This is a genomic window from Cyclobacterium xiamenense (assembly GCF_009467825.1).
Classification (GTDB): Bacteria; Bacteroidota; Bacteroidia; order Cytophagales; family Cyclobacteriaceae; genus Cyclobacterium; species Cyclobacterium xiamenense.
In genome coordinates this window covers 1-57671 of record NZ_WIOK01000030.1, presented here as the reverse complement: position 1 = coordinate 57671, position 57671 = coordinate 1, and the positions used below count along the sequence as shown (strand labels likewise).

At 50.0% G+C, this 57671-nt stretch carries 49 protein-coding genes and 1 tRNA gene (1 of these 50 running past the window's edge); 24 read left to right on the top strand and 26 right to left on the bottom strand.

The features are described from left to right. The 4 genes in view from GCU44_RS18770 to GCU44_RS18755 are tightly spaced (at most 32 nt apart) and all read right to left on the bottom strand, a layout consistent with a single transcriptional unit that may run on beyond the window. Positions 1 to 2182 carry the 5' portion of a glycosyl hydrolase gene (locus tag GCU44_RS18770; protein ID WP_161993976.1) on the bottom strand. The gene continues 785 nt to the left of window position 1, outside the view, so 2182 of the gene's 2967 nt are visible here — the first part of the coding sequence; its start codon is at positions 2180 to 2182; its stop codon lies off the left edge, out of view. A 32-nt stretch (positions 2183 to 2214) separates the two neighbouring features. Further along, positions 2215 to 3744 carry a sulfatase family protein gene (locus GCU44_RS18765; protein ID WP_154858575.1) on the bottom strand — a complete coding sequence of 510 codons (1530 nt, stop codon included), beginning with the start codon at positions 3742 to 3744 and terminating at the stop codon, positions 2215 to 2217. 28 nt (positions 3745 to 3772) lie between these two features. Continuing rightward, positions 3773 to 5266, bottom strand: coding sequence for an L-fucose/L-arabinose isomerase family protein (locus tag GCU44_RS18760; RefSeq protein WP_154858573.1), 1494 nt, complete (start codon positions 5264 to 5266; stop codon positions 3773 to 3775). A 27-nt stretch (positions 5267 to 5293) separates the two neighbouring features. Next, positions 5294 to 6541 carry an MFS transporter gene (locus GCU44_RS18755; protein WP_154858571.1) on the bottom strand — a complete coding sequence of 416 codons (1248 nt, stop codon included), beginning with the start codon at positions 6539 to 6541 and terminating at the stop codon, positions 5294 to 5296. 492 nt (positions 6542 to 7033) lie between these two features. Between GCU44_RS18755 and GCU44_RS18750 the strand changes: the two genes are divergently transcribed. The 4 genes from GCU44_RS18750 (at position 7034) to GCU44_RS18735 (ending at position 10329) form a co-directional block, all read left to right on the top strand. Beyond that, positions 7034 to 7840 carry a helix-turn-helix domain-containing protein gene (locus GCU44_RS18750; RefSeq protein ID WP_161993975.1) on the top strand — a complete coding sequence of 269 codons (807 nt, stop codon included), beginning with the start codon at positions 7034 to 7036 and terminating at the stop codon, positions 7838 to 7840. Between the two features lie 535 nt (positions 7841 to 8375). Then, positions 8376 to 8828 (top strand): nuclear transport factor 2 family protein, encoded by a 453-nt coding sequence (locus tag GCU44_RS18745; protein ID WP_154858567.1) that lies wholly within the window; start codon positions 8376 to 8378, stop codon positions 8826 to 8828. Between the two features lie 355 nt (positions 8829 to 9183). Then, complete coding sequence (locus GCU44_RS18740; RefSeq protein WP_154858565.1) at positions 9184 to 9705, top strand: hypothetical protein; 522 nt, start codon at positions 9184 to 9186, stop codon at positions 9703 to 9705. Between the two features lie 219 nt (positions 9706 to 9924). Beyond that, the gene (locus GCU44_RS18735) at positions 9925 to 10329 is read left to right on the top strand and encodes a nuclear transport factor 2-like protein (protein ID WP_154858563.1); all 405 of its coding nucleotides are present in this window, start codon (positions 9925 to 9927) and stop codon (positions 10327 to 10329) included. Positions 10330 to 10615: 286 nt separating this feature from the next. Here the strand turns inward: GCU44_RS18735 and GCU44_RS18730 are convergent, their stop codons facing one another. From GCU44_RS18730 to katG, 5 genes are all read right to left on the bottom strand, one after another. Continuing rightward, positions 10616 to 13093, bottom strand: a complete 2478-nt coding sequence (locus GCU44_RS18730) for a TonB-dependent receptor domain-containing protein (RefSeq protein WP_241685023.1) — start codon at positions 13091 to 13093, stop codon at positions 10616 to 10618. Further along, complete coding sequence (locus GCU44_RS18725) at positions 13077 to 14363, bottom strand: HTTM domain-containing protein (RefSeq protein ID WP_241685022.1); 1287 nt, start codon at positions 14361 to 14363, stop codon at positions 13077 to 13079. Before GCU44_RS18725 ends, GCU44_RS18730 begins: the two co-directional genes overlap by 17 nt. 102 nt (positions 14364 to 14465) lie before the next feature. Beyond that, entirely contained in the window at positions 14466 to 15569 is a 1104-nt protein-coding gene (locus tag GCU44_RS18720) for an imelysin family protein (RefSeq protein ID WP_154858561.1), read from the bottom strand. A gap of 83 nt (positions 15570 to 15652) precedes the next feature. Next, positions 15653 to 16801, bottom strand: a complete 1149-nt coding sequence (locus GCU44_RS18715; RefSeq protein ID WP_161993974.1) for a hypothetical protein — start codon at positions 16799 to 16801, stop codon at positions 15653 to 15655. Positions 16802 to 17156: 355 nt separating this feature from the next. Then, positions 17157 to 19421 (bottom strand): catalase/peroxidase HPI, encoded by a 2265-nt coding sequence (gene katG, locus GCU44_RS18710; protein ID WP_154858557.1) that lies wholly within the window; start codon positions 19419 to 19421, stop codon positions 17157 to 17159. Positions 19422 to 20231: 810 nt separating this feature from the next. Here katG and GCU44_RS18705 point away from each other — a divergent pair. Beyond that, a complete protein-coding gene (locus tag GCU44_RS18705) occupies positions 20232 to 21656 on the top strand; it encodes an arylsulfatase (protein ID WP_154858555.1) in 1425 nt (474 codons plus the stop codon). Positions 21657 to 21669: 13 nt separating this feature from the next. On the opposite strand, the gene GCU44_RS18700 is transcribed toward GCU44_RS18705, so the two are convergent. The 4 genes from GCU44_RS18700 to rfbA all read right to left on the bottom strand — a co-directional run bounded on the left by GCU44_RS18700 (position 21670) and on the right by rfbA (position 25303). After that, positions 21670 to 23547 (bottom strand): sialidase family protein, encoded by a 1878-nt coding sequence (locus GCU44_RS18700; RefSeq protein ID WP_154858552.1) that lies wholly within the window; start codon positions 23545 to 23547, stop codon positions 21670 to 21672. Continuing rightward, complete coding sequence (locus tag GCU44_RS18695) at positions 23499 to 23795, bottom strand: hypothetical protein (protein ID WP_154858550.1); 297 nt, start codon at positions 23793 to 23795, stop codon at positions 23499 to 23501. The genes GCU44_RS18700 and GCU44_RS18695 overlap by 49 nt, the downstream gene beginning before the upstream one ends. Before the next feature lie 93 nt (positions 23796 to 23888). Beyond that, positions 23889 to 24248: a response regulator gene (locus tag GCU44_RS18690; protein WP_154858549.1), complete on the bottom strand. Its 360-nt coding sequence runs from the start codon at positions 24246 to 24248 to the stop codon at positions 23889 to 23891. Positions 24249 to 24427: 179 nt separating this feature from the next. After that, positions 24428 to 25303, bottom strand: coding sequence for a glucose-1-phosphate thymidylyltransferase RfbA (gene rfbA, locus GCU44_RS18685; protein ID WP_092178659.1), 876 nt, complete (start codon positions 25301 to 25303; stop codon positions 24428 to 24430). Between the two features lie 264 nt (positions 25304 to 25567). On the opposite strand from rfbA, the gene GCU44_RS18680 reads away from it, so the two are divergent. Continuing rightward, positions 25568 to 26287 carry a hypothetical protein gene (locus tag GCU44_RS18680; protein WP_154858547.1) on the top strand — a complete coding sequence of 240 codons (720 nt, stop codon included), beginning with the start codon at positions 25568 to 25570 and terminating at the stop codon, positions 26285 to 26287. 77 nt (positions 26288 to 26364) lie between these two features. After that, a complete protein-coding gene (locus GCU44_RS18675) occupies positions 26365 to 27381 on the top strand; it encodes a pirin family protein (RefSeq protein WP_154858545.1) in 1017 nt (338 codons plus the stop codon). A 39-nt stretch (positions 27382 to 27420) separates the two neighbouring features. Here the strand turns inward: GCU44_RS18675 and GCU44_RS18670 are convergent, their stop codons facing one another. Further along, a complete protein-coding gene (locus GCU44_RS18670) occupies positions 27421 to 28293 on the bottom strand; it encodes a sugar phosphate isomerase/epimerase family protein (protein ID WP_241685021.1) in 873 nt (290 codons plus the stop codon). A 190-nt stretch (positions 28294 to 28483) separates the two neighbouring features. Here GCU44_RS18670 and ppgK point away from each other — a divergent pair, with 190 nt between their 5' ends. The 5 genes from ppgK to GCU44_RS18645 all read left to right on the top strand — a co-directional run bounded on the left by ppgK (position 28484) and on the right by GCU44_RS18645 (position 32390). Then, positions 28484 to 29230, top strand: a complete 747-nt coding sequence (gene ppgK / locus GCU44_RS18665; RefSeq protein WP_092178655.1) for a polyphosphate--glucose phosphotransferase — start codon at positions 28484 to 28486, stop codon at positions 29228 to 29230. Positions 29231 to 29236: 6 nt separating this feature from the next. After that, positions 29237 to 30253: a phosphotriesterase family protein gene (locus GCU44_RS18660; protein ID WP_241685020.1), complete on the top strand. Its 1017-nt coding sequence runs from the start codon at positions 29237 to 29239 to the stop codon at positions 30251 to 30253. Between the two features lie 40 nt (positions 30254 to 30293). Continuing rightward, positions 30294 to 30620, top strand: coding sequence for a hypothetical protein (locus tag GCU44_RS18655; protein ID WP_206670858.1), 327 nt, complete (start codon positions 30294 to 30296; stop codon positions 30618 to 30620). Between the two features lie 133 nt (positions 30621 to 30753). Further along, positions 30754 to 31356, top strand: a complete 603-nt coding sequence (locus GCU44_RS18650) for a 3-keto-disaccharide hydrolase (RefSeq protein WP_154858539.1) — start codon at positions 30754 to 30756, stop codon at positions 31354 to 31356. Positions 31357 to 31562: 206 nt separating this feature from the next. After that, positions 31563 to 32390 (top strand): universal stress protein, encoded by an 828-nt coding sequence (locus GCU44_RS18645; protein ID WP_154858537.1) that lies wholly within the window; start codon positions 31563 to 31565, stop codon positions 32388 to 32390. Between the two features lie 189 nt (positions 32391 to 32579). Here GCU44_RS18645 and GCU44_RS18640 read toward each other — a convergent pair whose 3' ends face one another. From GCU44_RS18640 to GCU44_RS18610, 7 genes are all read right to left on the bottom strand, one after another. Beyond that, entirely contained in the window at positions 32580 to 33983 is a 1404-nt protein-coding gene (locus tag GCU44_RS18640; RefSeq protein ID WP_154858535.1) for a BNR repeat-containing protein, read from the bottom strand. A 469-nt stretch (positions 33984 to 34452) separates the two neighbouring features. Next, complete coding sequence (locus GCU44_RS18635; protein ID WP_154858533.1) at positions 34453 to 34668, bottom strand: hypothetical protein; 216 nt, start codon at positions 34666 to 34668, stop codon at positions 34453 to 34455. Positions 34669 to 34790: 122 nt separating this feature from the next. Continuing rightward, positions 34791 to 37385 (bottom strand): 3-keto-disaccharide hydrolase, encoded by a 2595-nt coding sequence (locus tag GCU44_RS18630; protein ID WP_154858531.1) that lies wholly within the window; start codon positions 37383 to 37385, stop codon positions 34791 to 34793. 10 nt (positions 37386 to 37395) lie between these two features. Then, on the bottom strand, positions 37396 to 38781 hold the full coding sequence (locus GCU44_RS18625) for a sulfatase (protein ID WP_154858529.1): 1386 nt from the start codon (positions 38779 to 38781) through the stop codon (positions 37396 to 37398). A 315-nt stretch (positions 38782 to 39096) separates the two neighbouring features. After that, complete coding sequence (locus GCU44_RS18620; RefSeq protein ID WP_154858527.1) at positions 39097 to 39330, bottom strand: hypothetical protein; 234 nt, start codon at positions 39328 to 39330, stop codon at positions 39097 to 39099. Positions 39331 to 39345: 15 nt separating this feature from the next. Then, positions 39346 to 40668 (bottom strand): S8 family serine peptidase, encoded by a 1323-nt coding sequence (locus tag GCU44_RS18615; RefSeq protein WP_154858525.1) that lies wholly within the window; start codon positions 40666 to 40668, stop codon positions 39346 to 39348. A gap of 37 nt (positions 40669 to 40705) precedes the next feature. Further along, positions 40706 to 41143: a (deoxy)nucleoside triphosphate pyrophosphohydrolase gene (locus tag GCU44_RS18610; RefSeq protein ID WP_154858523.1), complete on the bottom strand. Its 438-nt coding sequence runs from the start codon at positions 41141 to 41143 to the stop codon at positions 40706 to 40708. 85 nt (positions 41144 to 41228) lie between these two features. Between GCU44_RS18610 and GCU44_RS18605 the strand changes: the two genes are divergently transcribed. Beyond that, positions 41229 to 41304: transfer RNA gene (locus GCU44_RS18605), tRNA-Gly, on the top strand. A 198-nt stretch (positions 41305 to 41502) separates the two neighbouring features. Here GCU44_RS18605 and GCU44_RS18600 read toward each other — a convergent pair. After that, positions 41503 to 44055: a phosphoenolpyruvate carboxylase gene (locus tag GCU44_RS18600; RefSeq protein ID WP_154858521.1), complete on the bottom strand. Its 2553-nt coding sequence runs from the start codon at positions 44053 to 44055 to the stop codon at positions 41503 to 41505. A 240-nt stretch (positions 44056 to 44295) separates the two neighbouring features. Here GCU44_RS18600 and GCU44_RS18595 point away from each other — a divergent pair, with 240 nt between their 5' ends. The 10 genes from GCU44_RS18595 to GCU44_RS18550 all read left to right on the top strand — a co-directional run bounded on the left by GCU44_RS18595 (position 44296) and on the right by GCU44_RS18550 (position 52656). Then, positions 44296 to 46602, top strand: coding sequence for a putative monovalent cation/H+ antiporter subunit A (locus GCU44_RS18595; RefSeq protein ID WP_154858519.1), 2307 nt, complete (start codon positions 44296 to 44298; stop codon positions 46600 to 46602). A 3-nt stretch (positions 46603 to 46605) separates the two neighbouring features. Next, positions 46606 to 47016, top strand: coding sequence for a Na+/H+ antiporter subunit B (locus GCU44_RS18590; protein ID WP_154858517.1), 411 nt, complete (start codon positions 46606 to 46608; stop codon positions 47014 to 47016). Positions 47017 to 47018: 2 nt separating this feature from the next. After that, a complete protein-coding gene (locus GCU44_RS18585) occupies positions 47019 to 47372 on the top strand; it encodes a Na+/H+ antiporter subunit C (protein WP_092178641.1) in 354 nt (117 codons plus the stop codon). Beyond that, positions 47369 to 48877 (top strand): proton-conducting transporter transmembrane domain-containing protein, encoded by a 1509-nt coding sequence (locus GCU44_RS18580; RefSeq protein WP_154858515.1) that lies wholly within the window; start codon positions 47369 to 47371, stop codon positions 48875 to 48877. The genes GCU44_RS18585 and GCU44_RS18580 overlap by 4 nt, the downstream gene beginning before the upstream one ends. Positions 48878 to 48888: 11 nt before the next feature. Continuing rightward, positions 48889 to 49368 carry a Na+/H+ antiporter subunit E gene (locus GCU44_RS18575; protein ID WP_174238272.1) on the top strand — a complete coding sequence of 160 codons (480 nt, stop codon included), beginning with the start codon at positions 48889 to 48891 and terminating at the stop codon, positions 49366 to 49368. Beyond that, on the top strand, positions 49365 to 49640 hold the full coding sequence (locus GCU44_RS18570; RefSeq protein WP_092178639.1) for a cation:proton antiporter: 276 nt from the start codon (positions 49365 to 49367) through the stop codon (positions 49638 to 49640). The genes GCU44_RS18575 and GCU44_RS18570 overlap by 4 nt, the downstream gene beginning before the upstream one ends. After that, the gene (mnhG, locus tag GCU44_RS18565) at positions 49633 to 50019 is read left to right on the top strand and encodes a monovalent cation/H(+) antiporter subunit G (protein WP_154858503.1); all 387 of its coding nucleotides are present in this window, start codon (positions 49633 to 49635) and stop codon (positions 50017 to 50019) included. Before GCU44_RS18570 ends, mnhG begins: the two co-directional genes overlap by 8 nt. Beyond that, on the top strand, positions 50006 to 51157 hold the full coding sequence (locus tag GCU44_RS18560; protein ID WP_154858501.1) for a lactonase family protein: 1152 nt from the start codon (positions 50006 to 50008) through the stop codon (positions 51155 to 51157). Before mnhG ends, GCU44_RS18560 begins: the two co-directional genes overlap by 14 nt. 103 nt (positions 51158 to 51260) lie before the next feature. Further along, positions 51261 to 52298: an aspartate--ammonia ligase gene (asnA, locus tag GCU44_RS18555; RefSeq protein WP_154858500.1), complete on the top strand. Its 1038-nt coding sequence runs from the start codon at positions 51261 to 51263 to the stop codon at positions 52296 to 52298. Positions 52299 to 52458: 160 nt separating this feature from the next. Beyond that, a complete protein-coding gene (locus GCU44_RS18550; RefSeq protein WP_014020889.1) occupies positions 52459 to 52656 on the top strand; it encodes a cold-shock protein in 198 nt (65 codons plus the stop codon). A gap of 72 nt (positions 52657 to 52728) precedes the next feature. Here the strand turns inward: GCU44_RS18550 and GCU44_RS18545 are convergent, their stop codons facing one another. The 4 genes from GCU44_RS18545 to GCU44_RS18530 all read right to left on the bottom strand — a co-directional run bounded on the left by GCU44_RS18545 (position 52729) and on the right by GCU44_RS18530 (position 55562). Continuing rightward, complete coding sequence (locus GCU44_RS18545; protein ID WP_092178635.1) at positions 52729 to 53673, bottom strand: DUF4097 family beta strand repeat-containing protein; 945 nt, start codon at positions 53671 to 53673, stop codon at positions 52729 to 52731. Continuing rightward, complete coding sequence (locus GCU44_RS18540) at positions 53657 to 54046, bottom strand: TM2 domain-containing protein (RefSeq protein WP_092178634.1); 390 nt, start codon at positions 54044 to 54046, stop codon at positions 53657 to 53659. The genes GCU44_RS18545 and GCU44_RS18540 overlap by 17 nt, the downstream gene beginning before the upstream one ends. Continuing rightward, on the bottom strand, positions 54031 to 54333 hold the full coding sequence (locus tag GCU44_RS18535; RefSeq protein ID WP_154858498.1) for a DUF2752 domain-containing protein: 303 nt from the start codon (positions 54331 to 54333) through the stop codon (positions 54031 to 54033). The genes GCU44_RS18540 and GCU44_RS18535 overlap by 16 nt, the downstream gene beginning before the upstream one ends. A gap of 149 nt (positions 54334 to 54482) precedes the next feature. Further along, complete coding sequence (locus GCU44_RS18530) at positions 54483 to 55562, bottom strand: oxygenase MpaB family protein (RefSeq protein ID WP_241685019.1); 1080 nt, start codon at positions 55560 to 55562, stop codon at positions 54483 to 54485. A gap of 61 nt (positions 55563 to 55623) precedes the next feature. Between GCU44_RS18530 and GCU44_RS18525 the strand changes: the two genes are divergently transcribed. Next, on the top strand, positions 55624 to 56547 hold the full coding sequence (locus tag GCU44_RS18525) for a TolB family protein (RefSeq protein WP_241685018.1): 924 nt from the start codon (positions 55624 to 55626) through the stop codon (positions 56545 to 56547). Positions 56548 to 57671: the final 1124 nt, after the last annotated feature.

Below are 57671 nucleotides of genomic sequence, written 5' to 3'. Positions count from 1 at the left end.
AAACCGGATCCCAGATTTCTGGGACCTTCCCCTGTTGGCGAAACGTCAGGCTTCGGGAAACCCAATCTCCCGTGGTATTGACGACAAAATAAAAATCCAGATCTCCCTTTTGGTGATGGGTGTAGTCCAGGGTATAGAAATGCTTGTCCGCATAATCGAGATCTGGCGCGATTCCCATCCTCTGCATCATTCCTGTCGGGTCTGCATCCTGATAAATCACTGGTGCCCCGGACGAGATTTCCTTTGGTTTATCCGCCTGCCAAAGCTCATCCAGCCATCCTTGCATCCCAGGCATGTCGGGTTTTAATTTTCTGCGGGCGATCGCTTTCGGCCGGGGACCGATGATTACCGCACCATTTTCTGCCATTTCTTTTAGTTTGAGCAATACCTCCGGATGGATTTCATGTTCTTCCGCCAGTGCCAGCACGCTGAATTTCGCTCCATTTATGGGGTTAATGATCTTTCCTTCCTGTACTTCCAGCCCAAGGAGTATCTCCGTATTAAGTAGTTCGTAATCATACCCTGCCCCCGGGGAAAATCTGCCTCGTTTGTGTCCACCATAGTTGGGTATGGTATCTCCATAGTAATAAAGAAAATCAGCTTGGAAATCAGCTTCCTGAAGAATATAGGAAATCCTGGCCAGGTATTCGTTAAAAGGCCGGATCTTGGGCCACCATACCCGTTTGTCATTGTAATGGGTACCGGCGTGGTAGACGATTCCTGGAACGCCCGTCCCTTGCGGGTTATGGGTAGATCCATGCACCACCACCTTGTTCATGCCTTCCGCAAAGGCCCGGTCTCCGATCGGCTTCATCTCAAAGGGGCCTTCCTGCCAATGTTGAAAGGAAGTAAAGGCTTCCATTTCCACAATTCCCAGACCATACATGTGAGAAGCCGAAGAAACTTCTTTCACCACCCGCAAAATATCCATCCCGTCTTCGTTGTAGCGACCGTGATTGATCCAGAACTCACCCCTGGGAATATCCAGTCCTTTTCCCAGGGCTTTTAGCGGTTCCACGGGAACGTTGTGCAAGGGAAGGCCGGGTCCTCCGGCCTCACTGTTGTTTTTGAGGCCATGGGCATTGCAGACTTCTTTGGATTTCATGTAAAAATTATGAATCATCAGTTCGGACAAGGTGCGCTGAAAATCAGCCCGAAAATTGGCTGTTGTTTCGGCTGAAAATTCCGCTTCCTCAAATAGGATGGGCAGGAGTTTTTTGACATCATATCCATTGATCATCCTGAATTTCTCCGGAAGCGTGGGCGTCCAGGTAAAACCCCGGGCCTCGTAACTGGCCATGTAGAGGCTTTTCAGCGCTGTTTGCCGCAGATCTCCCAGTACCGATTGCAGCCGCTCGATGATATAATTGAAATGAAAAGCGGTAGCGTCTGCATCATAATGATCCACAATGGGTCCTGCAGAATATTTGCTGGGCAAGATCAGGTTTTCGCCCGAATTGGAACATACGTACCTTATGATTTTCCATTCCCCTTCCGGAGCCTCCCAATCCAGTATCTCCGTTTCCGGATCGAAAAATTCGGAAATATCCCGGATTTGGCTGGTATCGGCCAGACTATTGCCGGGGAATTCAGGAATCGCCAGCAGGGCGATCTCCTCCGCATAGACGGGTTTTCCGTCCGTTCCGAATTCGATCATTCGCTTTCTTCCTCTTGGATCGGTTTCCGGTATTTCGGGAAAGGGAATGGAAACTTCCTGCCGTTTGCCACCCGAAAGGTTGACCTTAGATTGATAAATAGATTTGGCGGCATGTTCGGGGGTCAGCCAATTGCCGCCTGCATTCCAGCTACTGGCCGTATTCAAGCCTACCTGCATCCCCAGCTTTCCCGCTTCCTCTACGGCAAATTGGATGGTTTTCAGGGACTCTTCCCCCAAAAATTCCGGGCCTGTTCCTACCAGAACGGTATCCCTGGAGCCGATTTCGAAGATGGTAAACCCCGATACCCCGGCTTCTTTGAATGCACGAATTTCTTCCTTTAACCGAAGGCTGTCTACGTGGCCACCCAGCCACCAATGGTAGACATGGGGACGGGCAGCAGCAGGCGGGTTTTGGAAGCCTCGCCGTACCGTTTCATATTCCGGGCTGTTTTGGCCAAAACCAGGCACGAGAATTCCGGCGAAAAAGCCGGCCAGGATAAGTAGGTCTTTGGTTTTTATATTCATGGTCTGGAGATTTTGTGGGGGGACGTTCGGTACTAGGGGGCAAGGGAGCCGTTTTCCGGCAATGGACGCCATTCCAGAAATGGATCGTTGTGCTCCCGGATCCATTCGGACAATGCCCCTTTCAGCCGGCTTTTGACTGACTGGTAATTTACTGCATCCGCCAGATTCATTGTTTCGCCCGGATCTTCCCACAGATCAAACAATTGTTCGTTGCGTTCTCCCTGGTTATACAGGTTATATTTAAAGCGCTTATCCCGAATCATTCGCGCATGCCTGCTGGAATCCAGTTTATCGTCGGCCAACTGCACCACCAAATAGTCCCGTAAATTCTTCCGGGGATCTTCCAAGACCGGCTTCAGGCTTTTACCGGTAAACTGAACATTATTTTCGACCCGGGCATAATCCAGTAAGGTGGGCGCCAGGTCCATACCGGAGACCAACTGATCCCGGTTTATACTTCCGGAGGGAATGTGCCCCTTCCAGCGGATGATAAAGGGCACCGTAGCTGCCTCTTCATATAAACTCAACTTGGCCGCCCAGCGGTGCGCAGCGGCACCATCGCCATGTTCGCTGGTCAGGACCACAATCGTATTCTCATCCAGACCTTTGTCTGTTAAAGCCCGCAGGATCTTCCCGATCTCTTTGTCTACCATCTCCGTAAACCGGTAATAATGGTACAGGTAGGCTCGCCAGTCTTCGGGGCTGTAGTCGCTGGTTAACAACAGCTCATCCCCGTAATGATCCATCAACCGCTTTTCCGCAAGAAATTCTGGTTCATCTTCAGCAATTTCAAAGTTCGGAGGCAAGGGAGGGAGCGAGTCCAACTCATCGGCCCTGGCATAGTCCTCCGGTCTTCTGGGCACGTAACAGATGTCATGGGGATTGTGCAGGGAAACGGCTAGAAGGAAAGGGGCTTCTTCATTGTATGCACGGATATACTGCACTGCTGCATCTGCAATGGGACCATCCGTGTCGGCACCCAGGTCCCAGGCCTCATCCAGAGATTGAAAGGGGATCACCCGAAAACCAGCCACCGAATCCATTTTCGTTTTGGCAGGATAGGCTTGGGGAAGGTGCCATTTTCCTGCCCAGGCTGTCTGATATCCTGCATCTTGAAAAAGATGGCCAATCGTGGGCAGGGAGGAATCAATATGTGTGGAATTCCAGACAACGCCCGTTTCGTGGGGCATCCGTCCGGTAATCAGGCTGCTTCTGGCGGGGCCGCATACCGGACTGGTACAGTACGATGCTGTAAAATAGGTACCTTCTGCTGCCAACTGATCCATCGCGGGTGTCGCCAAATGGGGATTACCCAGGTAACTGATGGCATCATTGGTTTGCTGATCGGTTAGGATAATCAGGATATTCGGGCTTGATTTTTCCTCCCCCTCTTTCTGGGAACAGCTCGAAAAAACCAGCAAGGCGGAAAACAGCGACAGCGGATAGGCCCATAAACGTACATTTCTCAAAAGATTATACAAATAGCCTTCACTATATCCTACAGGACGATCGTGCCGGCCCGAATTGGATTTCTTTTGGATCAGATTAAAAGCGGTTTTCATGGGTAGTTGGTTTTGGATTGCACTGGGTTTACGATACCACCACCGATTCTATATGCAGGTAGTTGGCAATTTTCTGAATGCTACCGGCATGGTGCCCAATGCCCAGCGCAAAATGGTGGGTAGGCCCTTCCTTGATCCATTTCGTAAGAAAGGTGCGCACATCCGGCTTAAAGAAACCCCGGGTATTGGTATTCCCGGTGGGTGGGATGGGTCCTTCCACCGATTCTCCTTCGGCAATGACAAATTTGAATTTTCCTTCGAAGGTCGAGCTTATGCTTAACATGGTAATAGGCCCTTCCTTGATCTTAAACTCCACGCCTGCACCAAAGCCCGGCTTGCCGTGGTATTTCTTTAAACTTCGCAAGACCGGCTTCCCCTGGGCGATGGATATGTTGTGTGGGCCATCATGGCCCACCAGGATAAAGTTTTCGATGAAATCCACCGGATGAAACTCCGCAAAGCTTCCACCGATCCCCAAACGGTCCATGATAAATAGGGCCAAACAGGTCTTTAAGTCCGATTCCCCACACATGGGAAAACCCGAGCTGGTGAGCAGGGAATTGCCCACGATCAGATTGGCCATAACCTGTTGGGTATCGCTTTTGGGCTCACCATTGTAGTAATAGGCCAGGCCGTCCAGTTTTTCGCTAGCCACAAATTTTTTTAAGGCAAGGGAAGCCCTCGCTGCTACCTCTAAATCGGCCGGTCGCAATTTTTCGGAAATGGGGTCGGACACCGGGTCCGGTGTATCAAAAAACGACAGGATGCGCTTTTCCTCCTGGCCTACCTCTGCCTCGCTCACCTGGTGGACATACTGGTGCACAAGTTGATTGGCCTCGCACTGCACCACGTGTACCCCAAAATGCGCCGTTAGCATGGTCGCATCGGTATGCATGTCGAGCATGGCCTCGATGGGATGCCCGATATGGCCGATTCGGGCATTTTTCAATCCATGCAGCACCTGGGCAATGCGGCAAAACTCCTCGATTTGCGCATCGGCTCCCGGGTCCTCGTGCAGTGTGCCGATGATGACCTCGGGCACCGGTTTGCCCATGCGCAGCGCTACGCCTGCAAATTCGGGCAGGGAGCACACATCGTCGTTGTACAGCTGCATGTAGGTCGAAGCCCGGCTGTAATCCATGGCCTTGTCCGGTTGTAAGGCCACCAATACGATGGGCGTCTCGATGGTCTTGATGATCACCCCAAAGGTGCTGGAGGTGGCGTAGGTCAGCATGTCACAAAAGATCAAATCCAGATTGGCCGCCTTGAGTTTGGGCACCAGGGCATAAGCGGATTGGGCATCGTCTACCATGCCAAAATCAATGACCTCCACCGACAGGGGCGCAAGTTTATCGAGAAAGATCCGTTGTTTTTCTAAGAGATCTTCCAACAAGCCTTCGAATTGGGGCCAGTACTTGACGTATCCCACCCCAAACACACCGATCCGGGGCCTGGTTTCCTGTCTTCGTTCCCAGGGCTGCTGCTCCCCGGCTGGATTTGGTTCATTCGTGCGTTTTTCCATGTTTTTGCTCGGTGAAATATTGGCGAATCACCCGGCACCTGCGCCTTTTGGCGGCTTGAATTCCAGCGCAGTAATCGAGGGTATTCGGATAAGCAATATACAAAAAGCCAGGGGATACATCAGTCCGGAAACCAACCACAAGGGACCGTAGGAATAATTTTGTGCCACCCAGCCAATAACCGGATTCAAGAGCATGCCGGAAATCGCCCCGGCCGTTCCCGACAGCCCCACCACCGTGGAGGTGGCCTGATTGCCAAACATATCGGCAATGGCCGTAATGTAGTTGGTGATCCAAAACCCATGGGCCAGCATTACCAGCGACATAAGCAAAATGGCTACCTCCACCGAGGAAACGGTAGAAATAAAAGGCGCCACCAGGGTGACCGCAGCTGCAAAACCCATGACCCATTTTCTGGCAGCATCGACGCTGAGATTTCGGGCAATGAGCTTATCCGAACACCAGCCGCCCAGCATGTTTGACAAGCCCAAGGCCAGAAAGGGGATCCAAAACAGTTCCCCGATCCGCTCGAAGGACAGCTCGCGTTCCTGATTGAGGTATTTGGGTACCCAAAACATCAAAAAATAAAACACCGGGTCCAGCAAAAAGCGGATCAAAATAAATGCCCACACGGTCCTGTTTTTCAATAAATCGACCATGGGCACCCGAATCGGCCTTTCCGTTTGGGAACTGCCCGCCCGACGCTGCGCATGCAGGCTTTTTTTCCAGGATTGGGCAAACCAGGCGACGACCCAGACCAGGCCAACCAGGCCCGGCAAGATAAAGGCCCAACGCCAGCCGTACTGCCCGGAAATCAGGATGGTCAGGGGAGGCGCTACAACGGCACCAATGGCCGCCCCACCAATGGCCACGCCGTTGGCCAGGGCCCGCTCCTTTTTCCCAAACCATTCGTACACGGTCTTCGCTGCTCCGGGAAAACAGCCTCCTTCCCCCATGCCCAGCAAAAACCGGAATCCCACCAACTGGTAAAAATTGCCCATAAGTCCATGCAGGGCACTGGCCACCGACCAGACGCCCACCGAGATGCCCAGACCTACCTTTCCTCCTACCTTGTCAATCAAGCGGCCGCCTACGGTAAACATCAGGGCATAGCTAACGAGAAAGCCCGTATTGACCCATCCGTACTGCACGTCCGAAATGGACAATTCCTCCTGAATCTTGAGGATGGTCATGGAAAGTACCTGCCGGTCGAGAAAATTCAAACCGGTGGCAAGAAATACCAGGGCCAATACGTACCAGCGGATTTTTGGGCTCATTGTAGTCGGTGATGCTCAGGAGTTTCCAGCAATACTATCACCATAAATCCCGAAATACAAGTCATTGTATCGATTCTCCGCATCATTTTTTCTTCAACGCAGCTTCTACTCGGTTCGGCCGACAGCCCCACCGGCATTTCCCTTGTTAACCTACCAGCAATTTAAGTGGACGAGGCTGTGTTGATCAGTGGATGAAAGCGGGTGTCTTTTTGGTTAGTACCAGCCAATCATATGGTCGCGATCCATTCATCCTCGGCTACTCACCGTCGACTACGGGAAAAATTCAAGGAACTGCTACCGGTAGCCAACCACCCATTTATTCCTGCCAGAAGTGTACCGGGCTCCCTGCCGAAGATTCCAGGAAGCGTAAGGATGCATACCAGTGAAATTTTATTTGCAACCTTTTTTTTATTTCATTTTTTTATACGAATATGTAGTTCTAATTCAGACGGAACTACTGAAATCGGGTCTTTATCCCATTCCCTTATCCCAATGAAGTATACAAAACACCTTCCTTCCGAGCAACTTCGTCCCTATGTGGACTGCTTCTTTATTTGGGAAAGTGAAAAGGAGGAGAAAATACTGGTCCAAAGTCCTCCCTCCGGATACAATGGCTTGGTTTTCAATTACGCCGACCCCTATTGGGCGTACCAAACCGAAGACCAAAAAGAACAAGTCCCCCTGATCTTTGCCTCCGGACAGTTTACGGCAAATTACCACCTGGAGGTAAACGGAAAAATAGGGATGATTGGCGCAGTCCTGCACCCCGCTTCCTTGTATAATTTTTTTGGATTCCCCATGCCTGAACTGGTCAACCAACGCATGGACCTGGCAAAGGTCCTGGGTGAGAGCATTCAGGCAACGCATCGCTCCCTAAAAGGCAGCTGCGACCCTGAGAAAAAGGTTTTGATTTTGGAAACTTTTTTGGAAACGTTCCTACCTGCAGCCAAATCAAAACTCAGTATCATCGACGAAGCGATTGACTTTATTCATACAAAGGCGGGGATGGTTTCCATTGAGGAAGTACTACGCCAATTTTCTGTAAGCAGACGGTACCTGGAAAAACGGTTTTTGGAAAAGGTAGGCATTTCTCCCAAGCTGTACGCGCGAATCAAACGATTTAGCTACTTATCCAATACCGTAGCCAATCGGGAAAAAATTGACTGGCAGGACATAGTAGCTGCAAACGGTTTCCATGACCAGTCCCATTTGATAAAAGATTATAAAACGTTCAACCACATGAACCCTTCCGACTACCACCAAAAACACCGGGAATTGATTCGCTATTTGGACAAATAGTACGAAACGGCTGTCTTAGGTACAACGGAGACCGGCTTCAACAGGACAGGGGTTAGCAAGAAAGCCCCTCGCCGGTAAAGCTGGTTTTTAAAGTACACTTGGATTGATTGTACGTTCCGTTGGCGTAGCTACCACCCACATGCCTTCCCGAAGACATTGGATGAAAACGCCTTTTTTGCTGGTGGAACATCTGTCGCAATTTTTGGAACATTTGACCTAATTTCTTCCCAGATCATTCCTTACGTTTGTTTTGATCCTTCACCGGCAGGCATACTCCTTGAAAGTAGGCACGCAGAAAGGAGCGCAAGGTACCAAACCCAATCTTTAAACGATTAATAAAAACAGCGATGCCGAAAACCTTTACCGGAAAAAAGCAATTCCCCGTGATTGGCAATCACCGTGCGCATTTTTACAAGTATGCCAATTTTGGTTGATGTAAATTTGATCAAAAGCATTCGGAGAAAGCACTCCATTGCCCGAAACTAAATCACTACTACTTTTACCTACCCCTAACTCACCAACAACTAACAAAAGGATGAAAACAACAACAAAAACAAGTAAAGCGAATCAGGAAATTCTCCTTAAAAAAGGAATCTGCATTGAGTTTTTTTCAGCGTATCAGGACATGGAAGCAGACCGGATGCTCGGCCTGTGCAGGCCTGATGGAAAGATTTCATTTATCCCCCTGGGCAGCGGATTTAGCGGGAAAATCAAAGAGGTCGGAATGGGTGTTTGGTCCGCGCTTATGGATTCTTTTCCAGATTTAGACAATACGGTTATCGATCAGCAATACAACATGGCCGAAAACGAAGTGACCTGCACGGTAGAGATTTTCGGAACACAGGAAAAGGACTTTGCCGGACTACCAAGCCAGGGGAAATTCTTTGTTTCGGAGCACATCTTCATTTTCCGTTTTAATGAACAAAACAAAATCGAGGAAATAAAAGTGTTCTGGGACCACGAACATTTTGTGGAACAGCTTCGCTAGCCGAAACTGGGAGGCGGAGGGCTTTTGCATTTGCCCGACCCTGCCTATCGAATAACTAACCGATTAGCAACACATTTATAAAGCCGGCTAGCGCCACCTGTCGATGCGCGGCAAGCTTGCGAGCAATACCTTGCAAGTGCGCGATAATCGATGCGATTCTCCGTAAAAAACCCCCTGACATGTAAGGGCTGATGGGCGCAGGCCGAACCCAACTAGGGAACGCATCCAGGTCGGTAGAAACACTTGCAATGGCCCAAAAATACGATCCGAAACGAAAAACTGCACCGGTAAAAAGGCCCCTACCACCTCTGAACTACCGGATTACACGTACCAATCACTACCCACTGTACTAGCCATGAAAAAATTTCGCATTTCAACTACGATTACCCTTTCCAGTACCTCGTACAGTTTGGCTCAAGGCACCAGCCAGCCGAGAATACTTATACTGGAAAAGGATACCAGCCTGACAAACCGGTTCCTACTCCAGAGGAGGGGCCGGCACCTGGAAACTACCGACCCAGGAGGAATGAAGCCGGGGCCACGCCCGGGCATTTCGGGATCGAATCGGAAGGAACCTGCTATTGCTGCAAGGGAATGCAAGGAAACCCCACTGCTTGGGCAAAGAGGTGCCGAGGAGCCCGGCCTCACCGAGGAGGCTCCCCCAACCGTTATCATAGCTGGATGTGCAGATAAAATCAATCCATCGGAAGAACGTACACGAGCACTACCCAGGATTTGCTGGAGACGTTGTTTTCACCTCCCACGCGGGCAGCGCTTCTCGTTACCCGCGGGAAATAGCCTCATCAGCGCAAACCACTGGTGGAAGACGCCACGAACCTCTACCCTGTCGCTTACGGGTGATACGGATTGGCAATAGGCCCATAAATCGGTTTACTGGAATCGTGTGAACGGAGAACATACGCAAAAGCCACACGTTTTGGGACAACCCGCGAAATCGCATCACTCATTCGATTGCAAGCAAAAAATACCCGAAACAACGAACGGTATTCCTAGCCAAGCTCCGGTAAGCCAAACAATACGAACGATTCCTGCCCTAAACGAAACGATCGACACTACACGCAAACCACATCCTGTCATGAAAAATGCACTTCTTGAACAAAACCGAAAAAAATTACTTAAAAAAGCAGCCGAGGCGTACTTCGACGGCTTGCGGACAAAATCCTTTTCCCTGATTCCCTTTAGTGATGATATCATCTTTCGTGCGCCAATCGCTCCAGGAGGTGTTTATGAGCCGATCGTGGGGATTCTAAACCTCTACGAACGCTGGTGGCAGCCCCTGGAACCGTTTCTGGAGGGCATATCCATTACTGTATTGGATCATTTCTACAACGAAGAGCAAACTTCCATCATTAGCAGGGCAAATATTAAGCTGAGGTTTTCGGGCATCAACTTACGGGTGGCCGACCGCTTTCAAATCGATGACGCAGGTAACATCACCGAACAGGAAAACCATTTCGACGCCAGTCCACTCAGGAGGTAGTCCGGTCATTGGAATTCGGCCACTTGCACCACCGAATTCACGCCTGTTACAATGAGAAAAATAGGTTATTTGTGGATTAAAAATCCAGGTACTCGTGGGGCCTGGCTTTTTTTACCCCTTCCCGGGTGCCTGCAAAAAAAAACGATTAAACCAGGCCCGATCCTTCCGAAACTGCCTGGAAAACGCGAGGAGGAACAGCTTAATCCGGTTTGCCCCATACCCGAAACGGACCTGTGCCTGTTGTGGGAAGCACCCCTGCTGAATCAATTGTGCCACCGATTGCAGGTCAAAAGTTCATTTCCAGCGTTGCATAGAAACCACGGCCATCTGCAGCGATAATGCCCGGTCCCGGATAGGCATCTGCGCGCCGGGTAAAGTACTGCTCATCAAAGAGGTTGTTGACACTGACTTCAAGTGCGAGCGACTTCCACCGGTAAATGGCAGAAATATCTGCCACGGCATAGGAAGGAATCAGCCCTTCCACCGCCGTAGCCGTTCGAACGGCATTCGAGGCATCGGAAAAATGAGCATCCACGTAGGAATACTGGGCCGAGACGGAAAGTCCCTTGTAACGTGCCGTACTTCCCAGTTTTACCGTTACCGGAGGTACCATCTCTACGTTTTTATTGCGAATGGCTGCATCCTGGGTGCGGATGTACCGGGCGTCTATCAGGGAGAAGTTACCGAATAGCGTCCATTTTATCCGCTCGCTATCTTTTCCCAATAGATTGAGTAGGGAAACTTCGCCAAATGCCTCCAGCCCCATATTCCGGGCATCCGCAATATTGGTACGGTACCGGTAGTCGTTAAATAGCACCGAATCGGTACGAAGTACCTGGCCGATTTTGCCAAAGTACCGCAGGTAAAACAAGGTGACTTCGTAGGTATACCGATCGCTCTTACTACCCTTTACCCCCAAATCGGCCGTATACCCCTGCTCGTCGGTAATCGCAGGATCCACCCGCAAATTCGGGTTGTTAATGCGCAAATCGGTAAAATTAATTGCCCGGTAATTCTGCGAAATATTTGCGTAGAACTCCACGGATTCGCTTTGCCGGTAACTCGAGCCCAGCCCAAAGAGCAGAAAACTGCGCCGGCGCTCCAATTCCTCGTCAAAACGGTTTTCTACCAGGACATTGCCGGCCCCGTCAAACACGTACTGTTTGTAATAGCCATCCGCAAAGGTTTGAATATTTTCCAGCCGTACGCCCGGGGTCAGACTGAATTTCGGGCTGAAATTGATGATATTCTCAGCAAACAGGGCATAATTGCGGTTGGGAAATACGTAGTCCGAATCCTCCAAATCATCCGGATTCAGGTACCGGAAATCTGCATCCGCGCCCCGGCTGCCCCAGCCTTGTTTGGCCGTGGTGGTACCGTGGTAAGCGCGTGTTCCGACCAGAAAGGTCTGGGTCTCTTTCCCCATGCGGTACCAATGCAATAACCGGGTTTCGTTACCGAAATTCCGAAAATCGCCCGCAATCAGCGTCCGTTCCTCACCAAAGTCGGCGACGTTGATGCGCTCCAGGTTGCCGACGGATTGGCGGGAGGCCAGCAGGGCGAAATTACGCGTATTGAGCTTCGTCCGATCGGAAAAATTGTAGGTAAATGCCAGGGCGGCAAGGTTCCAGTCCACCTTAAACCAATTCCGGTCCCGAAAGGAGCGACGGGGATTTTCCTCAAACTGCCGATCGGTCAGGCCACCCGCTTGCTGGGTGAGGTAGGTCATCTTGGTAAGCTCCAGGCTGGTCGATAGTTTTTCGCTAAAGGTATAGTCCAGGGAGGTATAGAAATTGTGCGCCGTAAATCCGGAATTGGGACGGTACCCATCTCCGCGTTTGTGCTGGTAAAAGGTGTAATAGCGGAGGTTTCCTACCGTACCCTCCAGGCTATTGAACGATCCGAAGTACCCCCAGGAACCCGCGGATTGGCGGCTGGTTAGGCGTATTTTGGCATCTTCGGTTCCCCGGCGAAAGCGAAAATTAAGCATGCCGCCAAACTGCGTGCCGTATTGCAGGGAAGCGGCACCCCGCACGATTTCGATTCGCTCCAGGGCCTCCACTGGAGGCGTATAGTAGGACTCCGGATAACCCAGGGCATCCGCTGAAATGTCGTAGCCGTTCTGCCGTACGTTAAAATTCGAGGTACGGTTGGGACTTAGCCCCCGGCCACCAATCCCGAGCTGCAACCCGGTTTGATCGCTTTCCCAGATATTGAGTCCGGTAATCCGCGAATATACCTGCCTTGCGTTGTTGGTGGCGGTATTGGCAACCATTTCTTTGAGTACGATGACTTCACTTTTGCGACCGTCGTAGACACCAAAATTCTCCACGGAGGCCAAACGGGCGGCAGCAAAACTTTCTGCCCTGCTTCCATCCACCTGAACGTCTTCGAGCTCATTTTCAATATCCGCCAACACAAATTCCAAACCCTCTGTATCCCGATCGACAATAAGCGTTTGTTCGGCCATCTTTTTGCCCAGGCAAAATGCCACCAGCGTCTGTCCCCCTGCCGGTATACCCTCCAGCCGAAAACTCCCCACTGCATCCACTGAAACCCCCAGACTGCTGCCGCGAACCACCACTTTGGGCGTACCCATACAGGCCTCCCCAACGATGCGAACGGTCCCGGAAACAGTAAAAGTCTGGGCCCGAACCTGAAAAGACAGGGCTACCCCAGCCAATAGCATCAACAGGGGAAGCAACGACCTGGCTACTCCTTTTCGTTTCTTTATTGTCGTATTTTCGTTACTGCGATAGGGCATTTTCTGCATTGTTTTCAAAGGGTACTATCCAGGTTTTGGGTCGAAAGGAATCGGTTTCCTTCATTAGGTCAACGGTTGGGTCGATGAGTAAACGGCTCGGACGCGCGTTGAGGGTGACATAGACTTCCGCACGCACCTGCGGGTCCTGAACCCCTTTCTCGGCATAGTGTGTACCGAGAAAATGGGCAAATTGAAGAATCATATCCGGCTGCATGGCCATTTGTTTTTCCTGATGGGGGTTTAAAAATTCCCGGTTATCGACGACGCCCTCCCGGCCTGTTTGGCTATCCTTAACATAAAATGTGGCGGTACCCGCTTTCTCCATGAGCATGACGCGCCAGCCAAACCGGTACCCTTGTTCCGTCCAGAATACATTCCCCTCGTACAGCAGGTACCGCCAGGGAAAAATCAGCTGGAAAGCGAAGTGAAGCAGCAAAACGGCGGCCAGTACGCGCTCTCTGGGCCGGACCGGAGCTTTTGGGGCAAGGGCGAGTTGTGGACGCCTTTCAAAATCAAAGAAAATCAAGGTACCTCCCATCATCACCAGTGGGAAAATTCCAATCTGAAAGAGCAGCCCCGTAAGGGAATGAAAGGCAATAACCGTGAGGTAGGCCCAAATTCGGGTAGGCTTATAGAGCAGGAAAAACACGATAAGGCAATCGTACAGCATCCCAAACCAGGAAAAAATATAGGCCGTCACCGACCAGGCGAAAAGGGGACCCAGTACCGGCACGGTATCGTGCGCAGGAAGCCAGATTTTCAGCGGCAATGCCAGAACGAGCCAATCGTAGTTGATTTTGGCAAGTCCTGCATAGATATAAACGATGGCAATCTGAAACTTAAAAACGACCAAAACCCAGCGGGGAATGCGTGCTTCCCGGTCCCACAGGGACGGAGGCGAGGGCACGATGCAGAGCAGGGCACACACAATACTTACATAGTAGTAATGATTGAGGTAGTAGGTGAGGTCGATAAGTTCGGTATACGTAAAGGTTAGGAACAAGGTCAGCGCCGAAAGCCGGTACAGCCACCGCGTCCCAAGCATTACACCAAAAGCCGCCAGCAGCATCACCCAGTGGATCGCATAAAGGATCTCCGCCGAGAAGGGTTCCACCCATCCAAAACCCCAATAATGAAAGTGAACGATCGGATCGGAATAATGGTCTTCGATCCAGCCCAGCCACATAAAGCGTGCGGCACCAAAGGCCATTAGCAGACCAAAAACCCCCCGAAAGACAGAAAAGGGAGTCGCTCGAACGCGCTCCCTCAATTTGTTTGAGAGGACTTCTATGCGTATAGAAGCCAGGAAATTAGCAAGGAAAGTACCTGTCAGCACAAGAAGCAATCAATTGACATTTCGAATTTTTTTCCCTTAGTCTCCATCCCCACTACTGAACGTAATGGAAATCCCTAGCAGGGAGGACATATCGCTTTTGTAAAAGCGGGTCTGTTTCTGGAGTTCCGTATGGAGTCGATCGGCAGGTTCCGGTGCTAGCTGAATTTGCTCCGAGAGGGGTGGGGAATCCGGCAACGCTTCCAGTGCAGCCTTTACCGCTGTCATCTGTGCCTCGGTGGCCTCAATAAGCGCCGCCCCTCCTTCCACCGATTGCAGGTACTCCCGGAATCCGGGGCCATTTTGCCCCTGTCCGCCACGTCCTTGCCAGATTCGCTCGATGGCTTGCAGGTGTTCTTTCAGCATGGTGGTGGAAGTGCCGGAATACCAGGCCTCCACCAACTGTGGTTCTGCTTGCGTTTGGCCCGGTCTTCTGCCCAAAGGCAAACCCAGCTTGAAATTTTTTGCACTTTCAAAGCTTTTTACAAACTCGTTGTACAGCATGGAGGTACTGCTTCCCACATCCGTACCACGATTTTGTGTAAATTCGGAAGCATAGCCGCTGTTCCATGCCGAAAGCACCTCGGTCACCCGTCTTTCAATATCGGCCACAGCGCCTAGTAGGAAGTCTTTCCTGTTTTGGGAGGCAAAGGCTTCTACCACGGTTGCATTCGAATTTCCTGTTTCAAAAATCAGGTATTCCACCGCCAGAAAACCCCGGGCATCCCGGTTAAAATCATTGAAATTGGCTGTGCCTGTAATGGCGTTTTCGATTTTTTCCTCAGAGACGGGAAAGGTGCCTACTTCCTCTAGCAAGGACCTGCGGATACCCTCTTCTCCCGCTGGGCCGAAGTTGTAGGCATTAGCGTATTGCCAGGAGGAATACGCTGCCTCCCAGGCAGCTTGTAAGGACTGCAGGGAATTCACATCGGGATTTTGTGTAAAGCTCTCGGCACTGCTTTCCAGGGCACCAACGCGCGTCTGCAAGTCGGTGTAGGCAGGGATAATCAGGTTCTGAGCCATGTTTTCCAACATCTCGCCTCGATCGAAGCTATTCTGTATCGGTGTCTCACCCTCTTCACAAGCGAAGAAACCAACCAATAATGCCAGGAGCAGAGCGGTTGAGTAGAATCGTCGGTTCATAATTTATTTTTGATTTTGACTACGTGGGAACTCAAAAACGACTCACCAAAGAAAAAGTTTGGTGAGTCGTATCCTGGGACAGCCTAGCGCCCTTGTTCGCTAACCCAGTTTTTCTTGAAATCTTCGATATCCTGGGTGCTAAATTCATACAACGTCTGCAGCTGATCAATCACTTGCGTGAGCTTTGGCAATTCATTTACAGGGTCGGTTGCAAATTTGTAAGCGCTCGCAACTCCGTCCTGCGGTGCATTCAACAATACCAGCAATTGATCGATTTGCGCATCGCTAATTCGCTTGTCTGCCTGGGGAATGGTCCGCCAGCCGTGCAAAAAGCCAACCGCTTCACCATAAGAATGCAAGGCTGAGCCCACATCATCGGGAGATGGATTGGTTGCGCTCAACTTACTAATCGCCGAGTGGCAGTAATTGATGATCGTGGCCGCGTTGGCCTTTTCCCAAAGTAACTTCACTTCTGCGATGGCCTCGTCTTTTTCTGCCTGGTACTCCTGACCTGCCGCAGTAGCAGCCTGCAATTTCAGGAAAGCCGCTTTCATTTGGGAATACAAGCCGTTGCCGTCATTTTTGTCGCGACGTGCAGCGTAATTGGCCATGAAGCGGTCCCGTACATCCGAAGCAACGTTGGAAGAACCCGAGTTAGAAAAAGCGGGGGTAGCACCAAAAATAGCAAGTGTCTGATCTACTTGCTCGCCAGTCATTTGGGGAGACAGCAGCGTAGTAGCGTGGTTGTACAGGGCCGCACCGAACAAGCCTTTTTCTACCAGTTGCTCCAGTTCCAGGCCATTTTCGTCAAACAGATAGCCGCCTAGCGTACCGCCCTGTCCCGCGGGTTCACCTGGCGTATACACCGTACCGCCACTTGCCTTGGCCAATTCATCCAACCAACCGTCGGCACCGGTGATTCGACCGGCATAATAGGTAGTGGTAACGGTCTCAACACTTGGATTTCCCGCTTCGTACAGGCTCTCCAGTGTTGCTAAGGTAACCGTTTGACCTTGACGACCGCGCTGCATTTCGGTGGTCAGTGACGAAAGCTGGGTCAATACCGCTGCTTGTGTGCCAGTGGAGGTGGAAAAATTCGAGCCGTCATAGGTGGTAGGTAGCTGTAAGTCCGGACGAATGGGATCGTCCCCATTGTCACACGAAAAACAGGCAAGCCCCAGTATAAAAAGGGCAGTAAGCATTAGGTAACGATTATCAAACAAACGTTTCATTCAGTACTAATTTAAATGGTTTATCTACAATATTGGTTTCGGTTTCGAAAACGCCTCCCTGCGTTTTCTGATGACAAATATATAAAAGTTTTGTTTATTTAAACTAATTCTAAATAAAAATCAGAAAAAAGTAAGTGCCTGGATGCTGCACGATAGCCAATGCTTCGTCCCTGGCAAACGCCGCCCTCGGACCTGGCGCCTATCTCTTCGAAGACGGCTGAAAAAACAGAACCGGGGAATTATCGTCGGAGACGCCTCGCTGGGATCGGACGCAACAAAAAAAGCCAGATCCGTGGATCTGGCTTAATTCATGGCCGTCACGCCTGCTTTCCTAACCGGAAAACCTGCATAGAGTTTATTGATAAATCAGGTCAAATCGGTCGAGTTTCATCACCTTGTCCCAGGCAGCAACGAAGTCGGAGACGAATTTTTCTTTGGACGTTTCGCTGGCGTATACCTCGGCCAGGGCACGCAACTCGGAGTTGGATCCGAATATCAGGTCTGCCCGGGTAGCGGTCCACTTCGGTTCTCCGGTAGCCCGGTCCCTTCCTTCAAAGGTTTCTTTGCTCTCGGAGCTGGCCTTCCATTCGGTCCCCATGTCCAAAAGGTGCACAAAAAACTCATTGGTAAGGGTCTCTTTCTTATCGGAGAAAATCCCGTGCCCGGATCCATCGTAGTTCGCGTTAAGCGCACGCATGCCGCCCACCAATACCGTCATTTCAGGAGCGGTTAGGGTGAGTAGTTGGGCCTTGTCTAGCAACAACTCTTCCGTAGAAATGGTGTACTGGGTTTTCAGGTAATTGCGAAAGCCATCCGCCATGGGCTCCAGCAGGTCAAAGGACGCCACATCGGTTTGTTCCTGGGTAGCATCCATTCGTCCGGGAACGAAAGGAATCCTTACCTGGTAGCCAGCATTGGCAGCAGCTTGTTCCACGGCAGCATTGCCTCCCAACACGATCAGGTCGGCCATGGATACTTTCCTATTTCCGGCGTTTTCGTTGAATTCGGTTTGGATGGTTTCAAGCACTCCCAATACTTTTGCCAATTGCTCCGGGTTGTTGACTTCCCAATCTTTTTGTGGAGCCAAACGGATACGTGCGCCATTGGCGCCGCCTCTTCTATCCGAGCCCCGATAGGTGGATGCCGAGGCCCAGGCAGTGCTGACCAGCTCGCTAATTGACAATCCGGAATTTAACAAACTCGTCTTTAATGCGCCAATGTCTTGGGTGTTGATCAGGGGATGGTTTACGGCTGGGATAGGATCTTGCCAGATCAGATCTTCCGTCGGTGCTTCCGGACCCAGATACGCCGTTTTGGGGCCCATATCCCGGTGGGTAAGTTTAAACCAGGCGCGTGCAAAGGCGTCGTTGAATTTCTCCGGATTTTCGTAAAAACCCCTGGAAATTTTCTCGTAAACCGGATCAAATCGTAGGGATAAATCGGTAGTTAGCATGGTGGGCTTGTGCTGTTTTTCCGGATCAAAGGCATCCGGAACCATCATTTTCGGGTCTTTGGCTACCCACTGATGGGCGCCAGCAGGGCTTTTGGTCAACTCCCACTCGTTTTCGAACAGGTTAAAAAAGAACAAATGACTCCATTTAGCCGGAGTAGAGGTCCAGATTACTTCCAACCCGGAAGTAATCGCATCGGCTCCCTTACCCGACTTGTACGTGCTTTTCCATCCCAGGCCTTGTGCTTCGATATCGGCGGCCTCGGGCTCCGGCCCGACATGGGAGGCGTCTCCTGCGCCGTGGGTCTTGCCCAGCGTGTGTCCGCCGGCTATCAGGGCGACGGTTTCTTCGTCGTTCATGCCCATCCTTCCGAATGTTTCGCGAATGTCGTGGGCCGCCAGTACCGGGTCCGGATTGCCATTGGGCCCTTCCGGATTTACATAGATAAGTCCCATTTGTACTGCCGCCAGGGGATTTTCCAATTCCCGCTCGCCAGAATAGCGTTTTTCATCACCAAGCCATTTACCTTCTGCACCCCAATACACGTCCAACTCCGGTTCGTATACGTCTTCTCTCCCACCGGCAAAGCCGAAGGTCTTGAAGCCCATGGATTCCAATGCAACGTTGCCGGTAAGGACCATCAAATCCGCCCAGGAAATCTTATCCCCGTATTTTTGTTTGATGGGCCACAATAAGCGCCTTGCTTTGTCGAGATTGGCATTGTCCGGCCAGCTATTTAGGGGAGCAAACCGCTGTTGTCCGGAACGGGAGCCCCCGCGACCATCGCCGGTCCGGTAGGTACCTGCACTGTGCCAGGCCATGCGGATAAACAACCCCCCATAATGCCCGTAATCCGCCGGCCACCAATCCTGCGATTCGGTCATCACCGCCTCTATATCCTTTTTCAAAGCCTGATAATCCAGACTGTTAAAGGCTGCCGCGTAACTGAATGATTCCCCCATCGGATTGGATAGGGAAGAATTATGGCGAAGAATACTCAGATTCAACTGATTCGGCCACCAGTCGCTGTTACTGGTCGCAATGCGGTTGGAATTACTCTTTTGGGTTGCCCCGGAATACCCATCGGCTTCCGGCTCACTCGTGCGTTGACATCCTGAAAAAAGTGCTCCCATGATCAGAAGCCAACTAAAAACGATCGATTTTTTCATGCTTTTTTTACCAGTTATTTTATGAATAGAGTATCAAAGGTAATTTCTATCAGTTAATAATTATCATTGATTTTTTCGATATATGTTCGAAGAAATCAATCATTCTATTTGGCTTTTCATCCGATAATAAAATAAACATCGGTCAACCTATTTGTTATCAGTAGCTTACACCAAACATCCGAGAAAAATGCAGAGGATCCTTCACCGGAAGCCAGCGTACCAAAAAAGCAAAAGGGCGCAACCTTGCGCAAAACGATATACCGATTTGGTCAAGTGCCTTAGCCTCGCAAAAAGGGCTTACAAGGATACCCGCATGCTCCCGCAGCATCTGCCTCCTAATTGATCTGGCTGCGCCTGGGGCCTGCCACCAAATGGGAATAGGCGAATTCCACAGATTCCGGGGGGATTTCATTCGATGCCGCACAGCCGGGCGGCTGCCTTATTTTTCTGGAGTGCAGTCGCTTGTTCCCCGTTTACAGAAAAGAAAGGGGCGTAAAATGGTAGGGTATCGGCTTCATTTCCTGTTATTTCCTGAAGGAAACGGGATGGATGGCCCCTGGCCTGTTTTTTTTTGCACGGTCTCTTTCTTCCGTTGTGTTCCAGAAAATGGGCTCATTTACGGGAAAATTCAATAATTATTCCGTTTTTTAGGAGATTTCACTGGTTTCCCGGCACGAAATGCGTTCACATGCTGTGGGTGTGGAAACTCCGATCCGGTTTGCCCGCCGATTGATCGGCTCGACTGGAATCGCGGAACCAAGGACGGGACAATCCTTTCCTCAATCGCCTGATTCAAACAAATACAACCCTATGCCGCTCTTCCCATTCACACGTGCCCTGCCTTCGCCGCTACCATTGCTCATTGCTACAGTAGGGGTGTGGCTAGCTGCCCTGCTGTCCACCGAGGCCCGGCAATCCGTCAAAGCAGCCCGGCCCAATATCGTTTTCATCATGGCCGATGATTTGGGCTACGGGGATACCGGCCCGTACGGGCAGGAACACATTGAAACACCCCATATCGACGCCCTTGCGGCAGAGGGAATCCGTTTTACGCAGGCCTATGCCGGAGGGCCGGTCTGTACTTCCTCCAGAAGCGTATTGATGACAGGCTTACACAACGGCCATACAGTTGCCCGGGATAATGTACCGCATTACCCAACCTACCTGCGCTCAGGAGATATCACCCTGGCACAGGTGCTAAAAGACGCCGGCTACCAAACAGGAGGCGTGGGCAAGTGGTCCCTTGGCGATGCCCGGACAGCCGGGCGAGCAACGGCGAAGGGCTTTGATACCTGGACCGGGTACCTGAATCAAGACCATGCCCACTATTATTACCCCAGCTATCTGGATCACGACGAACGGAAAATCCACCTGCTGGATAACCCTATTCTGAGAAATCACTACAGCCATGATATCCTGACCAACGCTGCGCTCAATTTTATTCGGCAGGCAGCAGATTCACCCTTCTTTTTGTACGCAGCGTATACCTTGCCGCATTTTTCGGCAACGGAGGAGGACGAGCACGGATTGACAGTCCCTTCCACCAGCCCTTACGCAGAAAAAGACTGGCCGGAGCGAGCCAAAAAATACGCCGCCATGATTCACCGACTGGACAAAGACGTTGGGAAAATCATTGCGCTCCTCGAGGCCCTGGGAATCCGGGAGAACACCCTGATCATTTTCACCTCCGATAATGGTGGACACAGCGCTACCTGGAAAGGATTTAAAACCAATGGCATGCTGAAGGGCTTCAAGAGGGACTTGTACGAGGGAGGCATCCGGGTCCCCTTTATCGCCTCCTGGCCCAGCCAGATTCCCGCAGGACGGGAATCGACGGCGATCCTGGCATTTCAAGACATGCTTCCCACCTTTGCAGCCCTAGCCGGTGCACCCCTACCGGAAAGACTGGATGGGCAATCCCAGGTCGAGGCGCTAAGGGGCAAGCAGCTTCCCCACAGTGACCGGGTGCTGTACTGGGATTTCGGCCATACCCGCGAGCGGTACGACCAGGCAATCCGGATGGGTGACTGGAAAGGCATTCGGAGAGGAAAAAATCAGCCGATCGAACTCTACGACCTGTCTACCGATCCGGCGGAAACGAATAATCTGGCCGGAAAACACCCCGAGTTGGTGGATAAAATCGGGCAACTGATGGAATCGGAAGTAACTCCTTCTCCCCGGTATCCGGTCGGAGAACGGTACCGGGGAGGGGCCATTTGGAAAAAGGACTGGTAGGCGTCTGCCCGGTTTACTCCCCGGACAGGGCCTGTGCTTGTGCACGCATGGCCTCCGAGACCGAAAGGGGTCTTTTGTAGATTTTCACCGCCCGAACCACTCCGGAATTGACTGCCCAACGTTCGGGTAAGCGGATGGTTCCCAGGTCGGGATCGTACCGGGTCCAGCCGTATTGCCGGCTTTCTCCACCGTCACCTAGGACGCCATCAAGCAAAACTTGAATCACCTTTGGTCCATTGTCGACGAGAAAGGAAAGGCGATGCGACGAACCGATGGCTAATTGACCGGGATCCGAGGTCCAACTGCCTTTCTTGCCCCCAGCCATGAGGCTTAGTTGCACCTGCCGGTAGCCGACCGATTCCACCAGAACCCCGTCGCCATTCTCCACCCGCATATCAAGCAGCACCTGTCCAGGCTTCAAGGAAGAAAACACCAACTCCAGCTCGAGGGCAAAACCTCCACGGGGATTCCCTGCCTCCAAAAGGGGCCCCTCCCGATCGAAGTCACTGGATTTCAGTTGGATCACCCCCTGACCAGCGAGGAACTGCTTCGTAAAATCGGCTACCGGCGCGGGCAGTTCCGGGCCAGTCCCCGGATCGAGTTGAGACCAGAGCCCCTCCAGCAACGCTGCGTCCACGGGTATCAATCTACCACTCGCCTTATTCGTAGTGGTGACCCAATACTCCCCGTCCTGTTCGATCAGATCCGGGTAACTGTAGCGTCCCGTATCGTACGACAAGTCCTCCCCGTAAATAAAAATCTCGGGCTGGGACCAGTGTATCCTTCCGTCTTTCTCAATACCTCCGGCAATCCAGGCCGGATTGCGGTCCGAAAAATCATCCCCACTGTGGTGGTGGTACCAGAGCAAGTACTTACCGTTGTCGCATTTCCAGATTCGGGGGCAGGCACGGGGATTTTTTATTTTCCGGCCGTCGGCATACCTGGCAACCTCCGGCAAGGACCAGCTTTTACCGCCGTCCCGGCTGTAGGCATCCGCTGCGTATCCCATGCGTGTCCGATACATGCTGTACAAGTCGCCGTTGTTCAAGGATACGACGTTTTGCTCTTCCTGTACCGAACCGAAGGCGGGATTTCGAAGCCCCTCTTCTCCCTCGGGCAGTAGTTTCCAGTGCAATTTCTCCACCTCACGCTCGGTGGCAATGTTTTCACTCCAAACGAACCAGCCCTCTCCCTGGTCAAGCATGTATTTCCCCAATTTGGTGAAGGCAAACAGCATACCTCCGGCATAGGAAATCGGCTTGCCGATTCCCCACATAATTTGCACGTCTCCTCCCCAATCGTTGCCACGGTCCACATTGGTTTTTCGTATTGGCAATCGATACCGTTTTGACCAGGTCTGCCCACCATCATCGGAATACTTGTAGCAGTACCAACCCAGCATGTCGTTTCGGATAGACTTTCCGTTTAGGGTAGTCACTTCCTCGCCGTTGTAGATGTAGAAGGCATAGACCCGCCCAAAATCCGTCTGATAGGGCATGACCCAAGAGGCTGCTGGGCCGGAAGCCGGTTCGATGGCTACAGGTTCAGACCAGCTGGCCCCCTGGTTTGTAGACCGGGAAGCGACCACGTGCTGCCCGATTTCCCCCTCATGCAGGGTTCCCGTGGTGAACACACAAAGCCAGCTTTCGTCAGGTAAGACCACTACATAGGGCTGGTCGATGTATCCGTTGGCATAGATAGACTTGCCGTTGGCAAAATCCCGCCAATCGCTTTTCTGCGCACGGACAGATTCGGTCGACAAAAACATCAGAAAGCAAACAAAGAAGCCCAGTACAGCGATTGGAAGTTGCATGATCAGCAAGGGGTACAGGTGAAACGGATTTACACCACTAAATGTAAAATTTTCTCCGGAAATCCCATGGAGATGCATTCCATTATTTTTACCAGCTTGCCAGTTCTTTTTGGGTAAGGCAGGTCAAAACTCCGTTTGAAGGCAGCTACTTCACCCGGATTGTACGGGCTAAGCGAAAAAAACCATGGCAGGACGCGAAAACTAATTCCCGGTAGCCGGCAAACATCCCGGGCAGGTTCGGATTTCAGGCCGGCCACTGCTTGCTCCCCATCCTGAGCGCGACCCCCTGCTACCACGAGGAGGGCGGGATGCCAGTTCCCAGCCAATCTGGGGTTAGCCAAAAAAACACAGGTCCCGGACAGAGTCTGGGACCTATGCGCTTTCGATCAAAAATTAATCTTAAACCCTACAAAAAGACGTTAGTTCCGAAATATTTCCGGAATGCTTTCCGGCACAGATAGCTTGGAAAGAAATTTTTTCACTTTACGATTGCTGCTCGCTTTTTCAAGGTCTCGCTCATCCAGGGACCCACTTAATATGTATACCTCAGATTCTTTATCTTCCGGAGTAAACTGCTCCAAAAAATCCCAGCCATTCATGTGAGGCATGACCAGATCCAAAAAAAGGTAACGGGGTCGGATTTCCTGAACCCGTTGCAGTGCTTCCGCAGCCGAATCAAAGGTGTGGATCCGATAGGGACCGTGCATGCTTTTACGAATAAACTTTTCCGTAACGAACGTACTCACCCTGTCGTCATCAACCAAAACAATATCCATCATCGAACTACATTTATTATGCTTCAAAAAACATATTACCTATTGCAAACATAAGACAAAAAAACATACCCCGCAAGGGAAAAACGTTTTTTATCATTTTTTTTGCTTTTCAAATTATGTTTAATGCATTTAGAAAATGAGAAAGGATGTGTTTCTTCCGGAATGGCTAAAAAACGATGCGTTTAAAAATTCAAATTTTGACTAACCAGTTTTTTGAGGTATTCGCCGTAGCCACTTTTTCCCAATTTTTCCGCGGACTTTATCAGTTCTTCCTGGTTGATAAACCCGTTTCGGAAGGCGATTTCTTCGATGCAGCCGATTTTCAATCCCTGCCGTTCCTCGATGACTTCAACGAATTGTGCCGCCTGCAATAGGGATTGGTGGGTGCCGGTATCCAGCCATGCCGTGCCCCTGTTCAGGATCCCTACCTTGAGTTTTCCTTTTTTCAGGTACACATTATTGATATCGGTTATTTCCAGCTCTCCCCTGCTGCTTGGTTGAATATTTCTTGCAATTTCCACCACCTCGTTGTCGTAGAAATACAATCCGGGAACCGCAAAGTTGGACTTCGGCGCGGTGGGCTTCTCCTCAATGCTCAGCACCTTGTACTGACTGTCAAATTCTACCACCCCGTAGCGCTGCGGATCGTTTACGTGGTAGGCAAATACCACCCCACCGTCCGGGTCGGTATGGTTTTTAAGCGTACTGTACAGACCAGTACCGTAGAAAATGTTGTCTCCCAAAATCAGCGCTACCTTATCCTCGCCGATAAATTTTTCTCCGATGATAAAGGCCTGAGCCAGGCCCTCGGGTTTTGGTTGAATCGCAAACTGGAAATCACAGCCCACCTGACTCCCGTCTCCCAGCAATTTACGGAATGCCTCGTGGTCTTCGGGCGTGGTGATGATTAAAATTTCCCGAATACCCGCCATCATCAAGACTGAGAGCGGGTAATAAATCATGGGTTTGTCGTAAACGGGCATGAGCTGTTTGCTTACGGCAATCGTCAGGGGATAGAGGCGGGTGCCTGAACCCCCGGCTAAAATAATTCCTTTCATAAAAACAATGCGTTAGTCAAAATACATACAAAACCGACCCAATGGGCCAAACAAAAATACTACGGGCAACAACCAAGAGAAAACTAAAATGCGCTTGCTTGCATACCTATTCCAAAGTTTAGTTGCACCTAAAATAGGTAATATTTCTTATCTGTTGAAATTTCCTATCTATTTCCATGAATTTTTTGTAGCTAAGATTCAACTTCTCCGCAAGAAATGATACTTTTAACCGTTACTAGATGAACCAAACCGCGTAGGCCTAACATGAAAAAACTACTCTCCGTAATTTCGCTGCTTCTACTTGCCGCCCCGCTGCTTCCCCTGAGGGTATCCGGTCAAAACTTTTACAAAGAGAAAATATCCAGAAACCAATACGTGCAGGCAGGATTGGGGCTCGGCGCCATGTATTCAGACAATTCGGGTAGGTTTCGGGGCCTGGATGTCAAGATAGGCCCTGCTGCTTCGGTTGCCTACGGTAGAAAACTCCATCCACACCTCGACCTGCGAGGTTACCTGGGCTACCAACGTACACAAAGTCAGGATCAGGACTACTTCACCCCGCAAACCATCGCTAGCTGGGAGGCAAACGGACAGGCAATTGAAAGCAAAAACAACCTGATCTTTTTAGACCTGATGCCTACCCTGCAACTCTTCAGCTCCGAAAACCACACCCAACGAAAACGGCTTAATGCGTACCTGGGTGCAGGCCTGGGCTTGCTGCTCAACTTAAACGAGGAAACCCGAATCGAAGGCAATGAAACCTCTAGCAGCAACCACAGCCGGATCGTTGGGTACGTACCGGTGCGCGGCGGCCTCAGCTACAAGCTTAACTTATATACCGATATCGCTTTGGAAGGGTCTCTTTTTCTTACGTTCTCGGATGAGCTGGATGGTAACGTAGGCTTTAACCAATTTAATGATTATCCCGTATCCGGGCAACTGGTCTTCAGACGGTATATCAATCCACTCAGAGGAGTGGATTAATCCTGCCATTTCTTTCCGGGAACTTTTACGCAGCGTTTATCCTTTTTACATGTATATACATGTAAATTAATCCGACTATGACTGCAACATTAAAAGCAATTCATGCGCTGGGGTTTCACTGGCAAACGCAGGATCCCTTTTTATTCTGTGCCCACCATCAGGACGCCTATCCCGAAGGAAAGCCCGACTTATCCCCCGTATCCGGTCTGAGTGGCAGGCAAATCGGACAGGACTTTTCCGGCAAAGACGGATGGAGCATGTACCATGGAAGCAAGGTCCCTGGTTTTCCCGCACACCCACACAAAGGCTTTGAAACCGTCACCATTGTGGAAAAAGGATTGGTTGACCACTCCGATTCGCTGGGTGCCGCTGGCAGGTTTGGCAATGGGGACGTGCAATGGATGACCGCCGGTAGAGGCGTCATGCATTCGGAGATGTTCCCCCTACTCGACGAAAAAAAGAAAAACGAACTGCACCTCTTTCAAATCTGGCTCAACCTGCCGCAGGCGAAAAAGCAAGTACCGGCGCATTTCAAGATGATGTGGAAAGAAGAGATTCCGGTGGCCGTCGTCAGAGACGAACTGGGAAAGCAAACACAGTTCAAGTTGATCGCCGGAAAACTGGCTGAGCAGCGGGCACTGGCAGCAGCCCCCGATTCCTACGCAGCCGATCCCGAAAACGAGGTGGCCATCTGGCTGATCAACGCCGAAGCCGGGGCAACGTTTACGCTGCCCGCAGTCGGGGAAGGCACCGATAGAAGTTTGTTTTTCTACGCGGGAGAGCGCATCGAAATTGCCGGGATGCCCATTTCCGAGAAGCACTCGGTTGATTTTGGAGAACAGGCGTCCGTAACGGTAAAAAACGGTGCACAACCGGGTTATTTCCTTTACCTGCAGGGAAAACCCATACGGGAAAAAGTGGTTCAGCACGGGCCTTTTGTCATGAATAGCAATCAGGAGATACAAGATGCTGTGCACGAGTTTCAGCGCACCCAGTTTGGGGGCTGGCCCTGGTCGAGCCACGAACACACCCATCCCCGGGAGCGTGGGCGATTTGCCATCCATGCGGACGGGCGGGAAGAAATCAAAGACTGACTCAAAAAACCGGCGAAAAACTTCGCCGGTTTCTTTTTTTCATCCGCGCACGTAAGCGGCTTCGTTTAGGTAGTCGTAACTCATCTCCACGCTTTTGATTGGAGTGTGATTGTAGCGCTCTACCTCCACATAGTAGCCTTTCATCCCTTGTGCATAGGCTGCGTCAAAAATTGGCCCAAAATTCATGGTGCCACTTTGACCAATTTCCTCTTCGTCTTTGATGTGCAAAAGGGGAAACCTACCCGCGTATTTTTTCAGGTAGGCGACCGGGTCCTTGCCTGCCTTGGTTGCCCAATACACGTCGAGTTCCATGCAAAAAAGATCCGGATCGGTATTTTCTAGCATGAAGTCATACATCACCTGACCCTCTATTTCATCAAACTCCCTGGAATGGTTGTGAAACCCAAATTGCAAGTCGTTTGCATTGGCAATCGTACCGATTTCGTTGTAATAATTGCACCATTTTTCCAACTCCTGCAAGCTGTCAGGTTTGGGCATAGAGGGCTTGATCAGAAAACTTGCTCCGACTGCTGCGTGCGCTGCGGCCGCCGCTTTCCACCAATCCAAGGCTTCTCCATGTTTTGCTCCCGAGAAATCCCTGGGACCGCCCACATGGGCGCTTTGCATGGACATACCGAGGTCGGCAATCATTTTCCTGATTTCTTCCGGCGCGTACCCGTAAATGGTGCCCTCCGAATAGTTTGCCGCTTCCAGATGGGTAAAGCCTATAGCGGCCACTTGCTGCAAAATTCCGGAAACGTTGCCGTCGATATCCGCTCGTAAGGAATACAGTTGCAGTCCAATCTGTTTTTGTGCGGGAGCCGCCTGAAGCCAATGGGCACCGGTGGCAGTGGCCAGACCAAGCATGCCTAGCTTTTTAATAAAGGATCTTCTGTGTTGGGTTACTTCCATGAAATAAGGTTTATTAAGGTATACAATCGCTTACGCATGCTATGCGGGAATAAAGCTAGGAAGAATTTTAGTTTTATGGAATGATTCGGTTTGTTTTCGTATTTTCGCTACGGCGAAGAACGTATTCAGGCTAATTTTTGCTAACTTGGTTTGCCGAAATAAATTTTTGTTGGAAAGTAAAGGTATTTGAATGGAAGTATTAGGATTGGATATAGGAGGGTCCGGAATCAAGGCAGCCCCGGTAAATATCGAAACAGGGGAGTTGACAGCAGAGCGGTTCAGGGTCCCTACTCCCAGACCTACCAAACCAGAAAGCGTCGCGGAAGCCGTCCAAACACTGGTCAATCATTTTGCATGGGAAGGTCCCATCGGCTGTGGGTTCCCCACGGTGGTAGCCAACGGGCGATGCATGACCAAAAGCAACATCCATAAAAGCTGGGTAGGCGTTCAGGTCGATCAGTTGCTTGCCGAAAAAACCGGTCTTCCAGTAGTCGTGATAAACGATGCCGACGCGGCGGGCCTTGCCGAAATGACATTCGGTGCCGGCAGAGGACAGATGGGGTTGGTCGTTACCGTCACCATCGGTACGGGACTGGGTACGGGGGTTTTTTATAACGGACAACTGATTCCTAACTTCGAGCTGGGCCGCATCTACTACAAAAACGGAGAAATCATCGAGTTTTTTGCCGCCGATTCCGCGCGAAAGAAAGAGAACCTCAGCTACAAAACCTGGGGGAAACGCTTCAATAAATTCTTAAAACATACCGTTCGAATCATTTCTCCGGACCTGTTTATTTTGGGTGGTGGAGCCAGCAAAAAGCTGGACAAATTCGAGAATGAAATCACGGTGGAGGTTCCGGTCATCGCCGCCGAAAATAAAAACGAAGCGGGAATCATTGGAGCGGCCGTGGCAGCCCATTTGAAATTAAACGCCTAAATGACGATGAAAAGCTTTCGCTGTCTTCTGTTCCTGACGGTACTATCCAGCGGACTGCTACCCGGTTACGGTCAGGTACCGGAAATCATGACGGTACGGGGCCCGCTGCCTGCCGAACAAATGGGCCGAAGTCTGATTCACGAGCATTTGCTGGTAGACTTTATTGGTGCGGCCGAAATTACCGCTTCCCGCTGGGACCGAAAAGAAGTAGTACAACAAGTTCTTCCCTATGTGGAAGCATTGCCAGAAATGGCTATTCGAACCCTGGTTTCTTGCACCCCGGCTTACCTGGGAAGAGATCCCGAATTGCTCCGCGAACTTTCGATACGGACGGGGGTGCATATACTGACCAATACTGGGTACTACGGTGCAGTAGACAACAAGTTTTTGCCGGCCCATGCCTTTTCCTCCACCGCCGAGACGCTGGCCGCCATCTGGACCGACGAATGGGAGAACGGGATCGGGGAAACGGGTATCAAACCCGGATTTATCAAAATTGGTGTGAACAGTGGCCCCCTGTCGGACTTGCATCGAAAACTGATTGCCGCTGCTGGAATAACCCACAAACGAACGGGCTTGACCATCGCTTCCCATACCGGTCCATTTTTACCCGCAAAACAGCAGGTGGACCTATTGAAAGCGAGCGGAGTGCACCCCAGCGCCTTTATCTGGGTGCATGCACAGAACGAACCCCTACTGGAAAACTATTCCCTTCTTGCACAGGAGGGCGCTTGGATTAGCCTGGATGGGATACAGCCCTCCAACCTGGAAGACTACCTGAAAAGATTGGTTTATTTAAAAGAGGAAGGTTGGCTCCAGCAAGTGCTAATTTCCCACGACGCAGGCTGGTACCGACCCGGTGAACCGGACGGAGGAGAGTTTCGGGATTTCTCCACCATCGGCACGCAGTTCGTACCCCTGCTGCTGCAAAACGGATTTTCGGAAGAAGAAATTGATCTGTTACTGGTAAAAAACCCGGCCCGGGCTTTTGCCATTGAAAAACGATTACTTACTGGTGAATAAACAGATTACTTAACGTATAACCCCAAAGAAAACGTTACCTATGGATTTGAATGAATTGAAATACGGTCCAGGTTTCACGATGATGAAACTACCGCTGTATGGATGCGTGCTTTTGTGGATGCAACCTTTCGTCGAAAAAATGTCTGAGGAGGAATTTTTTCACTTTATCGGCACCATCAAACGAGACGGGCTGACACCCGAGCAAAAAGCATCCATAAAGGAACGACGAAAATCGCACCCAAACGTCATGCCTCCGGAATTTGGTGCTTATCTGAACATCACCCTGGATTGTATCATTCAGGAAAATGTGGGGAAATTCGAACGCCTGGGCTATCGACTGAACCACGATCAGATTTCCATTGATTGATCAAAAAGGCAAGGTTATTGCCCAGCTACGGAAAGTAATTCCGGTATTCGCTGCAATGGAGAAATGTGCGCAACCGCTATGCCTCTTTTATTAACGGATATTCATACAAACAACACATAAAACCCAATCTATCATGAGATTCAAAATCACATTATGCACGGCCCTAACGGCCCTCTTTCTTGTTCACCTGGCAGCAGCGCAGGATGTTCCCATGAAGTCCATCTTTAACGGTAAGAATCTGAAAGGTTGGACCGTACAACCCGAAGACAATATTTGGTGGACTGTGGATGAGGGAACCATCTATGTGGAAAACGATCCTACCAAAACCGGCTCCACCCTGTGGACAAAAAAGGAATACGGGGATTTTGTAGTTCAAGCAGACTTCCTACTGGGAAAGGGAGTGGTCGATTCCGGCATTTTTCTTCGCTCGGAAAAGGATCAGATTCAAATCGGGATTTCCGGCTCCCTAAAGCGGGACATGACGGGTTCGCCGTACATACCTGGAAAATCCTATCCGGTAGAAGCCCAGGGAGTAGCCAAGCTCCTCAAACTGGATGACTGGAATACCATGAAAGTGAGACTGGTGGATCAAACCTACACGGTATGGCTTAACGGGCAGGAAGTAATGACCTATACTTCAGAAAACATGCCCGAAAAAGGACCCATCGGATTGCAGCTCCACCCCAATAACGAGATGAGTATACGGTTCAAAAATATCCTTGTCGGCAAACTGTAAAAAAACTCCATTGAAAAAAAAGAACATCAACGGAAACTATCAGCTTTTCAGATGACATCGGTCATGTTTTTTTAAAAAGCATTTTGTTTATTTTGAAATACACTAGAAAAGCAATCGATGAGATGCGTTTCGGTTTCCCATTTTTGGGTGCTCAAAACGCGTTTCATGGGTAGAAAACAACGCTTGTAACCAAAAAAACCATCGTCATGAAACGAATCATTGTTCCCGTAGATTTTTCTCCCTATAGTGAAAACGCCTTTCTGACGGCATCAAAAATTGCCGCCAAGGGAGATGCATCCATTACATGTGTCAATGCCATCACTTCAGAACTGGACTGGAAACACCTTTCCGAAGCGGAGAAGGCCAAATATACCGAGATCCTGGACCTTGAAGCGGAGGCAAAAGATAAGCTAAAGGAATTCATTGCCACCCATAAAGTAAAAAACACCCCCATCGAGGCGGTGGTGGAAGTGGGCATGCCCGCTCAGGTACTGGTAGATCTCGCCGAACGACAAAAAGCAGACCTAATCGTCATCGGTGCTTATGGAAGGGGCTACGAATCCGGAAAATTCATCGGATCCACCACCCAAAAAGTAATGCGAGAGGCGAACTGCCCCGTACTCGCTGTGAAAAAAGTCCTTGATGGAAGGGCCATGAAAAAAATGGTTTTTGCCTCCTTGTTTAACGAAGCAAGTCGGCCTGCCTTTACCCGCATGAAGCCGCTGATCAAAACCATCGGAGCATCGGTCTATTTCCTATTCATCAACACCCCGGATAAGTTTACCGACAGTGCACGGGCCGAAACCTTGATGCGGAACTATGCTTCCGGGCAGGAAGACTTGATCATCCACCGCCATATCTACAACCACGAAGAGGCCGAAAAAGGCATTGTCGCGTATGCGTCCGAGCAAAATGCCGGAATCATCGCCATCGCCTCCAACGTCAGAAAATCCTCTGCCTCTTATCAGATCGGAGTGACCGATACCGTGTTGTTCAAGTCGGATATCCCGGTATTGAGTGTTAAATTTGAATAATAATCGGATACGCAAAGGCCGCGAATGCAGCAGCATTCCCGGCTTTTTTTTGCCTTATCGTTGTCGAAAGGCGACGATTTGTTTGATTTATAAACAGCAGCGTATTCGACTACCTGCTTCCGTCGGGAGCAAGCTGCCCCGGGCTATGAGGTTTCCCTGCTGCAAACCGGGAATCTCACAACAGGGGGCTTAGTCCCCCCCGTCAGCAGCCAGTTTGTACAAATACAACCGGCTCGGTTCGGGCCAGGGTTTCTCCCTGGGTCGATCGCGGTTCCGGTTTAGGGTTTCCCATTTCAATAGGTACCGAATGCCACTTTCCGGCGACTCCCCGATATCCCCGGCTGTACGCACCTCCAGGCCTGGAAACTTGCCTTCCACCGCTACTTGCTCGTCGAAAGGCGGCGCCTTTTTCACCGCTCCAATGTTCTCAAAACGGTCATTCAACAAGATGGTACCGTGACCGTATCGGATGTGCCAGTAGTCCAACTCGTACAAGCCGTCTGCCCGTTTCTGAAATCCCTTGATCCGCACCTCGCTGTTGATGCTGCCGTTACCGGAAAACTCCCATCGGTAGTCCCAGTCGGTAACCCGGGTATACACCCAGCCCTTCGCCTTCAACTGAGCGGTATAGAACTGCAAGTTGCCGTCGGAATCGTATTTGTGGTAGGCAAAAACGGGAAGGTTACGATCATCGAGTACCATGCGTGCCGCCAGATTAATGATCCCTCCTTTGACGGGAATGGGGTCCACAATAAGCGAGGTATTGGCAAGGGTGGCCGGCATGGGGATCGGTTCTCCGAAAGCATTGTACCAGTTTTTCAGATCGGGACTCTTCATGTACGAGAGGTCGTGATTGGTGGAACAATCGGGCGTGTCGCGCCATACCCAGTACACGTGGTACCACCCATCTTTCATCAAGGTGGGCTGGCTCTGATACGCATTCATTGCTCCCTGCCCGTCGGTCAGCGGGGTATCCAGCAAGCGGGTCCATTGCTTCGTGTCGCAGTCGTATAGGTTGTAGATTTCATTGCCGTTGCCGCTGCCTCCATCCCGGTAATGAAAGAGTAATTCGTTTTCCCGGGTAGTCATAAAATGCGGGTAGGTACAGCGTTTTTCGTTTTCGCCGACCATTTCCATGTGCTGTTGCAGCGTGGAAATATCGTGGGGTGTTGTGCTGCGAAAATAGGTAAGCGGGTGGCCGTGCATGTTGCCCGAAAGGTGGATAAAGCCTTCCTTGTCGATACCCAGCGTGACCGAATTGTGGCTATCCCAGCCAAGCACGGTGCTGGTGCCTCCCTGTGTTTCGCGGTACGTTGCCGGGAGAATGTGTAGCGCAAATTCCGGATCACGGAGGTTGCGCTGCCCCACGACCATGTTGCGGTTGGCATTGTAATAGGCGATGTACTGCCGGTCATCCTGAGTAAGCAGGCAAAATCCCACCGGGTGTCCTGCCCAAACCTCGTCAATCGACAGGGTTTGCACAATCGTCTCCTTTTTATCGGTATCATCGATCAGCAGGGGACTGGAGGAGGTTTGACCAAAAGCGGGCAAAGAAAGCAGCCCAAACAGAAGAAAAAAAGAAAGTTGTTTCATACCGGTAGGATTTTCCACTTAAATATGCTGCCTGATTTTTACAATTCAAAACGATAAACGGGTTAACGGTTAGGGGTGGGCCAAATTCTCCGAAAGCCGCAGCCATAAAACCATCCCGGGATGCGCTATGCAATCCGCAAAATCGTCGGTCCAAAACAGGGCGTTCGCGCAGCTCCCATTTGGGATCTAGGGTTGGTTTGGAATGCTCAAAAGCGATCCAGTTACCATCGGGCGAGACCTTCGGGTCGCTTGAAAAAACCCGATAGGCCGAGATAAATTCTTTTTCTCCGGTATCAATAGCTACCCGGACCAATTCCCTTGCTCGGGAGTCCAGGGTTTGTTTGGGATACGCCATGCGCTCCAAAAAATACACGAATTCCCCTTTTGGTCCAAACGTGGCACCCTCCCACTGCGGCCCTTCTCTTGATTATCCACAATCAAGGTGCCCCTGCCGGCCGCAAGCGACCATTCATAAGACAAGGGAGGGATTACCTTCCAGTCCAGAAATGGCGGCCTCAAAACCAGCGGTCGCATTGAGTGAAAGGCTGCCGTCCGGTTCGATCGTAGGAGAGGACAGCGTAACCTCGCCCTGCGGTTCGGGGTTGGGGTCTTCGGTATTGCAGCCAAGCAATACCAACCCGAGCAGGGGGATACCCATTTCTTTCCATGATGCGCGTTTCGACATTTTCCTCATCTGTTTCTGCGGTGATTATACCTATCCATCGAAAAACAGGTAAAATGTCATCAGAAAACAGGCAGGAAACGAGAAAAAAGGTTTGGTTTGGTAGTTGAGGTTGTTCTTCAAGGTTAGTCAGCCGTTATGCGACGTAATTTGATGCTACGGAACGCTACCTCAAACCCCTCGTCCTGCAGTGCCATGCGCCCGCTTTTTTGCTCGCCCCAATCGGGTTTCCGGCGGCTGTTGTGTATCCCTTTTTCACGATCGGCGTACCACTTTTCTGTCCACAATTCAAAGACCGTCACTTTTTCGCCATTTAGCCAGTAGGTAACCTGCCCATCTACGACCGTAATTGCGGATGTGTTCCACTCGCCAAATTTTGTGACCACTTCTTTGCTCGGTGCATACAGCGCATACAGCGAAGCCGCGCCTTTGGTAGGGTCCCTGCCAAGGGGATTGTGTTCGTTGTCCATGACCTGCATTTCGATACCCGTTTCCCAGATTTTCTGGTAATGCTCTCCTTCGTTTACGTGGAAAAAAACACCACTATTTCCTCCCTTTGTGATTTTCCACTCAAACAGCAACTCAAAATCAGCGACCTGAATGTCCGAGACGATATCGCCGACCGATCCATCGGCACGCAATTCACCGTCCACTACTGACCAATTAGGCGTGATGGAGTCAAGGTTGTACCCGGTCCATCCGGCGGTCGATCGTCCATCAAAAAGCAATTGCCACCCTTCCTCCTTTTCCCAGTAGGACAGGGTATTCGACAGTGCATCCGGGGATTTTCTTGGCCCGTAATGCGGTACTTCTTTGCCAAACTCGTAGGCACCAAGGTCGGGAGCTTCCCCGGTATAATCGTCGTTGATCCCCGGCAGGTGCACGCCCTGATCAATCACGGAGGCCCCCTCCTTGAGCGTGAAGTCGAAATCCTCCGCCGTATAAACGGGATAGGCGTTGCCCAGGGCTTTGTTTTGCGCATTGAATGCGTTAAACCGAGGGGCTTCGGCATTTGTGAAAATGTCGTAATCCACCTCCCTACCGTGGCGTTCTTGACCGGTCGCTTGCCGAAAGGCTTCCAAACTTTCGTAACGTTCGGCGCTATTTCCTTCGGAAAAATCGTACCGCAGGCCCGCCTGGGGCCCAAAATACCCGATAAAGGGATCCCGCTTCCGGTACCCATTGTAATCCAGGGAGGAATAGCCGGTATACGTATACAGCCCCAACGTGGGCAAATCCGCATCGTCCGAAGGCAAAAACAAGTTATTCCTTGCATGTACGTTGGACCCCGGCTTATCGTCCCGGGTAAAAATACCCGAAGAAGTATTGTGGTACATCAACATGCCTGCGGGAAACATTCCCCAAAACTTAAAGGTGGACGCATTGCCGCTGTTGTAGACCACGTTTCGTATCCAATAAACCGGTCCCCCCAATACGGGCTGGTTGGACAATGCCTGTTGTCCCGAATTGATCCCGCGATTTCGTAACACACGAATGTTGTGGTTGCCCCCATCGGCTTCGATAAAATTATCGTTGCACAGAAAAAGCTCGTTGTTGTAAAAATCGATCGCAACGGCTTTCATTTCGGTGTCTTTCTCGGGCCTGGCATGCGTGCAGATATCAATCCCGTCAAAAAAATAGGCCACGCTGTTGTAACAAACGGTGTGGCCCTGTCCGTGAACTTTCACCGCATAGTACGACTTGATTCGCTGGGTCGATTTACCGTTTTCCAACCGGCTATGGTAAACAATATCCCGGTCTTCCCGACCGATAAACGTATTGTCTGCGATGTAGAAATGCCGAGACCCTTCGAATTGACCCTGAATCCCAATGCCGATATCCAGAAACGAGCAATGCTTTACTGTCAGCCCCGAGCTACCGTAGGCGTTCATCAAGCCGGCCCGTATCGCTACTTCGGTATTTCGAAAGGAAATGCCCTCAAAATAGTGGTAGTCGGCAGCCGTCACATCAAACAATACCCCGTTCCCGTTGCCGTCAAATACTACTTCACCATCCCCGGCCGCCTGGATAACAATCGGCCGCGCTGCCGTTCCGTCCTGGGTAAGAAAGTAGGTGCCGTCAAAAGTTAGCCCATGGAAGTCCCGGTAATTTTTGTAGTCCGCCTTGTATTCTCCGGCGTGAACGATGATTTTATCTCCAGCAACCACGGGATCCGTCGTAAGTATCCAGTCAGCAAACCGGGGATAGCCGTAATACGCGTGTAACAGGCCATCGTAGGAGGGCTCGATGCGTTCGCCTTCCCAATCTTTGGGATACACGTGCCGGACGTCACCCACTTCGTAGGGCAGAGGTTCTTTTCGCGTTCGCACGTCTCGTACAATTTCCGTCACTCCTTCCGTTCCATCGGGATCCGTTAAAACAAATTTGCATTCGTAAGCCGTGTCCGGTGCCAAATCCAGGATACTACCCGCAAACATGTTCTCTGTGGTGTACTGCCATTCCGGAGTTCCTGCTTTTTCATTGCCAATTCGGAGAAGCGGTAGGGTATTTTTCCATTCGTTCGCTCCTTTTTCCCGATACTGCACGGCCACGCTTGCGTTCCTATTCGCATCTCCGGAAATATACCATTCGAAGCCCAGGCAAATAAGCGTGGACGGTTCGACGATAAATTTACCTGTGGTGGTTCGGTCTTGCGCATGCAGCGGCGATGAGGACACCAGTACAGCCAGAAAAATAAGTAGCGATTTGAGGGTATTCATTTTGTATGCTTTAATTTTCCACGAAAGCGGGATTGGGGACGGGCATTTGCACGCCCCTTCTCATCCGCCAATCATCCAGGTAGGAATAAAGGGTTTTCGCTACGCCGGGCATGCTTTTGGCCAAATTTCGGCTTTCGCCAATATCGTTACCCAGGTCGTAAAGCTCCAATTTATGGCTTTCATGCCAATGAATCAGTTTCATGTCGCCTACCCGAATGGCACTCGAAGGCTTCATTTCCTGCCGTGGCATGTAGTGCGGGTAGTGCCAGGTTAGAACCCGGTTGAATTTCGCCAACTCTCCCTGTTTAAACACAGGAAGAAGGTCCACTCCCTCGATCCGATCATCGAAGAGCGGACTGCCTGCTGCGCTAAGTAAGGTCGGTAGCATGTCGTGACTGACAGCCAACTGAGAGGTTTTTGATCCTTTCGGAACGATGCCCGGCCATCGTACAATCAAGGGTACGCGAATACCTCCTTCGTAGAGCAAAAATTTCTCTGCGCGCAGCGGATGATTATCCGTTACAAGCGTTTCAGAAAGGGAAAGAACCCCGCCATTATCGGAGGTAAAAACCACCAGGGTATTGTCTGCAAGATCTAACGAATCCAAGGTTTTTAAAACTGCCCCCACGGCTTGGTCCAACCGAGCCACCATGGCCGCGTAGGTTGGATTTTTTTGCTTCCTGTACGGTTCTTTTCCCCGAAAATGGGCGATCGTTTCCTCCGGCGCTTCCAGCGGTAAATGGGGAGAATAGAAAGGCAGGTATAGAAAAAAGGGGCGATCCCGGTTATCCTCTATAAAACCAACCGCTTCCCGGGCGATGCGGTCCGTCAGGTACTCGCCCGGTACTTCGTCTGAAATTTTTGGGTTTTTGTAGGGAGGGAAGTACGAAGCGGGCCTCCCGGACTCCCAGGCCCCAACATTCACGTCAAAGCCCTGATTTTCCGGCCAAAAATCCGCTGTTTTGCCGAGGTGCCATTTGCCCATAATGCCCGTCGTGTACCCGATTTCTTTGAACCGTTCGCCCAGGGTCACTTCTTCTACCGGAAGCTGCTTGACCCAATTTGGGGGCAACAAGGGCATTTTCTCAAAATCTCGGTCAAAAACCGCCGTAAGCCGCAGTTGGCCCGGGGATTTACCCGTCATCAGGGCTGCCCGCGTGGGCGCACAAACCGGCGCCGATGAATAGGCATCGGTAAACCGCAAGGCCTCTGCAGCGAAGCGATCAATGTTTGGGGTCTCGTAATACGAGCTCCCATAGCAGCCCAAATCGCTCCATCCCAGGTCGTCTGCCAAAATCAGCACAATGTTGGGTCGACCCGAATTTCCTTGTGCCGCTACCATAGAAAAAGTAGACAGATACAGCCAAAGAAACCCAAATAATGTATACCTATTCATACGTGTATACCCATTAAAGGTCAATCAAGTTGTATTTATTCAACCGATGCAGTTGATTCGTTAGAAAAACGTACCGCATGCACCGAATCCAGAGAACCTAAAAATAAACAAACCGGAGGCTAATTTCCAAACTCGAATAACGAACTTGGATGGGATTATCGAGGCTTCTCCATGACAGGGATTATTCGAAGGAGCTCTGAAAGGAATTCCGTTCCTTACTACGTTTGGTCCTTTGATTGGCGGGATTTTTCCTGATTAACCGGCTTATTAAACCAAGCCTCCCTCCTAACTCCTCGCAGAAACAATCCATTGCACTTACGCACCCCCTCCTCCCAGGGCCCTAACCTGCCGGTCTTCTTCGATATGCCGAATCCCTTTGATTTTAAGCTCTTGCAGGTCCTTTTCCTCTCCGGAAGTGCAGCCACTGATGATGCCGGCAAGCTTCAGAATCTGCGAAATGGTGCAGCCCCTATCCTGCAGGTCTTTTGCGATCTGCTCGATTTGCGGCTCGAATCCCCGTTCTACAGAAGCTATAAAGTTTCGTTTCATTATTCGCTGCGGATGTTACTGCGGTGATTGTACCAGACCACTCCCCACATCACGGCTGGGCAAGGGTACCTGCCTGGCATGCGTGAGAAGTTTATCCCATAAGTCGCGGGCGGTGGCATCGGGAAAAGCCTCCAGGAGCTGCGCTGCTACCCCGGCCACAAACGGCGTCGCCATACTGGTCCCACTTAAAATAGCGTACTCCTGGGGAGGCTTCCAGGAGCTAAAAACCTCCACCCCCGGACCGGCAATATCCACCAGTCCGCCGTTCGGATTTAGTCCGCCGCAGGAAAAGTCGGCTACTTCAGAACGTCGATCGAGCGCTCCTACCGCCAGGATGTTCGGGCAATTGGCCGGGTGATTGACGGCACGGATCAGCCCCTGTCGGCGACGGCTGTCGTTTCCGGCAGCGGCGATAATCAGGGTACCCATATCCATGGCCTTTCCGGCAAGCTCGTTGTAAATCCCAGAATACCGGGTATCCTCCTCCACCGAGGCCCCCAGGGACATGGAGATCACCTTGCATCCCTCGTTTACCGCCCACTCCATGCCAGCCAGTATTCCGCTATCACTTCCTATACCTTCGTTAGACAGCACCTTGGCCACGTACAGGCCGGAATCGGACGCAGCACCGTATCGGGGACCGTTGGTTCCCCGTAACCCTCCGACCGCGATGCCCGCACAATGGGTGCCGTGTCCGTTTGCATCATCTACAGTTTCTCCCTGAATAAACGATTTGGAGACGATTTCCCTTCCGGCAAAATCCGGATGGGCCAGGTACATGCCGGTGTCCAGCACCGCTACCTTTACTCCTTTACCGGTATACGAACTACTCAAGGCAGCAAGGGCATGCAGTCCCCAATAGGCTTGGGTATTATTTTCAAAAACAGGCAACGGGGGTAGCGGCTCAACCGGATCGGGATTGGGTCCGGTGACGGGCGGATTGCTTTTTCTTCCAAAAATCCGGCAAATCAGCTGCCAAAGCACCAGCCCAAAATTTCTACTTTGCGGACCTTCCAAAGCGTAGAGATAGCGTTCCGGCTCTTCGTAGTGAAAATTACTGTGCGCATAAACCAGGGACTTGATTTGCTCATCGTTATTCGCGTTGATGACCGCAACCCCGAATTTCTCAAAAACGATCCCGTCTCCTTCGTCAAAGGCTTTGAGGTAATCTTCCTCGTGTTTTCGGTAAGCACTAGAGGGTGCCAGGCGCAACGCGGCTTCCTTCGCTTCCGCATCAATATTTTTCATGCTGGCTCCTGGTGCCAGCATCACCAGCTTCTTGCCGGTATATTTGGGTCGGTCGCCCGAAGGGACCTGATAGGTGGTGTAGGGATCCATGAATGGTGGGCTTGTGTTGGTAGTAGGTATTTACACCCTAAAAAGGTACGGTATTTCCATCAAAAAAACCAGCGCCACCTTGTTGTATTTGCTGAACGACAGGCAAATCGGCCTCGGCCCAGTCCAACTCCTGCAAGCGCCCGGGGGGCAGCCAGCGAAGCGCAAGGTGCTCGGTCAATTGTGGGGATACATCGCCGATTCTTGCCAGGTAGGGAACCAGGCAAATGGTACCCGTTTCGTAGCGATGGTTTACGGGCTGCATTCGCTTTTCTGGAAAAATGGTCATCCTCAGTTCCTCACGAATTTCGCGTATGAGGGCTTCCTTCTCGGTTTCTCCCAGCTCCACTTTGCCACCGGGAAACTCCCATTTCAGCGGCATACGCATCGTTTCAGATCGCTGTACAGCAAGAACTTCGTTTCGGGAATTGTAAATAACTGCGCAGGTAACCACTAACATGCCCGGAAGATAGTTCACGATCAGTTTACAAAAAAAAAGATTTAGCTGTTTTCGATATTTGCAGTAAAAATGTAAAAAAAGTTTTATTTTCGTCTGTCTATTGGCGGGTGTAGCTCAGTTGGCAGAGCGTCAGCTTCCCAAGCTGAAGGCCGTCGGTTCGAACCCGATCACCCGCTCCATACCTCTTTTATTTCCGCCATTTTTTTTGCAGAAACCAAATCAGCCTGCCCGGAAATACCCGGGAAAAGCGTCGATTCCTATGCCCCTGTATGGTTCAAAAAAAAGAATATAATAAAGCACCAAACGCCATAGCCACAAAAAAAGCCCCCGGTAAGGCTACTGCTACCGGAGGCTTTATTTATAAGACAGCTACCCGATCAGGCCGCGTTTCGAGCCGCATTGATGATACCAAACATGGTACGTAGGATTAGCTTTTGCAAGGCCGTATCCTCCTTTCCTTTTTCCAGAATTGTTTGTATTGCATATTGCTGTATGGTGATCAGGGGCAATACAATCCTTTCGCGGATTCCTATGGAATCCTTGCTAAGCGGGCTGTCCTCCAGCAGGCTGTTCATGCCTGCAACTTGCAGGATCTTTTCGTACGAAAGCTGGTACTCTCCATACATCAGCTCCCAAAACCCGCCAAACTGCTCGTCATTCTTGAGGTAAGCCGTGGCAGGGTAAAAGGCTTTTGCCAGCGATTGCATGGAATTGCCCAATAAGGAGCGGAAAAAAAGCGAGTCTTTGTACAGTTGCTGCACTTCTTTCAATTTCCCTCGCTTCTCCATCTCTTCGATGGCCTTGCCTACACCAAAGAAACCCGGGATATTCTGCTTCATTTGCGCCCAGGCACCGACAAAGGGAATGGCCCGCAGGTCTTCAAACTTCATGCTGCCCCCCTTGCTCCGCTTCACCGGCCGGGAACCAATATTCGTCATCCCAAAGAATTTGAGCGGCGTCACTTTTTCCAGATAGGGGACGAATTGGGGATGGTTTTTCAGCTCCTTGTAAGCATTGTAACTGATTCCAGCCATTTCCTCGATCAATTCCTTCTGGGTTTCGGTCAGGCTGTTTTCACTGGAGGGATACAGGTGGCTTTCCATCCCGGCACTCAGCAGTTGCTCCAGGTTGTAGGAACAACTTACCGGCTTTCCGTAGTTAGCGCTGATCGTTTGGCCTTGAATGGTAATCTGGATTTCCCTGTTTTCCACATTTGGGCCCAGAGAGGCATAGAAATTATGCGTATTCCCACCACCTCGTGCCGGTGGCCCCCCCCTGCCATCAAAGAAGATCACATCGATCCCTTCTTCCCTGGCCACTCGGGTCAACTCTTCCTTGGCCCGCAAAATGGACCAGTTGGCCCGGATGTACCCGCCGTCTTTGGTACCGTCGGAAAAACCCAACATGATCGTCTGCTTGTTCCCCCGGTGGATCAGGTGATCGCGATACACCGGGTTGTGGTACAGCGATTTCATCACACCGGGTGCCGCTGCCAAGTCGTCGATGGTTTCAAACAGCGGAACAATATCCAAAAACAAATCCCCTCCTCGTGCCAAAAGCAACTTGTTGAGTTGGAATACTTCCAACACGTGCAGAGCTGACTGGTTGTTTGAAATGATGTAGCGGTGGCATCCCATGGGGCCGTTTCCTTTTTGGATATAGGCGATGGACTCAATGCTTTGCAGCATTTCCCGGTGAAAAGAGTCTTCCAGGGTATCGATGGCTGGCAACTTATCAGTGGCCAGGATTTTTTCTATTTTATCTTCCTCGTCACTCTCGTGGTAGGAAGCCAATGCTGCTTCCCCTTCGCTTGTAGCGATAATGGCATCCCATAAGCTATCGTGTTTCCGGCTGTCCTGCCGTACATCCATGCTGGCAAAATGAAACCCGAACACCCGGACTTTTAGGATGAATTCATCCAATAGTTCCAGGGAGAGGCCGCCATGATCCTCGATGATACCCTTTCTGGCTTTATAAAGTACCGCCAGCAGATCGTCTTTGGAGTGAAACACTTCCCCACTGACGGCAAAGAGTGTATTGTAAATTCCCCTTTCGGCGGTAATCAGATGGGTTTCCACATTGGAAAAAGTGAGTCGGCGTCTGATTTTGCGTATGTCCCGGTAGTAGCATTTAAGAATGCTGTTTTGCAGCTTATCTGCCACTTTCTTGGTGATGTCGTGGGTAACATAGGGGTTGCCATCACGATCTCCTCCCGGCCAAAAGCCCACTTTTAGCAGGTTGGGGTTTTCCCAATCGTGCAGTTGGATCCCCAATTGATTCAGGATCCGGATCATGATGTCCGAAATGCTGGGATAGAAAACGTACTCCAGAAACCAGGTCAGACTAACGGCTTCTTCGTACGGGGATGGCTTTTCTTTGTTGATAAACGCCGTTTTCCCCAATTGCCTCAGCAGTAAATCGATGTCGCCCAGGTCATTTTTGCGAATGGCTTGTTCCAAATCCGTGATTATCGCCAATACATTTCCCGGATAAAACTGGGTAGGGTGGGCTGTAAGGGTCAGCCGAACCGAGAAATTCTTTAGCTTCTCGATCAACTCCTCCTTTTTATGGTCGTTTTCGGCACGGGCTATCAACGCCGTCATGGTGCCTTTCCCCTTGATATCATTGAATTTTTCGTAGGCGGCATCTTCAATGGAATCAAACAAAACCACCTGCCGTTCGATGTATTGCACCATTTTAAAGAGGAGATCGTGCCGGTCTTTTTCGGGCTTATCCCCCATCAATTCCTCGAAAAATTGCTGTATGATTTCTTTAGGCGATTGGTTTTTTTGAAAGCCATTTTGACACGCTTCCGACAAGATGGGCAGCAGCGTACCCGTTCTGTAAATTTGGTCAAATGGAAGGTCTAAAAAAAGACTGTTATAGATCGTGAAGCGCTTGGCGACTTCAGTCTCGTAGATGTTTGCCATGATAATTCGGTTAATTATACGATTTCGTAGTACTCAAAAATGCACATTTTTTTCCTTCTTTACACCACTATTGGCCTAATTTTTCCCCAGAGGCCAGGCTTTCCTGTTTATTTTACTTAGAGTCAGCCAATTACTCAAAGCCCCAAAACGCCGTTTGTAGAATCTGGCGTCGGCGGGCCTTCCGATCGGATATTTTTTCGTATTTTAGGCTTTCGAAAACCACCTTCTAAACCAGCGCCGATGTTAACCGCAGTAATCTCGGGATTTATTTTTGCTTTGTTGATCCCATTTATTTTAGGCCGGCTACAATCAAAATCCTCATTATGGGTCGCTTTGTTGCCCCTCAGTTTATTTGGGTATTTTCTCTCCAGGATCAGCCTGGTACAGCAGGATGGTCCGATCAAGGTCAGCTACGAGTGGGTCCCCTCCATCGGTATCAATCTGGATTTTTATCTCGATGGTTTGTCCCTTTTGTTTGTTCTTTTGATTAGTGGCGTGGGTACGCTCGTATTCGTTTACACGGCTGCCTACCTGAAAGGCCATCCCTACCTAAACCGCTTTTATGCCTATCTTTCTCTTTTTATGGCCTCGATGCTGGGGCTGGTCCTTTCGGATAATATTTACACCTTATTCTTGTTTTGGGAGCTAACCAGTATCAGCTCCTTCTTTCTCATTGGATTCAATAACGACAGCGAGGCCTCCAGAAAATCTGCTTTGACCGCGCTGGCCATTACGGGATTCGGAGGATTATTTCTGCTGGCGGCCATGGTGGGACTGGGGCACATTACGGATGCGTATACTATTTCTGCCATGGCACCCATCGCAGAAATGATTAAAGGCCATTCCCTCTACGGTTGGGTATTGTTGTTCCTATTTTTGGCTGCCTTTACCAAATCCGCTCAATTCCCCTTTCACTTCTGGTTACCTGGAGCCATGAAGGCGCCTACACCCGTGTCTACCTACCTGCACTCCGCAACCATGGTAAAAGCCGGCGTGTACCTGCTGGCCCGGTTTACGCCCATTCTGGGTAACCACGAGTGGTGGAACGGAACACTCATTGCTGTCGGGGCGATCACCATGGTATACGCGGCCGTCCATGCGCTTTTCCGAATCGATTTAAAAGGTATATTGGCCTATTCGACCATTTCCGCATTGGGTATCCTGGTATTTCTGATTGGACTGGGCACGGAGGAAGCCCTTCTTGCGGCTTCCGTGTTTATTCTGGTCCACGCCCTGTACAAGGCCACTTTATTCCTCGTCACGGGTATCATCGATCACGAAACCGGTACCCGGGATGTCACCCAACTGAGCGGACTGCGGAAGGTGCTATTGCCGGTAGGCATCGCTGCCCTGCTGGCCGCTGTATCCAATGCAGGGATTCCGCCGTCTTTTGGGTTTGTAGGAAAGGACCTTATTTACGGAGCAACCCTGGGCATGGGAGACCTGGCCTGGCTTTTTACCCTTTTGGCCATATTGACCAATGTGGCGCTTTTAGTAGCTGGTTTTATCGCCGGCATCAAACCGTTTATCGGGAAGCTGCCGGAACGGTATGCCGCGGTGCATCTCCCCTCCCCTGCCATGTACGTACCCCCCCTGATTTTGGGCACCCTGGGTATGCTGTACGGGCTGTTTCCCGGCCTGCTGGAGGCAGGGCTTGTACAACCGGCCGTCTCCAGCCTGATCGGTACAACGCCGGATTTCCATTTGCAGCTCTGGCATGGATTCAATCTGATCCTGCTATTGAGTGTGGTGACCATTGGCTCGGGAACCGGCCTGTATTTTTTGCTAAAGCCTTCTGAAAAACTATTGGGTAAGGCCTCCCGTTTCGAACGTTTTTCTCCAGAGACCCTTATCACCGGGTTCACCGTTGGTTTCGGTCTGTTAGCGAAGGGATGGACGCGCTTTTTTCAAAATGGATACCTGCGGTATTACCTGATTACCATTCTGGGTTTTCTTTCCTTATTGTTGGGTTACCGCTTGTTTGTGGGGGTAGAATTGTACATCGATACGGGGCTGCTGTCAGAAATCACCTTCTACGAGGCAATTGTCCTGCTGATCATGGGCGTAGCCATCTTCTTTACCGTATTTTCCAATTCCAGGCTGGTAGCAGTGGCCTCCCTGGGCGTGGTGGGGTATTCCTTTTGCCTTATTTTTCTATTTTACTCGGCCCCGGATTTGGCCATGACGCAATTTTCGATTGATACATTGACGGTCATCTTGTTTGTACTGGTTTTGTATAATTTACCCAAATACCTGAAGTTATCCGATAACCGGGTTCGGATTCGGGATGGCTTGCTCTCGTTAATCTTTGGTGCATTGATCAGTATATTGGCATTGGAAGTAATGAACGAATCGGTCACCAAGGAAACCACCGCGTATTACGCAGAAAATGCCTACATCCTGGGAAAAGGCAAAAATGTGGTAAACGTAATTCTGGTGGATTTTAGGGGATTTGATACCATGGTGGAGATCACCGTACTGGCCATTGCCGCAATTGGGGTATTTGGTTTACTGAAATTGCACCTTAGAAGCACTGAAAAAGAATAATTCATGAAGACAATCATATTTAAAACGGCCTCCGTCTTCCTGCTTCCCTTGCTGTTGCTTTTTTCGGTTTTTATTTTGCTACGGGGGCACTACCTGCCGGGAGGAGGGTTTGTGGGAGGACTGATGGCATCCACCGCTTTTGTGATCCACTCCTTTGCAAACGGCGTGGAACGGACCAAAAACATTGTGAAATTCCATCCTGGCTTTCTCATGCCGGTTGGTTTGGCATTGGCACTGCTTGCTGGCTCCCTGCCATTGTTTCTGGGGGAAACGTTTATGACGGGCCTGTGGATGGATCAGCCGGTCCCGGTGATTGGTTCGGTAGGAACAGCATTGTTTTTTGATACGGGCGTGTATCTGGTGGTTATTGGGGTTACCCTTACCATTATTTTCACCATATCTGAAGGCTTGTAAGCATGGAAATATTACTGGTAATCATCATTGGGTTATTGTACGCAGCCGGCATCTACATGATGCTGCGGCGGAGTCTGGTCAAATTGATTATTGGCTTGATTTTATTGGGAAATGGTGCAAATTTACTCATCTTCCTGTTGGGGAAAATTGTTAAGGGGGAGCCTCCCATCATTGGTTCTACGGAAAAGATGCTGGGAGAACTCTACGCCGACCCGGTACCACAAGCCTTGATTCTAACTGCTATTGTGATCAGTTTTGGCCTGCAGGCCTTTGCCATCATCCTGATAAAAAGGGCCTATAAGGTGGTAAAAACAGATGATCTGGACGAAATGAACGCAACCGACGAAGATTTATGAGCAATCCTTACATTGTTTTACCCGTACTTTTCCAGCTTTTTGTTGCGGTGATCCTGATGTTTGCCTGGAACAGGAAAAACCTACAAAAACTCATTTCGGTGGTGGGATCCCTGATTGCGCTACTAATAAGCCTGGCGCTTCTGATAAAGGTCAATCAGGAGGGCATACAGACCATGCAGGCTGGCGGCTGGATCGCTCCCTTCGGCATTACCTTTGTGGCCGACACCCTCAGTGCCCTGTTGGTGGTATTAACCGCCACTTCCGGATTGGCTGTGAGCGTTTTTTCCGTCGGCAGTGTCCGCAACGCACGGATTAAATTCGGGTATTTCCCCATCTTTCACTTACTGATTATGGGTCTGAGCGGTGCGTTTCTTACCGGAGACATTTTCAATCTCTATGTCTGGTTTGAAATCATCATCATTTCCTCCTTTGTGCTCATCACCATCGGTGGAGAAAAAGCCCAGCTGGAAGGAGCCATCAAATACGTGGCGATGAACCTGCTGGCCTCGGTGGTGTTTCTTACCGCGATCGCTATTCTATATGGCCTGACCGGCAGTCTGAATATGGCCGATCTTTCCCTGCAGGTAGCGAATGTATCGAACCGGGGCTTGGTGAATGTCACCGCTATTTTGTTTCTGGTCGGATTTGGGATAAAATCCGCCGTTTTCCCCCTGTATTTTTGGCTGCCCGCCTCGTACCATACGCCTCCCCCAGCCATTTCGGCGATTTTTGGCGGGCTTTTGACGAAAGTAGGCGTTTATGCCATGCTCCGGGTATTCACGTTGATTTTTATTCCCGATGACTTTCTTACCACCGTCATCACGGTCATGGCACTTCTGACGATTTTATCGGGTGGATTTGGCGCATTGATGCAAAATAACATCCGGAAAGTTTTCAGCTACCTGATCATTTGTCATATCGGATTTATGCTAGCGGGTCTGGGGATTTACAGCACGGTCGCCATTGCCGGGGCCGTCTTTTACCTGGTACATGACATCGTGGTCAAAACCAACTTATTCCTGGTAAGCGGGGTCATCTTCAAATTCAGAGGCACGTATTCCATGCGCTTGTTGGGTGGTTTTTACAAAGAACAGCCCCTGATGAGCCTGTTCATGGCCATTCCCTTGTTTTCACTGATCGGTATTCCCCCGCTTTCGGGTTTTTGGGGCAAGCTATTGCTGATAGAAGGAGCCATGGATCAATCCAATATTTTGATGATTGTCTTTATTCTGTTGGGAAGTTTCCTTACCTTATTCATCATTGCGAAACTGTGGGCAGAGGTATTCTGGAAAGACGCGCAGGAATTGCCAAAAAAGAAGTACATCCGGTATTTTGACGAATTGAAACCTCTCAAAAAACAAGCTATGTTGGCATCGGTAGTGTTTTTATCGCTGATATCCCTGGGTATTGGTTTTGGCGCAGAATGGGTGATGCAACTTGCGCTACGCATCGCCGAAAATCTAATGGACCCTTCCCCTTACATTCAAGCCGTTTTGGGTAGTTAAATCAAAAAACAATGATAACGACCAGGTTTCTAAGTAATCTATTGCTCTCGTTTATATGGCTGGCTGTGACCGGTACCTTTTCCTTTGTGAATTTTGTATTTGGTTTTTTCTTAAGCTTTTTTCTGCTCTGGCTCATTTCTACCAACCGCAGCGACAACAAGTATTTTTACAGGGGACCGAAGGTAATCGCCTTTGTTTTTTTCTTCCTTTACGAGTTGATTAAGGCCAATCTGCAAGTAGCTTTTGATGTGGTAACACCCAGCTACTACATGAAGCCCGGAATTATTAAAATACCGCTAACTGCCGAGTCGGATTTGGAAATCACGCTATTGGCCAACTTGATATCCCTCACTCCCGGCACCCTGAGTCTGGACGTATCCGACGATCGGAAAGTGCTGTACGTACACGCGATGTATGTCAATGACAAGGAAGAATTTATTGCGGATATAAAAAACGGATTTGAACGAAAGCTATTGGAGATATTGCGATGAATGTAAACGACTATTTATACCTGGTGATCTTGCCCGTGCTGGCCTTTTCCACCCTCCTGATATTTATCCGGTTTATTATCGGACCCACGCTTTCCGACAGGGTGGTCTCCCTGGACTTATTGCTTACCACCGGCATCGGGATTATTTCCATTTACAGCATCCATACCGATCAACCGGCGTTTTTGGATATTGCCATGATTATGGCACTGATTGCTTTTCTGGGGACCGTAGCCTTCTCCTATTATTTAGAAAAAAGAGAAAAAAATGAATGACTATTGGATCATCGGTCTGAGCTCGCTTGGAGCATTGTTTATCCTGCTGGCGGCTGTAGGTGTATTACGAATGCCCGACCTGTACCTGAGAATCTCGGTTACCACCAAAGCCGCTACCTTAGGGATAGGGCTGGTGCTCATCTCTGCGGCCATTTATTTCAACGAAGTGGGTATCACATCCCGGGTACTGGCCATCATTTTATTCATGTTGCTGACCGCCCCGGTGGGTGCCCACATGATCGGTCGGGCATCGTATTTTACCGGGGTAAAACTATGGAAGCATTCCAAACTGGACGATCTCAAAGGAAAGTACCATCCAAAAAGTCACGAACTCGCCAGTGACCTGAAAACCGCTGAAAAAGAAAATGAAACGAAATAGATTACTACCCCTGCTTTTACTCGTTGTTTCGCTGGCCTGTGGAAGAAACCAAAAAACAGCGGAAGCAATAAACCCACCCGATATGGCTACTACGTATGCTTTCCTTCTTGGAACCTATACCGAACTCCCCGAACAGGGCATTCACCTGGTTCACTACCGCCCCGGAAACGGGGGCTTTGAGGTGCGTGCTACGGCTTCTGAACCAAGCAACCCGTCCTTTATTATTGCCACTAAAAACCAGGAACTGGCATTCTGTGTGGAGGAAACCAGCGGAGCAGATGGGGGAAAAGTGAGTTCCTTCCGGCTATCGGAAAACGGCTTTTCGATGATTAATTCTGTTTCTTCGGCTGGAAACGGCCCCTGCTACTTAAGTCTGGATCCGAGCGAAAAATTCCTGATTGTTGGCAACTACTCACAAGGAAATTTTGCCGTGATTCCGGTGGGCAGCGACGGAGGCCTGGCCTCCCCCATTCAAGTGATCCAACACGAGGGCAGTAGCGCACACCCCCGCCGCCAACAGCAGCCTCACGTGCATTCGGCTCTGTTTCACCCGACGGACGGAAGGCTCCTGATCGCCGACCTGGGTACCGATGAGGTGGTAGTATACAACGTTAACTCCGCTAATGAAAAACCCCTGCAAGCCGAGCCGCATTTCCGGCTCAAGGTGGCTCCGGGCGCAGGGCCCCGGCACATGGTTTTCAATGAATCCGCAGACCGCTTGTACCTGGTCCATGAGATAACGGCAGAAATCGGCGTATACGGATACGAAGATGGGGAGCTCCAACACCAAGAAACCCATTCCCTACTACGCGAGGGATTTGAAGGCGACGTGGGTGCTGCGGAAGTTCGGCTAAGCCCAGACGGAAAACACCTCTATGTCTCCAACCGGGGAGATGCAAACGAGCTAGTCGTATTTGGGGTTTCCTCGACGGGATTGACCCATCTACAGACGGTGTCTTCGGAAGGAATGGCCCCCCGAAATTTCAACCTTACACCCGATGGCGCCTACCTGCTGGTTGGTAATCAAAATTCAAACAGCCTGCTGTCCTTCAAGCGGGATGCAGCTACTGGAAAAATCACGCCTACGGGAGAGGTCCTGGACATTCACAAACCCGTCTACATAAACTTCCTGCCATAAATCCGTGATTCATCGGCTATATTTCCGGGAGTCAAATCTTTTCCTTAATATTGGGCCGATTTCGGCGTAGCCGACAAAATTTTCCGACAGTAACGCAACTAAAATGACAGCAACCAGTGAGCTGAAGTACACCAGTCTATTGAATCGACGAGAAACAGAAAAGGCCATAGACCTGATCAAAACCAAATTTCCCGTGGCAATGGCTGAAAAGTTAAATCTTTTTAAGATTTCCTGCCCGCTGGCAATCATGGACGGCACGGGAATCAACGATGACTTAAACGGCATCGAACGGCCGGTAAAATTCCCCATCCGCAATCAATCCGATGCAAGCGCCGTGGTGGTGCAATCGTTGGCTAAATGGAAGCGCTGGCAGCTGGCTGAGTTGGAGGCAAGGGAAGGAGAAGGAATCCTTACCGATATGCGCGCGCTGCGACCAGACGAAGATTATTCCCCTCTGCACTCCCTGTACGTGGACCAGTGGGATTGGGAACAAAAAATCTCCCAGGAGAATCGTCAACTTGATTACCTAAAGGCCACGGTAAAATCCATCTACGAGATTTTCCTGGAACTGGAAAAATCGATTGCCAACACATTTTCGCAAATCCAGCCGATCCTGCCAGAAGAGATCACGTTTATTCAGGCAGAAGAGCTACTTAGGCAGTACCCGGATCTATCGCCCAAGGAACGGGAATACCGGGCTTGCAAAGAACACAAAGCCGTATTCCTTATAGGCATTGGGGATGTTTTGAGCAATGGGGAGAAGCACGATGGTAGGGCACCCGATTACGACGATTGGAGTAGCTACAATTCCGAAGGACATAAGGGGCTTAACGGAGATATATTGGTTTGGAATCCCATGTTGGAAAACAGCTTTGAATTATCCTCCATGGGTATCCGGGTAGATGCCGTAACACTGGAAAGGCAGCTTCAACTCTCGGGTGAGCAAGAACGGAAAAATTTATTTTTCCATAAAAAATTACTGAATGGTGAATTGCCGCAAAGTATCGGTGGCGGCATAGGTCAATCCAGAACCTGTATGTTTCTTTTACGAAAAAAGCACATTGGAGAGGTTCAATCGGGTATTTGGCCCTACGAGGAAGTAGAAAAATGCCGTAAGGAAGGCATAGAATTAATGAAATAACGGCCATTGAAAGTGGCGAAATTTAAAGTCTACCTTTATTTTATTTAAAATAGCGTTTTAAGAAATCGTTAAATTTCAAAAAATAATTTTCCAGATCTGTTTTTTTTGCGAAAAGAATCCTTACCTTTAACACCATCAATACAATCAATTAATTACAATTATGAACACAGGAAAAGTAAAATTTTTTAATGAATCCAAAGGATTCGGTTTTATCATTGATGACGAATCATCTAAAGAGTATTTTGTGCATGTCTCTGGACTAATCGACGAAATCAGAGAAGACGATGATGTATCCTTCGATCTTAAAGAAGGAAGAAAAGGTCTGAATGCAGTGAATGTGAAGGTAGTAAACGCATAACATAACATTGACATCAGTTGTAGAAAGCAACCCTTACGGGTTGCTTTTTTGCTTTTAGGGGAAACCGAATGATCAGGAGCCCTCCAATACCATGCGCCCGGACTGAAGTTTACCTTTGATGGTTTGGGCTGCACCGTGGTCAATATATAAATCCTCACTACTGGACCGATCGCCTACACTCAAACGCCCACTTCCGACCTGAAAATCGTAATTGTAAGCACTTAAATCGGTATTACTGGTAACCTTCATGTAGCCGGAAGAGGCCGAAAAATAGCTATCCTCGCTCAGACCACAATTTTCAGCATGGAGCATTCCGGACGTCAGCGAGATCGCTCCCAAGTTGGAAACCCGCTTTAAATCTGCCTTTCCCGAACTCATCTTGCCAGCGACCTTACCCTGCACATCGGATAGTTGAACCAGCCCGCTAGATCCTTGAAACTGCACGTTCCCTTTCATCCCGTCCAGGGAGGCCATTCCGGACGATAGCTTCAAATCAAGATTTCCCCGTATGTCTGCCAATTCCACCCTTCCGGAAGAAATCTCCACCTGCAGGTTTGACGATTCCAGATCCCTGCCTTCTACCTTGCCCGAACTGCCTTTGAGCTGAATGAACTCGTTTTTTACATGAAATACTTCCAACTTTCCGGAAGAATTGTGAATATCCAGTGCCATGTCCCGGGGTCCTTTTAAACTTATAAATCCATCCACCTGCGTACCGAACAGAAATGATCCGTGAAAGTCGGTATCAAATTCCACAATTAATTCATTGCCCGATTGCCGGTACCTGACACCCTCCATGCCGGAATCCGTCGATTCTACGTACGCATTCAGGTATACCTCATCGGTCTCCTCACCACCGGTATAACTGATTTCCAAAGCCCCTCCGTAAATCCGGACCTTCTCAATCCCGTCAAATGAAATTTCTATGTCCGAAATGGTTTCCTTAGGCAAGGACGTACAGGAGACGAATAGCAGAAGCGATGTGACCAACATGGGTACTTTATCCATTCGATTCATTGGAACCCTCCTTTTTTAGGTCAGCACTTAGGGACATTAAAGACAGTGTCTCATGGGCAACTTTGATATTGAACTCATACGCCAGACTCTTGTAATTAACCAAATCCACTATGGTCCCGATAAAGCAAAGCCCGACGGTCAAAAGATATAAAATACCCAGGCCTATTTGCCCAAGGATAAATCGGTGCAGACCGGCAAAGCCAAAAAATCCGATCAGCGTTAAGATAAGAATCATTTGACTGTCCTTCCGCCTTGCCCGGTATACCTGTGAAAACAGCGCTGCCTGTTCGTCATTCATGTCTTTTAAAACTCCCTGAATGTATCCCAATTCCATTCCTTCCAGTTCCGGAAGGTGCTTCAATACGTTTGCCATGATTTTAGTTGTTTTTTTATAAGGTATAGTAATTCAAATTGACGCCAGACGATCACCAATACAGCAAAACTCCCCATCGGATGCATCTCCCAGGAAGCAAGGAAATCTCCCCGCAGGAAGAGGTGGATGGACCGTCCCAATCCACAGCCCGGACACCAGGTAAGCCCTAGGTTTGCAATCGGGCAGAGCCCGGCATGCGGTCCTTCTACCCTGGCAAAGAAGAACAAGCCAGTTAGGGCAATCGTCCAGGTAAGAAATTCCAAAATACCTATCGGAAATCGCTTCATACCGGAAAAGATACGAATAGAGTGCCAGTATTAAAAAAGGCGATTGGAGGAAGCAGGGAAAGCCTGCGTCTGTAAAATGTACGGTTTCGCTACTCTTTTTGTCCGAATACGAACAATAACAGCCAGGACTTTCTGGATATTTCAGCCGATTACCGGGTCAATAACGGAAGGGACAGCCGTGGTTCAGAACCCAGTGATTTTTTGGTTTCGATTAGAAATTGCTTGTATAACAGCGCGTACCGGGAAGGGCTTTTCCCCAATCCAAACAGCCCGCTGTTGAGTAAAAAATAAAAAAACCGATCGGGAATCGGCGTGTTGGTACGGATACCAAGTACTGCTCCTACTTCCGGACCCAGGTAATGCGCAAGCATGGCTTCGAGAATCGGAGAAAGCTCAGGACGCAGCATCTCTTGTCGGTAAAAGCCCAGCAAAGATTGAATCAATTGCTTGCCAGCTACCGAAGCTTTCAAATGCCGCTTTCGAATCAAGCGTTCCAGTTCAAAAGCCTGTTTGCTATTCTCCGGCAAATAAGCAGGGTCAATTCCCAGGTAATGCCCTATCAGGCCCCAATACCGTAACATTCCTTCCCGTTCGGAAGTGCTGACACGCACGCCGGAACGTTCCATCCCTCTACATACCAGCAAACTAAAGGTAAGGTTTGTCGCCAGCATGTCTTCCTGATTAATGGGTTTTCCCCAGGCAGGATTCCAGTCGCGGGCATATTTTCTGATGAACAGGCGGGATAAAGCATGTATCAACCTGACCTTTGCAATCACTGCCAGCACGCCTGTTTCTCCGATAAAGGCCTGCGGTCGGTAGCATTCCATAACAAACAGGGCCGTTTCCGCCAGTCGTTTGCCAGGGTTTTCCAGGATGCGTTTGGATCGCACCAAAACCTCTGCCCCATCGGCAAATGCATAGGTGAAAGGGAGGGAATAAAACCCCAAAAGTGACAGCACCAGAGAGGCATTTTTCTCAAAGAACCGCTGTGTTCGGCGTATCACTATTGGATCCACTTCGGGAGGAGGCTGGTGAAAAAATGCGACATAGCGGATAAGGGAAGGAGGAAACGCGTCGGGCAGGACCTCCGGTAGGCGTTCCCAGGAATTAATCACCGGAACCAACTCCGGATGCCGAATAAGGTCTTCTGCTGCCAAATCGGCTAATTCGTCCTGCCTGTCCCGCAGCGCATCCATCCGATCAACGGTATACAAATCCAAGGTATTCACGGGAATCTAACAGGTATTTTGTAAATTAGTTTAAAATTAACCTTAACCTGGCTTTTTTACTATGAAATTTAATTTTCAAAACTACGTCTATTTTCGTGCCTGTTTTCTGACGCTCGTTTTCTTTTCCAGTATTACTGCCCCTGCGCAAGAGGCCAGCGACCTATTTCTAGTAGACGCCAAAAACAATATCCTGGGCTTTGCGGTGTTCTCCAATTCGGCCAGGCAAATCACCGATAGCGAGTGGTACGACAACCAGCCCAGGTTTATTAACGACCAACAACTGGTTTTTGCATCGGAGGATCAATCGGGTAATGTAGATGCCATTTTGTATACCTGGGAGAAAGCGCAGTTTGCCAACATGACCCGGACACCGGAAAAAAGCGAGTTCTCCCCGGATTTAACAAGTTGCGGCCAATACATTTCCGCAGTTACCGTAGAGGAAGACAGCAGTCAACGAATCTGGCTATACCCGATTAATGGCGGCGAACCCGAACTGCTGTATGATGATATCGCTCCGGTCGGGTATTACGGATGGTTAGGAGAGACGGCCGCCCTATTTGTTATTGGAGAACCCAATAGGCTGGTTTTTCCGTACGGGAGAGACGATGTGTATACCATTTCCGAAAACCCGGGGCGCAGCATACAATACCGGCCCGGAACGAAGGAAATTGTGTTTTTAGACAAGAACACCAACATTGTGGTAGATGGGAAAGTGACGTTTGAGTTAAAGGCCTTTAATAGTGAGCACAGGGAAACCCGCAGTCTTGGATTGGCGCTGGGAGGATCGGAAGATTTCTGTTGGGTAGATAAGAACAAACTCCTAATGGCGAGAGGGAATGACCTGTATCTACGGAAGGTAAACAAAGGAATTGAGTGGGAAAAAGTTGGGACATTTACTTTCCCAGGCTACGGGTCCATCAGTAGAATCGCTATCAGCCCCGATAGTAAAAAAATCGTGCTTGCATTACAGCGCATGCAGGAATAAGCAGTATCCAGTAGTAGTATGAGTAATCCGTGGTGCCACTTAAGAAAGGTCGTCCATATGACGGCAAGGCAAAAGGCGTATAGAAAGAAGACATGCTAAAGCAGTCTCGAACCACCCCCTTTTTATCAGTGCGAATCTGCGTGTTCTGTGGTGAGAAGTTCTTTCGTTCTGGGTTAATAGGGCATAAGAAAAGCCCTGCTTGTAGCAACGAACTGGGCTAAATTAATGAGGCGGCGATCCCGACGAGTCGGGACAGGCACTACGCTCCCGTGCGCCGCGGCGCACCAGTACCCCGCCACGGCGGGCAGGCATCGGCGCTGCAGGGCTTAATAAGGAACCATATAAAGTTTTCCCTGATCCTCAAAATATCTGTGCGAATCTGTGTAATCTGTGGTGAACATTTACTTCGCCCAAGGGCATAAGAAAAGCCCTGCTTGTAGCAACGAACTGGGCTAAATTAATGAGGCGGCGATCCCGACGAGTCGGGACAGGCGCTACGCTCCCGTGCGCCGCGGCGCACCAGTACCCCGCCACGGCGGGCAGGCATCGGCGCTGCAGGGCTTAATAAGGAACCATATAAGGCATTTAAGAGCATATAGGAGTTTTCCTACCCCCTTCAAAATCCTTATATCCCTTAAATGGTAAAAAAAAAAGAGCACAACATAAGGCATAAAAGAACCTATATGGGGTTTTTCGGATCCTATTCTGGTTGGATAAAATTCGTAGTGCCTATTTTTTATACCCCCGGATGGCAACCAATTTGCTGGGATTTCTACCGCTCGTGCCCAGACCCTTATATTTCCTAATATGTCTTATATGGTTTAAAAAAAGAACCACATAAGGGAAATAAGGGAATGGAAGGGGTTACGATATATTTGTGTGTCCTTATATGGTAAAAAAAGGGAACCACATAAGGCATGGACGAACATAGAAGAGGGTTTTTGCATTGATATTCAAACTCAATCTGTGCGAATCTGTGCTATCTGTGGTGTCTTTCGGATCCCTACCCTAAATCCTATCTGTGCGAATCTGTGTAATCTGTGGTGAACATTTACTTCGCCCCAGGGCATAAAAAAAGCCCTTATGGGGTTAACCAAAGGGCTTTTGAATAAATGAGGCGGCGA

Bases quoted from the DNA above. Each gene is read 5' to 3' on its own strand.
- GCU44_RS18640 (WP_154858535.1), bottom strand. From the start codon at position 33,983: ATGAAACAACTTTCTTTTTTTCTTCTGTTTGGGCTGCTTTCTTTGCCC.
- GCU44_RS18720 (WP_154858561.1), bottom strand. From the start codon at position 15,569: ATGAACCGACGATTCTACTCAACCGCTCTGCTCCTGGCATTATTGGTT.
- GCU44_RS18705 (WP_154858555.1), top strand. From the start codon at position 20,232: ATGCCGCTCTTCCCATTCACACGTGCCCTGCCTTCGCCGCTACCATTG.
- GCU44_RS18525 (WP_241685018.1), top strand. From the start codon at position 55,624: ATGAAATTTAATTTTCAAAACTACGTCTATTTTCGTGCCTGTTTTCTG.
- GCU44_RS18575 (WP_174238272.1), top strand. From the start codon at position 48,889: ATGATAACGACCAGGTTTCTAAGTAATCTATTGCTCTCGTTTATATGG.
- asnA (WP_154858500.1), top strand. From the start codon at position 51,261: ATGACAGCAACCAGTGAGCTGAAGTACACCAGTCTATTGAATCGACGA.
- GCU44_RS18760 (WP_154858573.1), bottom strand. From the start codon at position 5,266: ATGGAAAAACGCACGAATGAACCAAATCCAGCCGGGGAGCAGCAGCCC.
- GCU44_RS18645 (WP_154858537.1), top strand. From the start codon at position 31,563: ATGAAACGAATCATTGTTCCCGTAGATTTTTCTCCCTATAGTGAAAAC.
- GCU44_RS18675 (WP_154858545.1), top strand. From the start codon at position 26,365: ATGACTGCAACATTAAAAGCAATTCATGCGCTGGGGTTTCACTGGCAA.
- GCU44_RS18745 (WP_154858567.1), top strand. From the start codon at position 8,376: ATGAAAACAACAACAAAAACAAGTAAAGCGAATCAGGAAATTCTCCTT.
- GCU44_RS18650 (WP_154858539.1), top strand. From the start codon at position 30,754: ATGAGATTCAAAATCACATTATGCACGGCCCTAACGGCCCTCTTTCTT.
- GCU44_RS18585 (WP_092178641.1), top strand. From the start codon at position 47,019: ATGGAAATATTACTGGTAATCATCATTGGGTTATTGTACGCAGCCGGC.
- GCU44_RS18750 (WP_161993975.1), top strand. From the start codon at position 7,034: ATGAAGTATACAAAACACCTTCCTTCCGAGCAACTTCGTCCCTATGTG.
- GCU44_RS18730 (WP_241685023.1), bottom strand. From the start codon at position 13,093: ATGCCCTATCGCAGTAACGAAAATACGACAATAAAGAAACGAAAAGGA.
- rfbA (WP_092178659.1), bottom strand. From the start codon at position 25,303: ATGAAAGGAATTATTTTAGCCGGGGGTTCAGGCACCCGCCTCTATCCC.
- ppgK (WP_092178655.1), top strand. From the start codon at position 28,484: ATGGAAGTATTAGGATTGGATATAGGAGGGTCCGGAATCAAGGCAGCC.
- GCU44_RS18670 (WP_241685021.1), bottom strand. From the start codon at position 28,293: ATGGAAGTAACCCAACACAGAAGATCCTTTATTAAAAAGCTAGGCATG.
- GCU44_RS18715 (WP_161993974.1), bottom strand. From the start codon at position 16,801: ATGAAACGTTTGTTTGATAATCGTTACCTAATGCTTACTGCCCTTTTT.
- GCU44_RS18535 (WP_154858498.1), bottom strand. From the start codon at position 54,333: ATGAAGCGATTTCCGATAGGTATTTTGGAATTTCTTACCTGGACGATT.
- GCU44_RS18700 (WP_154858552.1), bottom strand. From the start codon at position 23,547: ATGCATCTCCATGGGATTTCCGGAGAAAATTTTACATTTAGTGGTGTA.
- GCU44_RS18620 (WP_154858527.1), bottom strand. From the start codon at position 39,330: ATGAAACGAAACTTTATAGCTTCTGTAGAACGGGGATTCGAGCCGCAA.
- GCU44_RS18590 (WP_154858517.1), top strand. From the start codon at position 46,606: ATGAAGACAATCATATTTAAAACGGCCTCCGTCTTCCTGCTTCCCTTG.
- GCU44_RS18580 (WP_154858515.1), top strand. From the start codon at position 47,369: ATGAGCAATCCTTACATTGTTTTACCCGTACTTTTCCAGCTTTTTGTT.
- GCU44_RS18765 (WP_154858575.1), bottom strand. From the start codon at position 3,744: ATGAAAACCGCTTTTAATCTGATCCAAAAGAAATCCAATTCGGGCCGG.
- GCU44_RS18630 (WP_154858531.1), bottom strand. From the start codon at position 37,385: ATGAATACCCTCAAATCGCTACTTATTTTTCTGGCTGTACTGGTGTCC.
- GCU44_RS18560 (WP_154858501.1), top strand. From the start codon at position 50,006: ATGAAACGAAATAGATTACTACCCCTGCTTTTACTCGTTGTTTCGCTG.
- GCU44_RS18690 (WP_154858549.1), bottom strand. From the start codon at position 24,248: ATGATGGATATTGTTTTGGTTGATGACGACAGGGTGAGTACGTTCGTT.
- katG (WP_154858557.1), bottom strand. From the start codon at position 19,421: ATGAAAAAATCGATCGTTTTTAGTTGGCTTCTGATCATGGGAGCACTT.
- GCU44_RS18545 (WP_092178635.1), bottom strand. From the start codon at position 53,673: ATGAATCGAATGGATAAAGTACCCATGTTGGTCACATCGCTTCTGCTA.
- GCU44_RS18600 (WP_154858521.1), bottom strand. From the start codon at position 44,055: ATGGCAAACATCTACGAGACTGAAGTCGCCAAGCGCTTCACGATCTAT.
- GCU44_RS18595 (WP_154858519.1), top strand. From the start codon at position 44,296: ATGTTAACCGCAGTAATCTCGGGATTTATTTTTGCTTTGTTGATCCCA.
- GCU44_RS18635 (WP_154858533.1), bottom strand. From the start codon at position 34,668: ATGTCGAAACGCGCATCATGGAAAGAAATGGGTATCCCCCTGCTCGGG.
- GCU44_RS18570 (WP_092178639.1), top strand. From the start codon at position 49,365: ATGAATGTAAACGACTATTTATACCTGGTGATCTTGCCCGTGCTGGCC.
- GCU44_RS18615 (WP_154858525.1), bottom strand. From the start codon at position 40,668: ATGGATCCCTACACCACCTATCAGGTCCCTTCGGGCGACCGACCCAAA.
- mnhG (WP_154858503.1), top strand. From the start codon at position 49,633: ATGAATGACTATTGGATCATCGGTCTGAGCTCGCTTGGAGCATTGTTT.
- GCU44_RS18680 (WP_154858547.1), top strand. From the start codon at position 25,568: ATGAAAAAACTACTCTCCGTAATTTCGCTGCTTCTACTTGCCGCCCCG.
- GCU44_RS18625 (WP_154858529.1), bottom strand. From the start codon at position 38,781: ATGAATAGGTATACATTATTTGGGTTTCTTTGGCTGTATCTGTCTACT.
- GCU44_RS18540 (WP_092178634.1), bottom strand. From the start codon at position 54,046: ATGGCAAACGTATTGAAGCACCTTCCGGAACTGGAAGGAATGGAATTG.
- GCU44_RS18655 (WP_206670858.1), top strand. From the start codon at position 30,294: ATGGATTTGAATGAATTGAAATACGGTCCAGGTTTCACGATGATGAAA.
- GCU44_RS18550 (WP_014020889.1), top strand. From the start codon at position 52,459: ATGAACACAGGAAAAGTAAAATTTTTTAATGAATCCAAAGGATTCGGT.
- GCU44_RS18735 (WP_154858563.1), top strand. From the start codon at position 9,925: ATGAAAAATGCACTTCTTGAACAAAACCGAAAAAAATTACTTAAAAAA.
- GCU44_RS18740 (WP_154858565.1), top strand. From the start codon at position 9,184: ATGAAAAAATTTCGCATTTCAACTACGATTACCCTTTCCAGTACCTCG.
- GCU44_RS18755 (WP_154858571.1), bottom strand. From the start codon at position 6,541: ATGAGCCCAAAAATCCGCTGGTACGTATTGGCCCTGGTATTTCTTGCC.
- GCU44_RS18660 (WP_241685020.1), top strand. From the start codon at position 29,237: ATGAAAAGCTTTCGCTGTCTTCTGTTCCTGACGGTACTATCCAGCGGA.